Annotated in this window: 53 protein-coding genes (1 of these 53 cut by a window edge); 9 read left to right on the top strand and 44 right to left on the bottom strand. The window is 64.0% G+C overall.

Annotated elements, in window-relative coordinates; translation table 11 throughout:
- The 14 genes from ACFOKJ_RS15675 to ACFOKJ_RS15610 all read right to left on the bottom strand — a co-directional run.
- Positions 1-1,713 (bottom strand): retention module-containing protein (locus ACFOKJ_RS15675; RefSeq protein WP_390281312.1); only part of this gene is annotated, 1,713 nt, incomplete at its 3' end.
- A gap of 433 nt (positions 1,714-2,146) precedes the next feature.
- Positions 2,147-2,782 carry a tetratricopeptide repeat protein gene (locus tag ACFOKJ_RS15670; protein WP_390281311.1) on the bottom strand — a complete coding sequence of 212 codons (636 nt, stop codon included), beginning with the start codon at positions 2,780-2,782 and terminating at the stop codon, positions 2,147-2,149.
- 81 nt (positions 2,783-2,863) lie between these two features.
- Positions 2,864-4,471 (bottom strand): response regulator, encoded by a 1,608-nt coding sequence (locus tag ACFOKJ_RS15665; protein WP_390281309.1) that lies wholly within the window; start codon positions 4,469-4,471, stop codon positions 2,864-2,866.
- A gap of 283 nt (positions 4,472-4,754) precedes the next feature.
- Positions 4,755-4,970 carry a YdcH family protein gene (locus tag ACFOKJ_RS15660; RefSeq protein ID WP_390281307.1) on the bottom strand — a complete coding sequence of 72 codons (216 nt, stop codon included), beginning with the start codon at positions 4,968-4,970 and terminating at the stop codon, positions 4,755-4,757.
- Positions 4,971-5,078: 108 nt separating this feature from the next.
- A complete protein-coding gene (locus ACFOKJ_RS15655) occupies positions 5,079-5,687 on the bottom strand; it encodes a phosphorylase family protein (protein WP_390281305.1) in 609 nt (202 codons plus the stop codon).
- A gap of 76 nt (positions 5,688-5,763) precedes the next feature.
- Entirely contained in the window at positions 5,764-6,045 is a 282-nt protein-coding gene (locus ACFOKJ_RS15650) for a hypothetical protein (protein ID WP_390281303.1), read from the bottom strand.
- A 145-nt stretch (positions 6,046-6,190) separates the two neighbouring features.
- A complete protein-coding gene (locus ACFOKJ_RS15645; protein ID WP_390281301.1) occupies positions 6,191-7,228 on the bottom strand; it encodes a histone deacetylase family protein in 1,038 nt (345 codons plus the stop codon).
- Positions 7,229-7,311: 83 nt separating this feature from the next.
- Positions 7,312-8,355 carry an extracellular solute-binding protein gene (locus ACFOKJ_RS15640; RefSeq protein ID WP_390281299.1) on the bottom strand — a complete coding sequence of 348 codons (1,044 nt, stop codon included), beginning with the start codon at positions 8,353-8,355 and terminating at the stop codon, positions 7,312-7,314.
- A gap of 23 nt (positions 8,356-8,378) precedes the next feature.
- Entirely contained in the window at positions 8,379-9,167 is a 789-nt protein-coding gene (locus ACFOKJ_RS15635; protein WP_390281297.1) for an ABC transporter permease, read from the bottom strand.
- A gap of 1 nt (position 9,168) precedes the next feature.
- On the bottom strand, positions 9,169-10,056 hold the full coding sequence (locus tag ACFOKJ_RS15630; protein WP_390281295.1) for an ABC transporter permease: 888 nt from the start codon (positions 10,054-10,056) through the stop codon (positions 9,169-9,171).
- Positions 10,049-11,140, bottom strand: coding sequence for an ABC transporter ATP-binding protein (locus ACFOKJ_RS15625; protein ID WP_390281292.1), 1,092 nt, complete (start codon positions 11,138-11,140; stop codon positions 10,049-10,051). Before ACFOKJ_RS15625 ends, ACFOKJ_RS15630 begins: the two co-directional genes overlap by 8 nt.
- Positions 11,141-11,223: 83 nt before the next feature.
- On the bottom strand, positions 11,224-11,400 hold the full coding sequence (locus tag ACFOKJ_RS15620) for a hypothetical protein (protein ID WP_390281290.1): 177 nt from the start codon (positions 11,398-11,400) through the stop codon (positions 11,224-11,226).
- Positions 11,401-11,585: 185 nt separating this feature from the next.
- Entirely contained in the window at positions 11,586-12,629 is a 1,044-nt protein-coding gene (locus ACFOKJ_RS15615; protein ID WP_390281288.1) for an AraC family transcriptional regulator, read from the bottom strand.
- Between the two features lie 104 nt (positions 12,630-12,733).
- Positions 12,734-15,748, bottom strand: coding sequence for a sensor domain-containing protein (locus ACFOKJ_RS15610; protein ID WP_390281286.1), 3,015 nt, complete (start codon positions 15,746-15,748; stop codon positions 12,734-12,736).
- 27 nt (positions 15,749-15,775) lie between these two features.
- On the opposite strand from ACFOKJ_RS15610, the gene yedA reads away from it, so the two are divergent.
- From yedA to gap, 7 genes are all read left to right on the top strand, one after another.
- The gene (yedA, locus tag ACFOKJ_RS15605) at positions 15,776-16,648 is read left to right on the top strand and encodes a drug/metabolite exporter YedA (RefSeq protein ID WP_390281284.1); all 873 of its coding nucleotides are present in this window, start codon (positions 15,776-15,778) and stop codon (positions 16,646-16,648) included.
- Positions 16,649-17,186: 538 nt separating this feature from the next.
- A complete protein-coding gene (locus tag ACFOKJ_RS15600; protein WP_189375157.1) occupies positions 17,187-17,921 on the top strand; it encodes a GntR family transcriptional regulator in 735 nt (244 codons plus the stop codon).
- On the top strand, positions 17,918-19,033 hold the full coding sequence (nagA, locus tag ACFOKJ_RS15595; RefSeq protein WP_390281282.1) for an N-acetylglucosamine-6-phosphate deacetylase: 1,116 nt from the start codon (positions 17,918-17,920) through the stop codon (positions 19,031-19,033). The genes ACFOKJ_RS15600 and nagA overlap by 4 nt, the downstream gene beginning before the upstream one ends.
- Positions 19,026-20,036, top strand: coding sequence for an SIS domain-containing protein (locus ACFOKJ_RS15590; RefSeq protein WP_390281320.1), 1,011 nt, complete (start codon positions 19,026-19,028; stop codon positions 20,034-20,036). Before nagA ends, ACFOKJ_RS15590 begins: the two co-directional genes overlap by 8 nt.
- A 168-nt stretch (positions 20,037-20,204) precedes the next feature.
- Positions 20,205-22,721: a phosphoenolpyruvate--protein phosphotransferase gene (gene ptsP, locus ACFOKJ_RS15585; protein ID WP_390281280.1), complete on the top strand. Its 2,517-nt coding sequence runs from the start codon at positions 20,205-20,207 to the stop codon at positions 22,719-22,721.
- 166 nt (positions 22,722-22,887) lie between these two features.
- Positions 22,888-24,531 (top strand): N-acetylglucosamine-specific PTS transporter subunit IIBC, encoded by a 1,644-nt coding sequence (nagE, locus tag ACFOKJ_RS15580; protein WP_390281277.1) that lies wholly within the window; start codon positions 22,888-22,890, stop codon positions 24,529-24,531.
- Positions 24,532-25,354: 823 nt separating this feature from the next.
- Positions 25,355-26,365, top strand: coding sequence for a type I glyceraldehyde-3-phosphate dehydrogenase (gene gap, locus ACFOKJ_RS15575; protein WP_390281275.1), 1,011 nt, complete (start codon positions 25,355-25,357; stop codon positions 26,363-26,365).
- A gap of 751 nt (positions 26,366-27,116) precedes the next feature.
- On the opposite strand, the gene ACFOKJ_RS15570 is transcribed toward gap, so the two are convergent.
- From ACFOKJ_RS15570 to ACFOKJ_RS15450, 25 genes are all read right to left on the bottom strand, one after another.
- On the bottom strand, positions 27,117-27,560 hold the full coding sequence (locus ACFOKJ_RS15570) for an Lrp/AsnC family transcriptional regulator (protein WP_390281273.1): 444 nt from the start codon (positions 27,558-27,560) through the stop codon (positions 27,117-27,119).
- Positions 27,561-27,915: 355 nt separating this feature from the next.
- On the bottom strand, positions 27,916-28,512 hold the full coding sequence (locus ACFOKJ_RS15565) for a response regulator transcription factor (protein ID WP_390281271.1): 597 nt from the start codon (positions 28,510-28,512) through the stop codon (positions 27,916-27,918).
- 2 nt (positions 28,513-28,514) lie between these two features.
- A complete protein-coding gene (locus ACFOKJ_RS15560) occupies positions 28,515-29,891 on the bottom strand; it encodes an HlyD family type I secretion periplasmic adaptor subunit (RefSeq protein ID WP_390281269.1) in 1,377 nt (458 codons plus the stop codon).
- Positions 29,888-32,059: a type I secretion system permease/ATPase gene (locus tag ACFOKJ_RS15555; RefSeq protein WP_390281267.1), complete on the bottom strand. Its 2,172-nt coding sequence runs from the start codon at positions 32,057-32,059 to the stop codon at positions 29,888-29,890. Before ACFOKJ_RS15555 ends, ACFOKJ_RS15560 begins: the two co-directional genes overlap by 4 nt.
- 266 nt (positions 32,060-32,325) lie before the next feature.
- Positions 32,326-32,679: a DUF2069 domain-containing protein gene (locus tag ACFOKJ_RS15550; RefSeq protein ID WP_390281265.1), complete on the bottom strand. Its 354-nt coding sequence runs from the start codon at positions 32,677-32,679 to the stop codon at positions 32,326-32,328.
- The gene (tatC, locus tag ACFOKJ_RS15545; protein WP_390281263.1) at positions 32,672-33,406 is read right to left on the bottom strand and encodes a twin-arginine translocase subunit TatC; all 735 of its coding nucleotides are present in this window, start codon (positions 33,404-33,406) and stop codon (positions 32,672-32,674) included. The genes ACFOKJ_RS15550 and tatC overlap by 8 nt, the downstream gene beginning before the upstream one ends.
- Positions 33,407-33,892: a Sec-independent protein translocase protein TatB gene (tatB, locus tag ACFOKJ_RS15540; RefSeq protein ID WP_390281261.1), complete on the bottom strand. Its 486-nt coding sequence runs from the start codon at positions 33,890-33,892 to the stop codon at positions 33,407-33,409. It lies immediately after the preceding gene.
- An 8-nt stretch (positions 33,893-33,900) separates the two neighbouring features.
- The gene (gene tatA / locus ACFOKJ_RS15535) at positions 33,901-34,098 is read right to left on the bottom strand and encodes a Sec-independent protein translocase subunit TatA (protein ID WP_390281259.1); all 198 of its coding nucleotides are present in this window, start codon (positions 34,096-34,098) and stop codon (positions 33,901-33,903) included.
- 47 nt (positions 34,099-34,145) lie between these two features.
- The gene (locus ACFOKJ_RS15530) at positions 34,146-34,466 is read right to left on the bottom strand and encodes a histidine triad nucleotide-binding protein (RefSeq protein ID WP_390281257.1); all 321 of its coding nucleotides are present in this window, start codon (positions 34,464-34,466) and stop codon (positions 34,146-34,148) included.
- 13 nt (positions 34,467-34,479) lie between these two features.
- Positions 34,480-34,806 carry a phosphoribosyl-ATP diphosphatase gene (locus ACFOKJ_RS15525; RefSeq protein ID WP_390281255.1) on the bottom strand — a complete coding sequence of 109 codons (327 nt, stop codon included), beginning with the start codon at positions 34,804-34,806 and terminating at the stop codon, positions 34,480-34,482.
- Between the two features lie 105 nt (positions 34,807-34,911).
- Positions 34,912-35,304 carry a phosphoribosyl-AMP cyclohydrolase gene (gene hisI / locus ACFOKJ_RS15520; RefSeq protein ID WP_390281252.1) on the bottom strand — a complete coding sequence of 131 codons (393 nt, stop codon included), beginning with the start codon at positions 35,302-35,304 and terminating at the stop codon, positions 34,912-34,914.
- Between the two features lie 11 nt (positions 35,305-35,315).
- Complete coding sequence (gene hisF / locus ACFOKJ_RS15515) at positions 35,316-36,083, bottom strand: imidazole glycerol phosphate synthase subunit HisF (RefSeq protein WP_390281250.1); 768 nt, start codon at positions 36,081-36,083, stop codon at positions 35,316-35,318.
- A 47-nt stretch (positions 36,084-36,130) separates the two neighbouring features.
- The gene (gene hisA, locus ACFOKJ_RS15510) at positions 36,131-36,874 is read right to left on the bottom strand and encodes a 1-(5-phosphoribosyl)-5-[(5-phosphoribosylamino)methylideneamino]imidazole-4-carboxamide isomerase (RefSeq protein WP_390281248.1); all 744 of its coding nucleotides are present in this window, start codon (positions 36,872-36,874) and stop codon (positions 36,131-36,133) included.
- Positions 36,875-36,897: 23 nt separating this feature from the next.
- Entirely contained in the window at positions 36,898-37,539 is a 642-nt protein-coding gene (gene hisH, locus ACFOKJ_RS15505; RefSeq protein WP_390281246.1) for an imidazole glycerol phosphate synthase subunit HisH, read from the bottom strand.
- A 7-nt stretch (positions 37,540-37,546) separates the two neighbouring features.
- Entirely contained in the window at positions 37,547-37,963 is a 417-nt protein-coding gene (locus tag ACFOKJ_RS15500; RefSeq protein ID WP_390281243.1) for a VOC family protein, read from the bottom strand.
- Entirely contained in the window at positions 37,960-38,553 is a 594-nt protein-coding gene (hisB, locus tag ACFOKJ_RS15495) for an imidazoleglycerol-phosphate dehydratase HisB (protein WP_390281241.1), read from the bottom strand. Before hisB ends, ACFOKJ_RS15500 begins: the two co-directional genes overlap by 4 nt.
- 6 nt (positions 38,554-38,559) lie before the next feature.
- A complete protein-coding gene (hisC, locus tag ACFOKJ_RS15490; protein WP_390281239.1) occupies positions 38,560-39,630 on the bottom strand; it encodes a histidinol-phosphate transaminase in 1,071 nt (356 codons plus the stop codon).
- Positions 39,631-39,760: 130 nt separating this feature from the next.
- Positions 39,761-41,053 carry a histidinol dehydrogenase gene (hisD, locus tag ACFOKJ_RS15485; RefSeq protein ID WP_390281237.1) on the bottom strand — a complete coding sequence of 431 codons (1,293 nt, stop codon included), beginning with the start codon at positions 41,051-41,053 and terminating at the stop codon, positions 39,761-39,763.
- Positions 41,054-41,210: 157 nt separating this feature from the next.
- Positions 41,211-41,852 (bottom strand): ATP phosphoribosyltransferase, encoded by a 642-nt coding sequence (gene hisG, locus ACFOKJ_RS15480; protein WP_390281235.1) that lies wholly within the window; start codon positions 41,850-41,852, stop codon positions 41,211-41,213.
- Between the two features lie 28 nt (positions 41,853-41,880).
- Positions 41,881-42,633, bottom strand: a complete 753-nt coding sequence (locus ACFOKJ_RS15475; protein ID WP_390281233.1) for a flagellar brake protein — start codon at positions 42,631-42,633, stop codon at positions 41,881-41,883.
- 36 nt (positions 42,634-42,669) lie between these two features.
- Positions 42,670-43,257 (bottom strand): SCO family protein, encoded by a 588-nt coding sequence (locus ACFOKJ_RS15470; protein ID WP_390281231.1) that lies wholly within the window; start codon positions 43,255-43,257, stop codon positions 42,670-42,672.
- Complete coding sequence (locus tag ACFOKJ_RS15465; protein ID WP_390281229.1) at positions 43,258-44,160, bottom strand: heme o synthase; 903 nt, start codon at positions 44,158-44,160, stop codon at positions 43,258-43,260.
- Positions 44,148-45,164, bottom strand: coding sequence for a COX15/CtaA family protein (locus ACFOKJ_RS15460; RefSeq protein WP_390281227.1), 1,017 nt, complete (start codon positions 45,162-45,164; stop codon positions 44,148-44,150). The genes ACFOKJ_RS15465 and ACFOKJ_RS15460 overlap by 13 nt, the downstream gene beginning before the upstream one ends.
- Positions 45,165-45,207: 43 nt before the next feature.
- Positions 45,208-45,660, bottom strand: a complete 453-nt coding sequence (locus ACFOKJ_RS15455; protein ID WP_390281225.1) for a hypothetical protein — start codon at positions 45,658-45,660, stop codon at positions 45,208-45,210.
- A complete protein-coding gene (locus ACFOKJ_RS15450; RefSeq protein WP_390281223.1) occupies positions 45,635-46,342 on the bottom strand; it encodes an SURF1 family protein in 708 nt (235 codons plus the stop codon). Before ACFOKJ_RS15450 ends, ACFOKJ_RS15455 begins: the two co-directional genes overlap by 26 nt.
- A 1-nt stretch (position 46,343) precedes the next feature.
- Here ACFOKJ_RS15450 and ACFOKJ_RS15445 point away from each other — a divergent pair, with 1 nt between their 5' ends.
- A complete protein-coding gene (locus tag ACFOKJ_RS15445) occupies positions 46,344-46,523 on the top strand; it encodes a twin transmembrane helix small protein (RefSeq protein WP_390281221.1) in 180 nt (59 codons plus the stop codon).
- A gap of 3 nt (positions 46,524-46,526) precedes the next feature.
- Here the strand turns inward: ACFOKJ_RS15445 and ACFOKJ_RS15440 are convergent, their stop codons facing one another.
- The 5 genes from ACFOKJ_RS15440 to coxB are packed head-to-tail and all read right to left on the bottom strand — an operon-like array spanning position 46,527 to position 50,911.
- Complete coding sequence (locus ACFOKJ_RS15440; RefSeq protein ID WP_390281219.1) at positions 46,527-47,384, bottom strand: cytochrome c oxidase subunit 3; 858 nt, start codon at positions 47,382-47,384, stop codon at positions 46,527-46,529.
- A gap of 25 nt (positions 47,385-47,409) precedes the next feature.
- On the bottom strand, positions 47,410-47,589 hold the full coding sequence (locus ACFOKJ_RS15435; protein ID WP_390281217.1) for a DUF2970 domain-containing protein: 180 nt from the start codon (positions 47,587-47,589) through the stop codon (positions 47,410-47,412).
- Positions 47,586-48,140 carry a cytochrome c oxidase assembly protein gene (locus ACFOKJ_RS15430; RefSeq protein ID WP_390281215.1) on the bottom strand — a complete coding sequence of 185 codons (555 nt, stop codon included), beginning with the start codon at positions 48,138-48,140 and terminating at the stop codon, positions 47,586-47,588. Before ACFOKJ_RS15430 ends, ACFOKJ_RS15435 begins: the two co-directional genes overlap by 4 nt.
- 1 nt (position 48,141) lies before the next feature.
- Entirely contained in the window at positions 48,142-49,782 is a 1,641-nt protein-coding gene (gene ctaD / locus ACFOKJ_RS15425) for a cytochrome c oxidase subunit I (RefSeq protein WP_390281213.1), read from the bottom strand.
- 10 nt (positions 49,783-49,792) lie between these two features.
- Positions 49,793-50,911 (bottom strand): cytochrome c oxidase subunit II, encoded by a 1,119-nt coding sequence (gene coxB / locus ACFOKJ_RS15420; protein ID WP_390281211.1) that lies wholly within the window; start codon positions 50,909-50,911, stop codon positions 49,793-49,795.
- Between coxB and ACFOKJ_RS15415 the strand changes: the two genes are divergently transcribed.
- Positions 50,910-50,945 carry the beginning of a hypothetical protein gene (locus ACFOKJ_RS15415; protein WP_390281209.1) on the top strand. The gene runs 282 nt beyond the window's last position, so 36 of the gene's 318 nt are visible here — the first part of the coding sequence; its start codon is at positions 50,910-50,912; the stop codon falls past the right edge of the window. The genes coxB and ACFOKJ_RS15415 overlap by 2 nt on opposite strands.

The following is a 50,945-nucleotide window of genomic DNA, read 5'->3' as shown; positions in this document are numbered from 1 at the left end:
GGCGTTCAGTTGCAGCTTGACGGTTACATCCACGTCGGCAGCCTGGCTCAGGCTGACGGTGAAGTGGGCGTCGCTGCCTTCGTTCACCTGGCCGGCGTCGCTGATACTGACGCTCGGACGGTCGGCTTCATCGGTAATGGTGGCGGTACCTTCTGCATCACTACCATTGACCGCAGCAGTCAGGGTGTAGCTTTCGTTGCCTTCATAGGTTTCGTTGTCATTGGTAGCCACCTGCACCAGGAAGCTGGTGGCACCTGCCGGCACCTGTACCACGTTGCCGGCCACATCGACGTAGGAAGCACCACCATCGAAGCTGACACGGAAGGAGGTGCCAGTATCGTCACCCACCGTTGCGCTACCGGAGTTCAGGGTCAGGGTTACGTTGGTAACGGTAGTGCTGTCGTTGCTCAGGGTAACGGTGAAGGTGTTGCTCTCGCCTTCCACCACGGTATCGCCAACCACGCTCTCTACCTTCGGCAGGTCGGCTTCGTCGGTGATGGTGGCAGTGCCGGTAGCTTCGCCACCGTTGGCCGCAGCTGTCAGGGTGTACTGCTCGTTACCTTCGTAGGTGTCGTCATTCAGCGTGCCTACCTGCACCTGGAATGTGGTCGCGCCTGCCGGTACGGTGACAGTGAATTCGCCATCCGGGCCCAGTTCCAGGAACTGCTCTTCGCCATCGATGATGACGGTAACGCTCAGGCCGGAATAATCCTTGCCGCGGGTTGCGCTGTCGTCGCCCAGTGTCAGGTTAACCGTGGTTGCGGTAGTGCTGTCGTTGCTCAGGGTAACGGTGAAGGTGTTTTGGCCACCTTCTTCTACCGAGTTGCCTTCCACACTGGAGACTTTCGGCAGGTCGGCCGCATCGGTAATGCCGGCTTCGGCAGTAGCGGAGCTGGTGCTGCCACTGGCAGTCAGCGAGTAGTTTTCCGTGCCTTCGTAAGTCTTGTCATCCTGGGTATCCACCTGTACCTGGAAGCTGGTGGTACCGGCCGGCACATTCACGGCGAAGCTGCCATCGGCAGCCACGGTTACGGTTTGCACCACGCCATTGATCACGACGCGCACGGTTTCCGGGTTGGTGTCGGTACCCACAGTGGCGGTGCCGCTGCCCAGCTGCAGCTGGATGGTGGTATCGATATTGTTGGCGCTGAGGTTGACCACGAAGCTGTTGGTCTCGCCTTCTGCCACGCTGTCACCGGAAACGGACAGTACTTCCGCGGCGACCTGCAGGCCATTGGCGGGGTTGGTTTGCTGGGTGGTAGTGGTGCTTTCGCTCAGCGAGGAATCCAGCGATGCGGCGGTAACGCCTTCGCTCACTCGGCCCAGAATGGTGTAGGAGGTACCGCCGTCCTCACCACCTGCGCCGGTCAGGCCCGCGGCAGTGGCTTCCAGGTTCTGCAGCGGATCGGCGCCGTTCTGCAGGGCGGCCAGCACTTGCTGCGCTTCGGTCGGCATGGTGGCCAGGGCGGCATCGCTGTTGTCGGCATGGCCGAAGACGTCATCGGTGATGGTCAGGTCGCGCGGGCCGGCGATCTTCACGGCCTCGCCATCGAATGGCTGCATTTCGATATTGGCGTCTGCGGCAACAACGAGGTATTCCCCCACTGCCACCACATCACCCAGGTGCAATACACGCTGGCTGCCATCGGGCGAGACGGCAATTACCTTGCCAGTGATGGCGACGATTTTTGCTTGTTGGCTTACCGCACTCATACAGACACTCCATGGACACGTTATGTGAGGATGCCAGTGTATGAATAGGAAAATTCATAGGCCATTGTACTGAAGGGCAATGCCACAAAAAAACCAACAGGCATAAGCAGCCACTTCGCCGACCCACTAGCTTGGCAGCCTTGCTGCAGCAGGATTCGACCAGGCAGGCAGTGACAAACAGCCGGCGATGACATTCAGGTTGACCGTCCTGTCTGACAATAAACAAAAAATCGCTGCCGTTTTGGCATTAAAAACAAAATTACCAAAACACTTTAAACAAAACGCGCAATTCCATGGACATAAGCCCCACTCCCGCCGACCGCATAACAGCTGTGGATAAGCTTATCCACAGCCCTACGGCAAACTGCCGGCAAAAAGCAAAAACGTGACACTTTGCTGCGTCACGTTTTTGCAAACTGCTGAATATGAAGGATTATTGTGCCGGACTGATTCGCCGCGCCAGGGCAATGGCTTTCAGGCTGGCGGCGACATCGCCCTGTACACCAGCCCGCGCATACCAGAGGATGGCCCGCTCCAGATCCTGACCGACGCCATCGCCGTGTTCATACATGCTGGCAATCAGGTACTGGGCGCCGGCATCGCCCTGCTCGGCGGCCTGTTCGTACCAGTAGGCGGCCATGCGCAGGTCGCGTGGCGCGCCGCGGCCAAGGTAATACTGGGTAGCGAGATCCAGCTGCGCAGCTCGCAGGCCCTGCAGTGCCGCCCGCATGAACCAGCTGGTGGCGCGCGGCTGCGACCGGGGCACATGGTCACCATGTTCATATAACAGCCCCAATACGTACTCGGCCTGTGGCAGCCGCTTGTCGGCCGCCACCCGCAACCAGCGCAAGGCCTTGTCGTAGTTTACGGGTACCGATTCGCCACGCCAGTGCATGATGGCGAGGTTGAACGCCGCCACGCGGTTGCCTTCTGCCGCCGCTCGCTGGAAGCGGTCCCGTGCCTGCTGCCAGCGTCCGGCCTGGTAGTCCTGCCAGCCTTCGATCTCGGGCAAGGGAGGCGCCGCGTGAGCCAGCCCGCCCAGCAATAGACAAATCCAGAGCAGCCGCATGATCGCTCCTTTCATGGCCAGACAGTCCGGCATGACAAGGAATGGGACCATGCCGCGGCGGATAAACTCCCGCCGGGCAGCTTATTCCTTGATTATCTCGGCCTCGCTGCCGGCGTTGTCCAGCTTCAGCAGCCTGCGCTGGAAACCTTGCACCCGCTCATGCTCCAGCGGCAGCCAGTGCATCAGCTCGCGTACCCGGGCAATGCTTTCCGCATCGCCCTGCTGCAGCAGCAGCGCACAGGCGTTCATGCCCAGGCGCTCGTTGAGGGTGCGCTGCGCCTGTTCGTACAGCAACTGCGCCGCCTGCACCCGCTGCTTGTCCTTGGTCAGTGCCACTGCCTCGTCGTTGGTAAGTTGCAGTTCGGCATACACATCGCGGATCACTTGCGCCAGCTGCTCGCGCTTGCGGGTCATGGCGGTGAGCTGTTCCACGTCCTGATGGGTACGCGCAAAACGCAGCGCCAGCCGCTGTATCCATTCCGGCCCGCAGTAGCCTTCGATATCGGGAGGCAGCCGCACCACGGCCTCCAGGAAGCGTACCCCGCTGCGCCAGGCCAGGCGCCCTTCGCCCAGCAAGGCCGCCGCCTGGCGCAGCGATTCCTGCGCCTCGGCATGCGCCTGCCGCCCCAGCAGGCTGATGGCACGGCAGACATGCGGCAGGAAGGCATCCTGGCCGTGCTTGAACATGGTCGACAGCTGGTTGGCAACCTGGTCCATCTTGTCGGTATTGCCCGCCTCGCTGTGCGCCTGCAGCAAGTCGATCAGCACGTCGGCACCAAACGCACTGTTGTTGCGGCCAACCTGTACCGCCTTTTCCAGAAACTGCGCCGCCTTGGCCGGGTCACCGGCATTCAGCGCGCTCTCGCCGGCCAGGCACAGGCGGCGAAAATTGCGCGGCGACATCGCTACCGCCTTTTCCAGCACCGCCAGCGACTCGGCAAACTGCCCGCAACGGGCCAGGTTGTGCGCCAGCGAATCATAGGCATCGGTGTAGTGCGGCGCTTCCTCGATGATTTCCTGCAGCAGCTCGGCGCTTTCCGCCGCCTTGTCCTGGGCGTGCAGGATGCGCGCCATGCCCATCTTGGCCCAGGGTATCGCCCGCAGCTGCATGATTTCGCGGTAGCGCTTGGCCGCCGCATCGTACTGTTCCAGCGCCAGGTGGGTTTCCGCCAGCAGCCGCAGTACATCCAGCTTTTTCACCATATTGTCGGCCTTGGCGACCAGGCCTTCCAGAATGGGAATGGCGTCCTTCTCGCGGCCCTGCATCAGGGCCTCGTGCGCCGGGCGCAGGAAAAACTTGCGATGGAAGGCCTGCTGCATGCGGTCGAGCAGCATCTGGCTGGAAAACGGCTTGAGGATATAGTCGTCCGGCGCCACCTCGGCGGCGGCCACCACGCGCTCGTAGCTGCGCTCGCCGGTGATCATGATCCACACCGTGGTCAGCGGGATGCCGCCTTCGGTACGCAGCTGCTCCAGCAGCTCCTGCCCGTTCATGCCCTCGCCCAGGTGGTAATCACACAGCACCACGTCGAACTGACGGCTTTTCAGGCGGTTGAGCGCGTCGGGGGCGTTGGCGCACATGTCGGCACGGGTAATGTCGACATTGCCCAGCATTGCCCGCACCGACTGCCGGACAGTCAGCGAATCATCGATGACCAGAACTGTGGTCTTGTCGTTCAGCTCACTCACGGGGATGGGGTCCCAATTGCTTGTGTTGTCATTGCCGGCTAGTCATTCCACGGGGGGGAGCCAGCGTTTTTTTGCACTATAACTTATCGCAAGCTTGTAAATGATTATTTGATCTACAAGTCATAACTTGAAGATGCCTGTTTTGTCGAAAGTGTGTCCAATTCGACATATACAACTTGCCACCCTGGCGCCCATCACGCAGTGCAGGCTGCCTATATCCACAATAGTAAAACCCCGCCAGGCTTGTACTGGCGGGGTTTCGGCTGGCGCGAAAGCGCAATGTTCAGACTTCGGCGGCCTTCAGGATCACGTACAGCTCGTCCTTGAGCTTCAGTTTTTCCTTCTTCAGGTTCTCGATCTCTACCGCGCTGGCCGGCTCGATGCGCGCTTCCATGTTCTTGATCTGCTGATCCAGCTCGTTGTGGCGGTCGAACAGACGGGTAAAGTGGGCATCTTCGGTTTTCAGTTTGCTGATCAGATCGCGAAATTCCGGAAACATATCGACTCCTTAGGGTGGGTTGCTAACGCTTGTTCGAATCCATGCTACGGCTGCAATAGCCAGCCTACTTTGATCCAGAACACAAAACCACTCGGCATCGTCCTATTCCTAATTGCCTGGATGTGCCACCTGCAGATGATCAAGCAAGCGGTGTAGCCCTGCGGTAAGCGCCTGCACCGAACCGGTCATGTCCCAGTCATCATGGCCGGGCTTTACCACGTTGGAAATGGCGCGCAGCTGCAGGAATGGCACCTGTTCCTCGCGGCAAACGTGGAAGAACGCCGCACCTTCCATGTTCTCAATATCCACGCCGCGACTGTCGATGAACGGCGCCAGCGCGGCGTTCAGCGAGGCGCTGCGCGCCAGCGGAAACGGCGTGTCAGCCGGCAGGTGGTGGCATGGCAGGGTATGGCGGCGCACGAAATCCATGTCCAGCGGCAGATGCGCCAGATGGGTAAAGCCTTCGGGAGTGAAAAAACCCAGGTCGGCCTCCACCTCGGAAGCCACCAGCACCACATCGCCAATCGCCAGGTCGGCATGCGGGTACATGCCGGCAATGCCGGCCAGTATCAGTAGTGAGGGCTGGTGCTGCTGGATGGTCTTCATGGTGCTGTAGGCGGTAGCGGTGAGGCCCACGCCGCTGATGATGCTGCGCACGCCATCGCGCTGGAACAACGCCGCCTCGCTGGCAGTGGGAAACAGGATGCAGATCGACATGACACACCTTGCAGACAGGAATATAGCCGCATTGTAGCCAGCCACCATGCTTTTGCCTGCAAGGTTTGCCGCAGGCTCAGGCCACGGTATCGATCAGGCTGCCTACCGCCTTCAGCCCGGCCACCCCCGCCAGCCCGGCAGCGCCCAGGGTGGCGATGTCCGCCGTCTGCGCCGCTGCCTGCACCACGCCCACCGCCACGGTAGTGGCGCCGGCCAGCGCCTCGCTGCCGCCACTGGCCACCTTGCCGATGCCGCTGCCCACCTGGCGCAAGCCGCTGCCGATGGTATTGCCCGCCGCCATCAATCCGCTGATGCTCATCTGCCGCCCTTTCACGCCATATTGTTCATGTGTCGGCATGTGTCTGCCGTGTTGCTGCGTGTAGCCTAGTGTGTCGGGCAGCGGAAAAACACTGTCAGATTGTTTCTATCCAGACACAAGGCGGAAACAAAGTAGCGGGCCGCAGCTTGTCGCTACGCCCGCCGTGGCATGAGGTGCGGGAGCCTCAGCCGGCTACGCTTTCAAAGCCGCTCAGCACGTTCACCGCGTTGATACCGATATCCTCCACCGCGTAGCCGCCCTCCATCACGAACAGGGTGGGCTTGCCCAGCCGGCCGATCAGCTCGCCCATGCGCAGGTAGTCGTCGTTCTTCAGCTTGAAGCGCGAAATCGGATCGTGCTCGAAGGTATCCACCCCCAGCGACACCACGATGGCGTCCGGCGCGTAGTCGGCAATGCGCTGGCAGGCGTCCTGCAGCGCTTGCTGATAGCGCGCCCAGTCGGTGCCGTGCGGCAGCGGGTAGTTGTGGTTGTAGCCCAGTCCTTCGCCAGCCCCCGGCTCGTCGGCATGGCCGAGGAAGTACGGATACTCCACCAGCGGGTCGCCATGCAGCGACAGGAACATCACGTCGGCGCGCTGGTAGAAGATGCTCTGCGTGCCGTTGCCGTGGTGGTAGTCCACGTCCAGTATCGCCACCCGCGCCGCCCCCTGATCGCGCAGCGCCTGCGCGGCGATGGCCGCGTTGTTGAAGTAGCAGTAGCCGCCCATGTAGTCGGCGGCGGCATGGTGGCCAGGCGGGCGGCACAGCGCAAAGCTGCTGCGCTGGCTGCGCAGCAGCTCGTCCAGCGCGGTCAGCGCCACATTGGCCGAGGAGCGTATCGCCTGCCAGGTGCCGGCAGTGATCGGCACACCGGCATCGAAAGAGTAATAGCCCAGCAGGCCATCGATATCCTGTGGTTTGCGGTCAGTACGCAGGCCGCGCACCGGCCACACCAGCGGTAGCGCGTCGTGGCTGCGGCCGTCGGCGCTCCAGCGGCTCCAGGCGGTTTCCAGGAAAGCGACGTAGCCGGCATCGTGCACGCGCAGTACCGGATCCAGGCCGAATTCGCGCGGGGCGGCGATATCGCCCAGCCCCACCTTGCGCACGCGCTCCAGCACCATGTCGGCGCGGCGTGGCATTTCGAAGCAAGGCTTGAGCGTGCCGTCGATCAGCTCGGCAGTACCGTGGTGCAGGTGGTGGTCATCACTGTAAATCGTCAGCATGAGCGTCTCCCCGGAGCTGCGCGCCGGGGCGCAGCTCCGTTGTTATCCACACAGGGAAAGGTTGGCCGCAGTGGCCTGGCGGTCTATTTCTTCAGCTTGGTCCACACCCGGTCGCGCAGCTGGTTGGCCTTGGGCGAGCAGTTCTTGTTCGGCACGAACAGCGCGCGCATTGCCGGGGTGGGGTTGATGGCCGGGTCGGCCTTCAGATCGGCCAGGAAGTAATTGGATGAGCCCTTGATGGCGTTGTTGTAACCGGTGAAGTTGGATGCCTCGGCGATATTCTTCGGGTCCATCATCCAGTTGATGAAACGCAGCGCGTTGTCGCGGTTCTTGGCGCCCTTGGGCACCACCAGGTTGTCGTTCCAGAACGGAATGCCTTCCTTCGGGTACACGAACACCGCCGACTTCAGCTTCTGGCGGGTGCGGTAGGCGGCGCCGTTCCACTGCTGGTGCATGATCACCTCCTGCGCCTGCATGCGCTCGATGGTGCCGTCGGAGTTGTACATCGCCAGCAGCGGCTTTTGCTGCTCCAGCAGCTCCTGGATGCGCTTGGCCTGCTTCGGGTCCTCGGTACATTGATCCAGCTTCAGGTAGATGGCAGCGGCCTTGTACAACTCGGAGACATCGTTGAGCGCCACCATCTTGCCTTTCAGCTGCGCCGGCGGCTGGAAGAAACTCTTCCAGCTGGCATCCAGCTTGCCGCCGGGTACGCGGCTGGCGTCGTAGGTAAAGCCGGTGACACCCCACATATACGGTGCGGAATACGCCCGCTGCGGGTCGAAATCCGGCTTGTCCAGCGGCGCCTGCACCAGCTTGAAGTTGGGCATCTTGCTGACATCGATCTTCTCCAGCAGGCCTTCGTCCACCATGATCTTCACCATGTAGTCGGATGGCACCACCACGTCGTAACCCTTGGCGCCGGCCTTGAGCTTGGCCAGCAGCGACTCGTTGGAATCGAACACATCCAGGTTCACCTTGATGCCGCTTTCTTTCTCAAACCGTTTGAGCAGCCCCTGCGGAATGTAGTCGGACCAGTTGTACAGGTTGAGTTCGCCGGCGGCCATGGCCGGGCTTGCGGCCAACAGGCCGAGGGACAACGTCACAACATGCAGCTTGCTAGGTTTCATTGGGTTTCTCCCGGAAGGATCGGTCAGGCCTGGCGTTTGCCCAGCCAGTAGGACAGCACCACAAAAACGATGGACACCAACAGCAACAAGGCGGATACCGCATTCACTTCCGGCGTGATCCCCATGCGGATCAGCCCGAAGATGTACACCGGCAGGGTGGTGGCGCCGGCCCCTGCCACAAAGAAGGTGATCACGAAGTCGTCCAGCGACACGATGAAGGCCAGCATGGCGCCGGACAGGATGCCGGGCAGGATCAGCGGCAGCGTCACGCGGCGGAAGGTCGCGAACGGCCCGGCGTACAGGTCGGCCGCCGCCTCGGCCAGCCGTGGGTCCAACCCGGCCAGACGCGCGCGGATCGGCAGATAGGCGAAGGGGATGCAGAACACGGTGTGGGCGATCAGCACCGTGGTCAGCCCCAGCTCCAGCCCCAGCGCCAGGAAGAACAGCAGCGTGGCCACCGCAGTGACGATCTCCGGCACCAGCAGCGGCAGGCCCAGCATGGCGTTGATCGCCGCCTGGCCGCGAAAGCGCCGCCCGCTCATGGCCAGCGCCGCCATGGTGGCGAACAGCGTGGACAGCACGGTAGCGCCGCTGGCGATGATCAGCGAGTTACGCGTGGCCCGCAGGATGTTGTCGTTGTCCATCACCTGCAGGTACCAGTCCAGCGAGAAGCCGGTCCACAGCGTGGCGATGCGGTTAGCGTTGAACGACAGCACCACCAGCACCACGATGGGCAGATACAGGTAGACGAAGGCCAGCAGCGCGGTGGTGCTGACGCCGCGGAACTGCCACAGCTTGTGCGAGTTCTGCATGTCACTCTCCTGGCGGGCGCTGGAAGCGCCGGGTGTAGATCAGCATGCTCACCAGCACCAGCGCCAGCAGCATGAAGGACAGCGCGGCGCCGAACGGCCAGTTGCGGGCGGTGCCGAACTGGTTCTGCACCAGGTTGCCGATCATCAGGCTCTTGCCGCCGCCCAGCAGCTCGGGGATGTAATACGAGCCGATGGCGGGGATGAACACCATCAGGCAGCCGGCGACGATGCCCGGCATGGCCAGCGGCAGGATCACCCGCCGCAGCGCCTGCCAGCGGTTGGCGCCCAGGTCGAAGGCCGCCTCCACCAGGCGCCAGTCCAGCTTTTCCAGACTGGTGTAGATCGGCAGGATCATGAACGGCAGGAAGGAATACACGAAGCCGATGGCCACGGCGCTGGGGGTGTAGAGGATGTCCAGCGCGCCGCTGCCCAGGCCCAGCGAAGACAGCGCGCTGTCGATCAGGCCGCTGTTGCGCAACAACAGGATCCAGGCGTAGGTGCGCACCAGCAGGTTGGTCCAGAACGGAATCGACACCAGCAGGATCAGCCGCTGGCGGGTTTTTTCGTCTTTCAGCGCGATGTACAGCGCCACCGGAAAGCCGATCAGCAGCGTCACCACGGTAGCGAAACCGGCCAGCAGGAAGGAGCGCAGGAAAATCTGCAGGTAATCGGTATTCAGCAGCAGGCTGTCGTCCAGATCGCGCTCGTACAGAAACTGCACATAGGCATCCAGGCTCCAGTCGTGCCAGCGCACGCCGCCGTAAGTGTCCGGCTGCAGCACCGACATCCATGCCATCAGCAGCATGGGCAGCAGCATGAACACCAGCAGCGTGAGCGTGGTGGGGGCCAGCAGCAAGGTTTGCCGCAGCCGGGCGCGGGCATCAGCCATGGCTTGCCTCCTGCAGCAGATGGAAGGCGCCGGGTTGCGCGGTCAAGCACACCCGGTCGCCCACGTCGGCCAGCCGGCTGGCGCCCAGGCTGTTGGTGTTGCGCACGCGGCAGGGTTGGCCGTCGGCCAGCTGCACCGTGTACACCGTGTCCACGCCGCGGTACACCACCTCGGACACCACGCCCTGCAAGCCTGTGCCGTCAGCACCATTGGCGGCCAACTGCAGCCGCTCCGGGCGCACCGCCACTGCCGCCACGCCATCGCCCTGGCGATCCAGCACGCTGGCCGGCAGGCTGCCGGCGGCGCCGAAGTGCAGCTGCTCGGCGGCAATATGGCCGCTGAGGAACGAGGTCTCGCCGATGAAATCGGCCACGAAGCGGTTGGCCGGGCGGTCGTAGATCGCCTCCGGGCTGCCGATCTGCTGCACCTTGCCCGCCGACAGCACCGCGATGCGGTCGGACATGGTCAGCGCTTCTTCCTGGTCGTGGGTGACGAACACGAAGGTGATGCCGGTCTCGCGCTGCAGGCGCTTGAGCTCCACCTGCATCTCCTTGCGCAGCTTCAGGTCCAGCGCCGACAGCGACTCGTCCAGCAGCAGCACCCTGGGCTGCGGCGCCAGTGCGCGCGCCAGCGCCACCCGCTGCTGCTGGCCGCCGGACAGCTGGTGCGGGCGACGCTTGGCGAAGCCCTCCAGCTTCACCAGCCGCAGCATGCTGTCCACGCGCGGGGCGATGTCGGCTTTGGCCACGCCGCGCATTTCCAGGCCGAAGGCGATGTTCTCGGCCACCGTCAGGTGCGGGAACAGCGCATAGCTCTGAAACACGGTGTTCACCGGCCGCTGGAACGGCAGCTTGCCGGTGAGCGACTCGCCATACAGGCGGATGTCGCCGCCGCTGGGGTCCTCGAAGCCGGCGATCATGCGCAGCAGCGTGGTCTTGCCACAGCCGGACGGCCCCAGCAGGGTAAAGAATTCGTTCTCGCTAATGCTGATGGACACGGCGTCCAGCGCCAGTACGGCGTGGTCGCTGTCGCCAAAGCGCTTGATCACCTGGTCGATTTCAATGGCTGCACGGTCTGCGGGCATGCGTAATCCTCCTGTGCCGGGCATAGGAAAGCGGAATCGGAATAGCTGGGGTTGGCCGCAAACAGCGACCGGGGAAATGAACGTCAGCCCGCGTTCAGCACTGGCGGCGAACGCAGAACAACAGGGCTGGAGGGCTGGAGAGCCGCAGCCACGGCTGTCGGCTGCGAATGCATGCTGATGATGGATGCGACGGATTGCGTGCGCTGCCGCAAGGCAGGGGTGAGCAGTAGCGTGCCGGTTGCCACACAGGTCTGGATCATGGCAGTTCCTCCTCTTGGTCGTGGCGGATCATGCACTGCCGTACAGTCGCATGCGACTGCATGGAGGCAGGCAAGCCTTGCGCTGTCCGTCTTGCTTTTTTCTTACATTCTGCCTGCAGGATCACCCTTGCATGACAGGGGGTAAGCGGCCAACAAAGGGATAATTCCGGCCAAGTTCTATCGCCCTAGCGGCGCAGTTCCGAAGGTCGCCGGCCGGTCCAGCGGGTAAAGGCATGGCGGAAACTGGCGGGCTCGGCAAAGCCCAGTTGCTCGGCGATCTGCCCGATGCTCAGCTGGCTGTGCTGCAACAGCTGCAGCGCCTGCTGCTGCCTTGCCTCGTCCAGCAGCGCCTGGAATGTCGTGCCGGAAGCCGCCAGCTTGCGCCGCAGCGTGCGTTCGGACATATGCAGCACGGCGGTAAGCTCGCTCATGCAGGCAAAGCGCGCCGGGTCGGTTTGCAGCAGCCGCTGCACCCGCGCCACCAGCGCCGTGCCCTGGCTGGCCAGCCACTGGCTCTGCAGCCGTTCGCATTGTTCCTGCGCCATGTGAAAGCTCACCGCGTCCGCCAGCGGCTGCGGCCGGTCCAGCCACTTGGCCGGAAACAGCAGCGCGTCCTCGCTGCAGGAAAACAGGCCCTGCTGGCCGAAAATCTGCGGATACAGCGCGGCATGGGCCGGCTCGGCAAAGCGCATGTGCACGGCGGTGGGCGGCCAGCACACGCCCATGCAGTCACAGACGATGCTCCACATCGACGACAGGCACATTTCGACATTGAAGCGATACAGATCCGGCTGGCAGGCGTAATCCCGCGCCAGCAGCCGCGCCTGGCGGCCATCCTCCTCCACCGCCAGGCGGAAATAGCTGCCCAGCAGCAGGGGAAAGCGGATGGCGGTTTCCAGCGCCACGCGCACCGTGGGGCTGACCAGCATGGTGTAGCCGAGGATGCCGTAGCTGGAAATATGCATCGCCTTGCCCAGGCGCAAGCCAAGCGACTCGTCACCGGACAGGCGGCGGGCATTGTCGAAGATGCGCAGCTCCTGGTGCAGGCTGATCAGCCGTGCCGGCTCCTGCAGCCGCTGCGGCGGAATGCCGCTGCCGGCCAGCAGTGCCTCCACCGCCACGCCGCGTTCAGCCAGCAGCCTGGCGGTGGCTACCACGCCATGCAGCGATACCGGGCGATGGGCAAGCGGAAACGCCGGGCGGGAGGAGGACTCTGGCTGCGCGTGCATGACTGGGCGATGGCATGGAAGACGACGGCAGACTGTAGCGCGCGCCGCAGCTGATTGCACGCCGCTGGCCGGATATATCCCTGCCGCGTGGCGCGGCCGCCACGCTAGCCGTGGCGCGGCATGGTGTCTTCCGCCAGCAGCAGCTGCTCGAACTGTGCCGCGGGAATGGCAGCAGCAAACAGGTAGCCCTGGCCAAAGTCACAGCCGGCAGCCTGCAGCCACTGCAGGTGCGCCGGCTGCTCGATGCCCTCGGCCACCACGCACATGCCCAGCCGGTGTGCCATCACGATAATCGCCTCGCACAGCGCGCGGTCGCTGTCGTCGGCCTCCAGATGGCGCACGAAGGACTGGTCGATCTTCAGGTAGTCGATGGCGAATTTTTTCAGGTAGGACAACGACGAGTAACCGGTGCCGAAGTCATCCAGCGACACGCGAATGCCGAAGGCGCGCAGTGCGGCCAACTGGGTGCTGACCTGTTCACGGTTGTCCAGCAGCAGGCGCTCGGTGATTTCCAGCACCAGGCTGTCGCCGGGCAAGCCGTGCCGCGCCAGCAGCGCCGGCCAGTGCTGCAGCCGGCCATCATCGGCAAAGAACTGGATCGGCGACACATTGACGCTGATGCGCAGCTGCGGCCGCAGCTGCCGCCAGTGCTGCAGCTGCTGGCACACCTGCTGGCACACCCAGTCGCCCAGCGCCACGATCAGGCCGCTGTCTTCCGCCAGCGGGATGAATTCCGCCGGGCTGATCCAGCCGCGCTCCGGGTGCTGCCAGCGCAGCAGCGCCTCGGCCCCGCTGATATGGCCGCCGTCCAGCGCCAGCACCGGCTGGTAGTACACCTCGAACTGCTGCTCCGCCAGCGCCTGGCGCAAGTCCTTGCCCAGCCGCACCCTGGCCTGCGCCGCCAGCTGCATCGACGGGGTAAAGAAGCAGCTGCGGTTGCGGCCCTGTGCCTTGGCCGCATACATCGCCTGATCGGCATTCTTGAGCAGAGCATCCAGCTCCTGGCAGTCATCCGGAAAAATGGTGATGCCGATGCTGGTGGACACATACACCACGTCGTCGCCCAGCTGGTATGGCGCCCCCAGCTCCTGCAGGATGCGCTCCGCCAGCTCGCCGGCCTGCTGCGCATGGTCCAGCCGGCTGATGATCACCGTGAACTCGTCGCCCCCCAGCCGCGCCACGCTATCCACATGCCGCACACAGGCCTGCAGCCGGTGGGCAGCCAGCTGCAGCAGCTGGTCACCGGCGCGGTGGCCCAGGGTGTCATTGACTTCCTTGAAGTGATCCAGGTCCAGCAGCAGCAGCGCCAGCTGGTCGCCATCGCGCTGGCAGTGCGCCACTTCCTGCGCCAGCCGGTTCTGCAGCATGTAGCGGTTGGGCAGGCCGGTGAGCTGGTCGAAGTTGGCCTGCTGCCAGATCAGCGCGGCGTCCTTCTTTTTCTGGGTGATGTCGCGGCAGGTGGCCAGGATGTGGCGCTCGGCCCCCAGTTCCACCACGGTCAGCTGCAGCTCGGCATCGAACTGGCTGCCATCCGGCCGCATGAAGCGCCATTCGCACTGCCACAGCCCCTGCTCCAGGGTTTTCTGCAGGTAATGGCTGGCCAGCGCCTGCGAGTCATGCCCGTCCGGCTGCAGCGGCGGCGACAGCTCGCATGGCGTGCGCTGCAACAGCTGCGACACCTCGCAGCCGAACAGCCGCGCCGCCACCGGGTTGATGTCGACCACCACATCCCCGTGCAATACCAGGATGGCGTCGGCCGAGGCGGCAAACAGCGCGCGGTAGCGCTGCTCGCTTTCCTGCAGTGCGCTTTCGGCCCGCAGCTGGGCGCTCATGTCGATATCCAGGCAGAACAGCATCAGCTGATCGCCGGTATTCACCACCGTGTGGCTGGAATGCACGTCCACCAGGTGGCCGTCCTTGTGCAGCAGCCGCAGATGGGCGGCCGGCACCCCCTGCTGATGCTCGAACATCCAGCGCACATCCTGCCGCACCAGCTCGCGCGCCGGCGGCGGGATGATCAGCTCGTACAGCGAGCGCCCCAGCGCCTCCTGCGGGCTGTAGCCATACAGCAGGCTGGCCGCATGGTTCCAGTACAGCACGGTGCCATCCGGCGCATAGCCCTGGATAGCCAGCGCATCGACATTCTCGAAAATGGCGCGAAAGCGCGCCTCGCTGGCACGCAGCGCCTGCTCGGCCTGCTTGCGGATGGTGATATCGCTGAGACTGCCCACCATGCGCTTGGGCAGGCCATGCGGATTGCGCTCCACCACATCGCCACGGTCCATCACCCACACCGTGCGGCCATCGTCGCGGCAGATGCGGTACTCGCTGTAATACGGCGCCTCGCCGCGCTGGCAGCTATCCAGCAGCGACTGCACCGCCGGCAGGTCCTGCGCATGCACCCGCCCCACGAACTCGTCCAGCGGGTGCGCCTCGCGGCCAATGGCAATGCCGGTGATTTCGCTCCAGCGGCAGTTGTGCTGCAGGATGCCGCTGGCGATATCCCAGTCCCACACCCCTTCGCCGGTGGCCTGCATCACATAGCGCAGCGTGCGCTCGCGCTCCGCCAGCTGCTGCTGTACCGAGTGCAGATCGGTAATGTCACGGCCAATGCCCAGTACCCCCACCAGCTGCCGGCCACTGTACAGCGGCGTCTTGATCACCTGCAGCAGGCGGCGGTGGCCATCGTGGGCAAAGGTGATCCATTCATCGTTCACCAGCGCGCGACCGTGGTGCATTGCCAGCAGGTCGCGGGCGCGGAAGAAATCGGCCAGGTCGTGATCCACCAGGTCGGCATCGCGCTTGCCGATGATGTCCGCGGCCCCCCAGCCGAACATATTGGCGAAGGCCTGATTGCAATACTGGTATACCCCGTGCTGGTCCTTCAGCCACACCGGGTCGGGAAGATGCTGCAGCAGGCGGTGCAGCCAGCTGGCATCGGCAATCGGGAACAAGATATCGGCGTCGGGCATGGTGGCGGCGGCGGCTCGGGTATTGGCGGACAACATTTCCAGCATAGGAATCCGTACCGGCAATTGCCATTTATCGATTCCGATAGCCGACTTCCAGAACAGCGTTTTCAAGCCCAGGCCCTTGCCCTGGCTGGCGGCAGCGGGCATTGTGCCAGCATTGCCAAGGTATCCGTCATGACTCTCAGCCGTCACCAGCTCAAGCTGCTCGCTTCCTTTCTCGCCCTGTACCTGATCTGGGGCTCCACCTATTTCGCCATCAGCGTGGGCGTGGCCGACTGGCCGCCGTTCCTGATGGCCGGCGTGCGCTTCGTGCTGGCCGGTGCGCTGATGTACGGCTACCTGCGCTGGCGCGGTGCGGCCAACCCCACGCTGGCCGAGCTCAAGGGCGCCACCATCCTCGGGGTGCTGATGCCGGCCATCGGCAACGGTTTCGTTACTCTGGCGCAAAAGGAAGTGTCGTCCGGCGTGGCCGCGCTGGTGGTGGCCACCGTGCCGCTGTTTGCCATCCTGTTCGCACGGCTGTTCGGCCACAAACCGCGGCGCATGGACCTGGCCGGCGTGCTGCTGGGCATTGCCGGCATCGTGGTGCTGAACATGGGCGCCAACCTGCAGGCCTCACCGGCCGGCGCCGCCGCGCTGCTGTTCGCCAGTGCAGGCTGGGCGCTGGGCTCGGCCTGGAGCCGGCATCTCACCCAGCCCAAGGGGCTGATGTCCAGCGCCATGATGATGCTCAGCGGCGGCATCGTACTGCTGCTGGGCAGCGTCATCAGCGGCGAACAGCTGGCCGCCATGCCTGGCTGGCACGGCTGGCTGGCCATGCTGTACCTGGCCATCTTCGGCTCGCTGATCGCCTACACCGCCTATATGTTCCTGCTGCAGCACGTCAGCGCCGCTGCCGCCACCAGCTATGCCTACGTCAATCCGGTGATCGCGGTGCTGCTGGGAGTGGGCCTGCTTGGTGAGCACATCGGCCCGGCCGAGCTGCTGTCGATGACCATCATCCTGGCCGGCGTGGTGCTGATCGGCTGGAAGAAGACGCCGCGCTAGCGCCTGTTGCCACTGCTTGTCTTGCCGAACCGCCCTGCTGGGCGGTTTTTTGTTGCGTACGAGCTGGCGCGGTAGCCCGGATAAGCCGCAGGCGCATCCGGGACCGGCATACCCACTTTTTCCCCGGATGCGCTGCGCTTATCCGGGCTACGTACTACCTACTTGTGTTGTTGGCGGAACGCCCCTGCGGGGCTTCCGCCCTACCCCTCATTACCCGTCAGGCTGTTTTCCCCAGCCCATGCGGCCAACTTTTCCCCCTGCGTTTACTCCCTGTGTTGCTTTTTTGATACCTGCTTAATACCAGTTGCCATGCGTCCACAATGCCCCGCAGCGCCAGCACTGGCGCGGCCCGGCATTTTTCTGTGCTTTTCCACGTCCTGAATGCTGCGTTGCAACCTTGCCAATCATTGCAACTGGTCTACAACTGGTATTGACGTGGTTGGGTAGTGGTATTAATTTTGCGGCAACACAGCGGTTGGGACGGCAGGCAGCCAGCACGTAAACTGATGCCTTTCCAAGACCACTTGAGGATTTCGCCATGGATGAACGCTGGCAGGCACTGAAACCGGACGAGGCGCAGAGCACGCCGTTGTACCTGCAGTTCGCCCGCAAGCTGGCCGACGCCATCAACGCCGGCTGGTGGCTGGCCGACGAGGCGCTGCCGTCGGAGCGCACCTTCTCCGACGAGCTGGGTATCTCACGCGTTACCGCCCGCAAGGCGCTGGATGTGCTGCTGGAGCAGGGGTTGATTCGCCGCCGCCATGGTTCCGGCACCTTCATCACCCCGCGGCTGGAGCAACCGCTGTCGCGGCTGACCAGCTTCACCGAGATGCTGAAGCAGAAGGGTTTTGAACCGTCGTCGGTATGGCTGGAGCGCAGCATCGCCACGCCCACGCACGACGAGGTGATCAAGCTGGGGCTGTCGCCCACCGCGCAAGTGGTACGGCTCAAGCGCCAGCGGCTGGCGGACGGCGTGGTGATGGCCATCGAGCAGAGCACGCTGCCACTGGCCTACCTGCCGGACCCGCAGGCGGTGGGCAGCTCGCTGTATGCCTTCCTGGATGCTGCCGGCCACCCGGTGGTGCGCGCGCTGCAGCACATCCGCGCGGTGAACGCCGGGCCGGACATTGCCGCCAGCGCCGGCATCAAGCAGGGCGAGGCGATGCTGTTGATGACGCGTATCGGCTACACCGCCGACAACGTGGCGATAGAACTGACCGACACCTGGTGTCGCAATGATTACTACGACTTTGTGGCAGAGCTGAGACGATGAACACACGGGTACTGCAGGGACGCATGCTGACCACCGCCGGCTGGCTGGATGGCGAGCTGCATCTGGACGACAACGGCCGCATCGCCGCCATCGACGGCCGCCTGGCCGCAGGCGGCACGCCGGCACGCTACCTGCTGCCCGGTTTCATCGACCTGCACGTACACGGCGGCGGCGGGGTGGACATCATGGAAGCGGGCCTTGCGGCCAACCATGTAGCCTGCACCCACGCCCGCTTTGGCACCACTTCGCTGCTGGCCACCACCATGACCGCGCCGCGCGCCGAACTCTCCCGCGTGCTGATGGCGCTGGGCCAGCTGGCCGGCGAGCGCGCCGCCGGCAGTGCCCGCATTCTGGGTGTGCACCTGGAAGGCCCCTACATCAACCCCGGTAAGCTCGGCGCCCAGCCGGACGACGCCGTGGCCGCGGTGATGGCCGAAATCGACTACTACCGCAGCCTGGCGCCGCTGAAGGTGCTGACACTGGCGCCGGAGATCGCCGGCCACCACGAAGTGATCCGCCGCCTGAGCGACGACGGCATCCGCGTGCAGCTGGGCCACACCCTGGGCAGTTACGAAGACGGCGTGGCCGCGCTGCAGCAAGGCGCCAGCGGCTTTACCCACCTGTTCAACGCCATGACCGCGCTGCACCACCGCGAGCCGGGCATGGTGGGCGCCGCGCTGGCGCACGCCGAATACGCCGAGCTGATCCCCGACTTGCTGCACGTGCACCCGGGGGCGATGCACGCCGCACTGCGCGCCATTCCGCGCCTCTACTGCGTAACCGATTCCACCGCCGCCGCCGGCATGCCGGACGGCGAATACAAGCTGGGCTCCCACACCGTGACCAAGTGCATGGGCGGGGTGCGCCTGGCCGACGGCACCCTGGCCGGCAGCACCCTGACCATGGATCAGGCGCTGCGCAACCTGGTGCAGATCGGCCTGCCGCTGGCGCAGGCCAGCAACCGCTTGTCGCTGTACCCGGCCGATTACCTGGGCGTGGCCGACCGCGGCCGCCTGGAAACCGGCGCCTGGGCCGACATCGTGGTGATGGATTCCGACCTGTTTGTGCAACACGTGTACGTAGAAGGAGAGTGCCTTGAGCCTGATGCTTGATGAAGCCCTGTTTGCCGCCGAAGCGGTAGCCGCCCAACACATGTACGCCGACGAAGGGCTGGCGCTGCTGGGGCGCGAACTGGCCAAGGCACAGCCGCAGCTGGCGCTGACCGTGGCCCGTGGCAGCTCGGACCATGCGGCCAACTATTTCGCCTACCTGGCGATGCAGCGCACCGGCACCCCGGTGGTATCGCTGCCGATGTCGCTTATCACCCTGCACCACGCGCCGCTGGCGGTGCGCGGGCAGCTGGCGGTGGCGCTGTCGCAGTCCGGCCGCAGCCCGGACCTGGTGGACACCATGGCGGCGCTGTCCAAAGCCGGCGCCCGTACCGTGGCGCTGGTGAACCAGCCAGATTCGCCGCTGGCCGCCGCCTGCGAATGGTCGCTGCCCCTGTGCGCCGGCGCGGAAAAGAGCGTGGCCGCCACCAAGAGCTACATCGCCTCGCTGTCCGCCGTCGCCCGCCTGGTGGCGCACTGGCAGCGCGACGCCGCCCTGCTTGCGGCGCTGGAGGCTCTGCCGCAGGCGCTGCAGGAAGCCACCCGCCAGGACTGGTCACCGGCCATCGACGTGCTGCACGGCGCTGAACGCATCATGGTGGTGGGCCGTGGCCTGGGCTTCGCCGTGGCGCTGGAGGCGGCGCTGAAATTCAAGGAGACCTGCGCCATCCAGGCGGAGGCGTTCTCCGGCGCCGAGATCAAGCACGGCCCGATGGCACTGATCGACGACGGCTACCCGCTGCTGATCTTCGCGCCGCGCGGCCCGGAACAGGCCGGCCTGATTGCGCTGGCGGAGGAGATGCGCGGCCGTGGCGCCCGCGTGCTGCTGGCGGCGCCGGCGGACGTGGCCAGCCGCGACCTGAGCCTGGCCGTGGCCGGTGACGAAGCGCTGGACCCGCTGCTGGCGATCCAGAGCTTCTACCTGATGGCGGCGCGCCTGTCCGAGGCGCGCGGGCTGAACCCGGATGAACCGCGACACCTGAACAAGGTGACCTGCACGCTGTAAACAGGGTGGTCTGCCCGGGTGATTCCCTCTCCTGCCCGGGCCGCCAGCTCGACCGAACAAGCCTTACCAAGCACTTAAACGACCGCGGTCCACCGTGGCGATACAACACATGCTGCGCGCCCGGCGGGGAAAGCTGCGCGCGCAACACGGTACAGAGAAAGGCGTCACATGACTGCAACCATTACCCTGCGCGCGCCCTTGTCCGGCGTGGTGCTGCCGCTGAGCCAGGTGCCGGACCCGGTATTCGCCGGCGGCATGATGGGCCAGGGCCTGGCCATCGAGCCGCTGTCCTCTACCCTGCTGGCGCCGTGCGACGGCGAGATCAGCCAAGTATCTTCTACCGGCCATGCGGTGGCGCTGCGTGCGGCCAACGGTGCCGAGCTGCTGCTGCACATCGGCATCGACACCGTGAAACTGGGCGGCCAGGGCTTTGCCCCGCGCGTTGCCGTGGGCGACCGCGTGGCTTGCGGCCAGCTGCTGGTGGATATCGACATCGACAGCGTGGCGCAGCGCGCGCCGTCGCTGATTACCGTGCTGGTGGTAACCAATAGCGACGACATGCAGCTGGGTACGCCAGCGCACGGGGTGGTGCAGGCCGGCAGCAGCGTGTTGCTGGATATCCGCGCCTTGGGCGTAGCCGCTGAAGCTACTACCGCCAGCGGCAACAGCCATCATGCTCAGGCGGTGGTGGCGCACGAAGGCGGCCTGCATGCCCGTCCGGCGGCGCTGTTGCAGCACACCGCGCGGCGCTTTGCAGCGCAAATCGAAATCGGCTTTGGCGGCAAGCATGCCAGCGCCCGCAGCGTGGTTGGCATCATGGGGCTGGGTGTGGGCGAAGGCGATAGCGTTACGGTGCACGCCAGCGGCGCCGATGCCGAAACGGCACTGGCTGCCATGTTGGCCGCACTGCAAACCCGCAGCGAAGCCGGCCATGCCGTTGCCACGGTTCCTGAAACCACCATCGCCACCCGCAACGACGGCAAGCTGGGTGGTATCTGCGCCGCACCTGGGCTGGCTGTCGGCCAGCTGGTGCTGCTGGCAGAGCAGGACCGCGCGGTGCCGGAGCGCGGCGCCGGCGTGGAAGCCGAACTTACCGCGCTGCACGGCGCACTGGCGCAGGTGCGCGGTGATATCGAGGCCGACATTGCGCTGGCCGGCCAGCGCGGCGCCCGCGCCGAGAGCGAGATCTTCGGCGCACACCTGGCGTTGCTGGACGACCCGGAACTGAACCTGGCCGCCGAGCGTTTCATCGTCGATGGCCGTAGTGCCGCCCACGCCTACCGCAGCGCCATCCGTACCCAGAGCGAAGTACTGCTGGGCCTCGGCAATGCCTTGCTGGCCGAGCGCGTGGCCGACCTGAAAGACCTGGAGCGCCGCGTGCTGGACGTGCTGCTGGGCAGCGATCCAGCCAGCGAAGGCGCGCCGCAGTTGCCGGCACAGGCCATCGTGGTGGCCGACGACCTGACCCCGTCGCAACTCACCCGCCTGCCGCGCGCGCAGGTGGCCGGCGTGGTGCTGGCCCGTGGCGGCGCCAGCAACCACGTGGCGATCCTGGCGCGCGCGCTGGGCATTCCGGCGCTGGTGGCCTGTGGCCCGGCGGCACTGCAGCTGCCGGCCGGTGCCGAGGCGGTGCTGGATGCCGGCGAAGGCTGGCTGGAGGCGCAGCCGGATGCTGACGCCGTGGCGCTGGCGCGGCAGCAGATCGCCGCCCACGCAGCGCGTCGCCTGGCGCTGCGCGAGCAATCCGCCGGCCGCGCCTTGACCCGCGACGGCGTGCATATCGAAGTGGCAGCCAATGTGGTGAACGCCGCCGAAACCCGCGACGCAGTGCTGCACGGCGCCGACGGCGTGGGCCTGCTGCGCACCGAATTCCTGTTTACCGAACGCACTGACGCGCCAGGCAGCGAGGAGCAGCGTGCCGCCTGCCAGGCGGTGCTGGATGCGCTGGAAGACCGCCCGGCCATCATCCGCACCCTGGATGCCGGCGGCGACAAGGACGTGCCCTACCTGCCGCTGCCGGCCGAGGAAAACCCGGCGCTGGGGCTGCGCGGCATCCGCACCAGCCTGGCGATGCCGGAAGTGCTGGACGCGCAGCTCACCGCGCTGCTGCAGCTCAAGCCGCTGTCGCGCCTGCGCATTCTGCTGCCGATGGTGACCGACGTGGCCGACCTGCTGCGGGTACGCGAGCGCATCGAGGCACTGGCCAGCCAGCTGGGCCTGAGCGAGCGGCCGCAGCTGGGGGTGATGATCGAGGTGCCGTCGGCGGCACTGTTGGCCGCACAGCTGGCCGAGCATGCCGACTTCCTCTCCATCGGCACCAATGACCTTACCCAGTACACGCTGGCGATGGACCGCTGCCACCCGGCGCTGGCCGCGCGGCAGGACGCGCTGCACCCGGCAGTGCTGCGGCTGATCGCGCTGACCGTGCACGGCGCCCGCCAGCACGGCCGCTGGGTGGGGGTGTGCGGCGCGGTGGCCTCCGACCCGCAGGCCACCGCCGCACTGGTGGGCCTGGGCGTGACCGAGCTGTCGGTAAGCCCGGCGCTGGTGCCGGAGATCAAGCACCGCGTGCGGCAGCTGGATGCCGCCGCCTGCCAGGAACTGGCGCTGACACTGCAGCAGCAGCGCTCCGCCACCGAGGTCCGCGCGCTGCTGGCCGCTGCGGCCAACGTTGTAGCGCAGTGAGAACCTTCACGATCTGCAGCGCTTTGGCGCAACAAGACGGTGCCACCGCGATATCGCCGCCGTGCCGCAGATCGTAAGCAGAACCCTGTCGTAGCGCACGGCGGGGGAATAGCGGCAGCTGCCAGCGGCAGCGGCCCACACACAGAGAGTGATGAGGGAGAAACAAGTGACTACATCTAGCAAGTTTGCCGGCATCCAGCAGCTGGGCCGCGCCCTGATGCTGCCGATTGCCGTGCTGCCGGTGGCTGGCCTGCTGCTGCGCCTGGGGCAGCCCGATCTGTTGGGCATCGCGGTGATGGCGCAGGCGGGGGATGCCATCTTCGGCAACCTGGCGCTGCTGTTCGCCATCGGCGTGGCGGTGGGGTTCGCCAAGGACAACAACGGGGCGTCTGGTCTCGCCGGTGCCATCGGCTACCTGGTGCTGACCTCGGTGCTGAAGGTGATCGACGCCAAGATCAATATGGGCGTGCTGGCCGGCATCACCGCCGGCATCAGTGCCGGCCTCTTGTACAACCGCTACAAGGACATCGCGCTGCCGTCCTACCTGGCGTTCTTCGGTGGCCGCCGCTTCGTGCCCATCGCCACCGGCTTTGCCATGCTGCTGGCCGGCGTGGTGCTGGGCTATGTGTGGCCGCCGGTGCAGCAGGGCATCGATGCGGTGGGGCACTGGATCATCGGCGCCGGCGAGTTCGGCCTGTTCATCTACGGCGTGCTCAACCGCGTGCTGATCGTCACCGGTCTGCACCACATCATCAACACCTTTGCCTGGTTCCAGCTGGGTGACTTCACCGACGCCGCCGGCAAGCTGGTGCACGGCGACCTCACCCGCTTCTTTGCCGGCGACAAGAGCGCGGGCATGTTCATGTCCGGTTTCTTCCCGGTGATGATGTTCGGCCTGCCGGCTGCCTGCCTGGCGATGTACCGTGCCGCACGCCCGGAAAACAAGGCCGCGGTGGGCGGTGTGCTGCTGTCGATGGCGCTTACCGCCGCACTGACCGGCGTCACCGAGCCGGTGGAGTTCGCCTTCATGTTCCTGGCGCCGGCGCTGTACGCCATCCACGCCGTGCTCACCGGCATCTCCATGGCGCTGATGCACTCGCTGGGCGTGCACCTGGGCTTCGGCTTCTCCGCCGGCCTGTTCGACTACGTGCTGAACTTCGGCATTGCACAGAAACCGCTGCTGCTGGTGCCGGTGGGCATTGCCTACTTCGCGGTGTACTACGGCCTGTTCAGCTTCTTCATCAAGAAATTCAACCTGATGACTCTGGGCCGTGAGGAAGCCGTAGCCGGCGCCGCGCCGGCAGTGGCCACCGGCAGCATCGGTGGCCGTGCCGGTGGCTTCATCAGCGCGCTGGGCGGTGCGGCCAACCTCAAAAACGTGGATGCCTGCACCACCCGCCTGCGCCTGCAGGTGGTGGACAACAGCAAGGTGGACGAGGCGGAGCTGAAGGCGCTGGGCTCGCGCGGCCTGATCAAGCCGGCCGCCGGCAGCGTGCAGGTGGTACTGGGGCCGGAAGCCGAACTGGTGGCCGACCAGATCCGCGACGCGCTGCAGCACGGTGTGGCTGCAGCCAGTGCCACTGGCGACCGCCAGCAATGGTTGGCCGCACTGGGTGGCGAAGCCAACCTGCGCGGGGTCTCGGTGGTAGCTGGCAGCCGCCTGCGGCTGGAGCTGGCCGACAGCGGCCGCATCGACGAAGCACAGCTGAAGGCGCTGGGTGCCAGCGGCGTGATGACGCTGCCGGGCAACCTGCTGCACGTGGTGGTGGCCGGCGACGTGGCACTGACCGCCCAGCTGCTGCAGGCCTGATCGACAAGCATTTCCTCCCAAGCCCGCCCCCCGGCGGGGCTGGCGGCGGCAAGGCAGCAATGCCTGCCGCCGCTTTTTTTGTGCTGCGTGCGGCCAGCCTTACTCTGCGGATCGCGCATTCGTAGCCCGGATAAGCCGCAGGCGCATCCGGGACCGGCATACCCACTGTTTCCCCGGATGCGCTGCGCTTATCCGGGCTACGGCCTGGCAGCCAAGCCAGGCTGCAGCCAACGTTGTGTAGCGCCCGATTGCCCTACGGGGAGCGCCGGTCAAAATGGTATTCGCCAGGTTTTAAGACGGCAGCTGAGCCGTTTGACGTTAGCAAACGGCGAATTGCCGGCGCCTGGCGAATGCCGTTTTGGCCGGGGTTTCGCGGACCATTAGGGCGAGCGGGGTTGCCAGGGGGCGGCGGTACGCCCCCTGGCCCGTCCGCCGGGCGGAACCGGCGACTTCAATCATCATCCGCGAAGCGGATACTGCCGCCGCTTTTTATGTGCGGCGTACGGCTAGCCTTACTCTGTGGATCACGCATTCGTAACCCGGATAAGCCGTAGGCGCATCCGGGACCGGCATACCCACTGTTTCCCCGGATGCGCTTCGCTTATCCGGGCTACGGGTGACATTGCAAACGCGCTGGTATCGATACCAGGCAAGCAACAAATTATTCCTGCACCAGCATGACGCTTTGCTACGGTGAAAGTGTTGGTAGTGCACACACTACAGCCATGAAAACCGTTGAGTACAAGCGCGAATGGGTCAACGATGGTCGCACAGCTGGCGTGCAGCAGGCACGCAGAGATCACCCGCAAACAAGGAGACAGACATGGCACTGAAACTGGCCATCAACGGGTACGGCCGCATCGGTCGCATGGTATTGCGCGCCTGGCAGGAACGTTTTGCCGACAAGGATATTGAAATCGTTGCCATCAACGACCTGGGCAACCCGGAGCTGCACGAGCATCTGACCAAATACGATTCCATCCACGGCCCCTTCCCCGGCACCGTGGCGCTGCAAGGCGACAAGCTGGTGGTGAACGGCAAGGCCATCCAGCTGCTGTCGGTACGCAACCCGGCCGAGCTGCCGTGGGGCGAGATGGGCGTGGACATCGTGCTGGAATGTACCGGCATCTTCACCAAGCGCGACAAGGCTGGCCTGCATCTGCAAGCCGGCGCCAAGAAGGTGCTGATCTCCGCCCCGGCGGATGATGCCGACGCCACCATCGTGTTCGGCGTGAACGACAACACCCTGCGCAGCGACATGACCATCGTGTCCAACGCCTCTTGCACCACCAACTGCCTGTCGCCGCTGGTGAAGCCGCTGAACGATACCCTGGGCGTGGTGCACGGCCTGATGACTACCGTGCATTCCTACACCAATGACCAGGTGCTGCTGGATACCGAGCACAGCGACCTGCGCCGTGCCCGCTCCGCCGCACTGTCGATGATTCCGACCAAGACCGGCGCCGCCGCTGCGGTAGGCCTGGTACTGCCGGAGCTGAAAGGCAAGCTGGATGGCTTCGCCGTGCGCGTGCCCACTGCCAACGTATCGCTGGTGGATCTCACCTTTACCGCCGCGCGCGATACCAGCGTGGCCGAGGTGAACGAGATTGTGACCGCTGCGGCCAACGGCGCGCTGAAAGGTGTGCTGGCGGTGAACACCCTGCCGCTGGTATCTATCGACTTCATGCACAACCCGGCCTCCAGCGTGTTCGATTCCACGCTGACCCGCGTGATCGACGGCCGCCAGGTGAAGGTGCTGTCCTGGTACGACAACGAATGGGGCTTCTCCAACCGCATGCTGGATACCGCCCAGGCCTGGGCTGCGGCCAAGTAATTACCCTGCCGGCGTGGCCAAGGCTGGCGCCGGTAGTAATGGTTTCATACCGGTAGCCGTGTGGAGACGGCTGCCTTGCTCTTTAGTTCTTCCGGGCACCTCGAAAAACGCCCGCTTTCGTCGCGATACTGCGTTGCTCACGAAAAATTTCGCCTTACATATCACGCATATGCTGCGTCGAAATTTTTCGCTCGCGCCTTGTCTCGCTTAGAAACCAGGGTTTTTCGCGGCACCCTTTCTGTTGCTTCTTTTGTGCATAGACCCGCTCGCCTGCCCCGCAAGGGCAGGCATTTTTTTGTAGATACCGTCTTGGTGGTCAAGCCACCATGGCGTTCAGCCGTTCGGGTGGAGCGTTGGCCGCAAGCTGGCGGATCACCCTCCGGGCATTCACTTTACGCTTGCGCCTCCGTCAATGCGCCCCCGGTAGCCCGGATAAGCCGCAGGCGCATCCGGGGCCAGGTTTGGCAATGTGATCCCCGGATGCGCTGCGCTTATCCGGGCTACGAAAGCGCCACGGCAGTCGTAGGGAGGGCAAAGCGTAGCGTGCCAACCACCGCAACCTTGTCGGCGGGCTCGGCCCAGGCCTGTGCCCAAGCTACGCGCGTGAAGCACCAAAAAAATGGCGCTCACTCGCTGGAGTGAACGCCATTCGTGCAGCAGCGGGGCGGCGGCATGCCGTGTAATTCGACTACAACGTGGCGAAAGCCCCTGGCAACAGCAGGGGCAGCCGATGTAGTGTGGCGATTACCTGCTAGTCGTCCTCGCGCAGTGCCGGAATGCGCGGCGGCACCGGCTGGTCTATCACCATCGAGGTCTTGGTATCGCCGTACTGCATCAGGCGGGCAATCACTTCCTGCAGCGTGCTCATGCTGTCCACCGCCACGCGTATCATCAGCCCGCTGCTGCCGGTAATCGAATCGCAGGCGATGATCTCCGGCATGGCTTTGAGCTTGTCCACCACGCCGTAGTATTCCAGGTTCTTCACCGTCAGCTCGATCACGCACTGAATCGGATAACCCAGCTTTTCGGGGTTGATGATTGCGCGGTAGCCACTTATCACGCCGCTTCGTTCCAGTTTTTCCACCCGATCTGCCACCGCCGGGGCAGAAAGGTTCACTCTACGAGCAAGTTCCGCAAAGCTCAAACGGCCATTTTCATGCAGTGCAACAAGGATTTTGCGGTCGAACTTGTCCATTCTTTCGATTCCAAAGTTTTACGGCCAAAAATAGATTGTATACAAACTACGAGGGATGAAAATCCTTCGATTGACTATTACCAGCCGCCATTATCGGCCGTAAAATTCGCCCCGTGTTGAAGCACTAGGGTCCGCGCCCGAAGCTTTGACTTCTGGATCTGTTGTGAGGGTGCTCATGTCCCTGGGCATCTTTGAACTGTTCTGGTGATCTCTTTGTCCCTGGTCTTTAAAAGTTGTTGGCGCCTGGCGCCGGCAGCTGACCTCTTCAGGCCTGTCCCTTACCGGACAGGCCGTTTTTTTTGTCCGGCAACGACAAAGGCCGGACATCTGCCCGGCCTTTGTTTCTGCGGCCAACTCAGGCCGAGAGCTTGAGCAGCAACTGCACGCGGTCCGGCACGCCCAGCTTGCCGAAGATGGCGGTGAGGTGCGCCTTTACCGTGCGCTCGGCAATGTCCATGTCGCGCGCGATCTGCTTGTTGCTCTTGCCGGCGCGCAGATGGTCCACCACTTCGCGCTCGCGCTCGGTCAGCTGTGCCAGGTGCGGGCTGTCCGCCTTGGCCACCTGGCCAAAACGGGTACACAGCTGCTGCATCAGGTGCACCCCGATCCAGATACCGCCGGAAGACACTACCGATGCCACCTGCCGCAGTGTCTCGGCCACGGCAAAGGCGTGCAGGTAACCGGCGGCCCCCATGCCCAGCCATTTCACCGCAGCGGCATCGGTGGGGGTACTGCTGAGCACCACCACCCGCACGCGCCCGAAATCACCGCGACACAGCCGCTGCACCAGGTCTTCGTCCTGGTTGTCCACATCCACCCATACCAGGCCGCCATCGCTGCGCGGCAGGACATCAGCCACGTCCCACAGCGTGGGGTGGCTATGGCAGGCGCCAACCGCGGACTGCAGGTGGTCGTGCAACGACGGACTGCTGCTGATCAGCAAGGTCTCCATGCTCAGCGCTCGCTCAGTGCTTGTGCCTTCGCCCGCAGTACCGGCTTAAGCAGGTAGTTCAATACACTCTTGTGGCCGGTAATGATGTCCACTTCCGCCACCATGCCGGGCTTGATCACCAGCTTCTTGTCGCTCAGGTGCGCGGAATCGGTCTTTACCTTCACCACGTAGAAAGTGTTGCCCTTGTCATCGGTAATCGAGTCGGCACCGATCTGGTCCAGCTTGCCCTTGAGGCCGCCATAGATGGTGGAATCATAGGCGGTGAAACGCACGAATACGTCCTGGCCGGGGCGCAGGAAGGCAATGTCGCGTGGCGAGATCTTGGCTTCGATCAGCAGGGTATCGTCCAGCGGCACGATTTCCATGATGTCGCGACCCGGCTGCACCACGCCACCCACGGTATTCACCAGCAGGCGCTTCACTTCCCCGCGCACCGGCGAGCGCACCTCGGTCAGGCGCACCTTGTCCTGCAGCGCGGCACTGCCGGCGCCCAGGGTACCCAGCTTGCCCATGGTTTCCGACAGCTCGGTACTGGCCTGGTTACGGAAGTTCAGTTCCACTTCCTGGATCTTGCGCGAGGCTTCGGCAATGGCGGACTGGATCTTGGGAATCTGCGCATTGGCCATGTCGCGTTCGCCACGATAGCGCGATACGTCGCGCTCCAGGCGCAGGATGTCCACTTCCGATACCGCGCCGGACTTCAGCAGCGGGCGGGTAACATTCAGCTCCTTCTGCGTCAGGTCCAGCCCCTGCTGCGCCTGGTCGCGGCGCGCACGCGCCTCGTTCAGCTCCTGGTTGCGCTGCGTCAGCTGCTGGCGGGCAATCGACAGGTTGGCATCCAGTTCCATCTGCTTGGAACGGTACAGGTCCATTTCCTGGCCGGCGATATCCGGTGCCTGCTCGGCAACACCCGGCGGCAGGGTGAAGGCCTTGCCCTCGGACAGTGCCCGCAGACGCGAGGCCTTGGCCTGCAAGGACAGCGACTGGGACTGGTTCTCGTTGAGCGAGGACACGAAACGGGTATTGTCCACCTGCAGCAGCAGCTGGTTGCGGTCAACCACGTCGCCTTCCTTCACCAGGATGCGCGATACCACACCGCCATCCAGGCTCTGCAGATGCTGGATCTGGCTGGTGGGCACCACCTTGCCCTCGCCCCTGGCCACTTCGTCCAGCGTGGCCAGTGCGGCCCAGATCAGCGCCACCACGATGAACAGGCCGATGGTCCACAGGAACAGGCGCGGCCGCTGCGGGTTTTGCTCCAGGATTGCCCATTCGGCATCGGCGGCGAAATCCTGGCGGTCGTGCAGATCCTCGGCCGATGACCAGTCGAGGATGCGCTGGAAGAATGTCTGCTTGTCTTTGTCTTGTGGCGTGGTCATGCGCGTGCCTTCCCGATACGGCCTTGTTGCAGTGCCTGAATCACTTCCGCTTTAGGGCCATCGGCCAGAATCTGCCCCTGGTCGATGACGATGATGCGATCCACCAGGTCCATCAGCGTGGTGTGGTGGGTAACCAGCACCAGGGTCTTGCCGGCGGTGATTTTCTCGAAGGTGCGTTTCATCGCCGCTTCGGTGGTGTGGTCCATATTGCTGGTGGGCTCATCCAGCAGCAGGATCGGCGGGGCGTTCAGCAGCGCGCGGGCAATGGTCACCGCCTTGCGCTGACCGCCGGACAGCGATTCGCCACGCTCGCCGATAATCATGTCGAAGCCTTCCGGATGGCTGTTGACGAACTCGGTCAACCCGGCCAGCTCGGCGGCGGCGTAGATACTGGCATCGTGCACGTGCGGCTGGCCCATGCTGATGTTCTGGCGCAGCGTGCCGTAGAACAGCACCGGGTCCTGTGCCACGTAACCGACGTTACGGCGCAATTCGGCCGGGTCGATCTGCTTCAGGTCGATGCCGTCGATGCGTACCGCGCCTTCCTGGGCCTGGTACAGGCCCATGATCAGCTTCTGGATGGTGCTCTTGCCGGAGCCTACCCGCCCCAGGATGCCCACCCGCTCGCCAGCCTTGATGCGGAACGAGACATTGCGCAGCGCGCCCATCGGGCTGTTGGGGTAGTTGAAGTTGACGCCGGAGAACTCGATATCGCCACGGAAGCTGGTGCGATGGAAGAACGCGGCCTCGCTCTCGCGCTCCACCGGCATCTTCATCAGCCCTTCCAGCGAAGTCAGCGACGACTTGGCATTGTTGAACTGGGTCATCAGCCCGGCTACCGCGCCCATCGGTGCAATGGCACGCGAGGCCAGCATGGTGCAGGCGATCAAGCCGCCCACCGAAGTCATGCCTTCCTTGATCAGGTACACGCCCACGATGATGATGCAGATCGACAGCATCTGCTGGATGAAGCCGGCAAAGTTCATGGTAATGGCCGACAGCAGCTTGAGGCGGCTGCCCACCTGGGCCAGGAACAGAGTGGCTTTTTCCCAGCGGCTCTGCAGTTCGCCTTCCGCCCCCAGGGTCTTGATGGTTTCCAGACCTACCAGGCTTTCCACCAGGTGCGCATTCCGCTGCGAAGAGGCGCGGAAGGTGGTTTCGGTCAGCTCCTGCATGCGCTCCTGTACCGCATAGGCCAGCAACAGCATCAGGCCGACGGCAATTACCGGCGGAATCACCATCCACGGCGAAATCCAGCCGATCACGAACAGGAACAGCAGCGCAAACGGCACATCCACCAGCGTGGTGATGGTGGCCGAGGCGATGAAGTCACGCACGGTTTCGAAGGCGCGCAGGTTGGCCGCAAAGGCGCCCACCGAAGTCGGACGTGCCTCCATGCGGATACCCAGCACCCGCTCCATGATCAGTGCCGACAGCATCACGTCCACGCGCTTGCTGGCCAGGTCGATCAGGTAGCCGCGGGTCAGCTTCATCAGGAAATCAAAGGCGAACAGCAACAGCACGCCCACCGCCAGTACCCACAGCGTTTCAAACGCCATGTTCGGCACCACCCGGTCGTACACGTTCATGGTGAACAGCGGCAGCGCCAGCGCGAATACGTTGATGAAAAAGGCGGCAATCAGCGCATCGCGGTACAACGGACGCCCCTGCAGGATGGCATGCCAGAACCAGTGCTGACTGCGTGCCTGCTGCAGCTCCGGCACCCGCTTGTCGAAGCGGAAGCGCGGCTTCACCGCGATGGCGAGGCCGCTGTAGCGCGACTCCAGCTCGGCCAGGGTCAGCACCTGCTCCGCCTCCGGCAACTCGGCCGGACTGATGTGGAAATTGCCTTTCTCATCGATGGCGCGCAGCAGGCAGGCATCATCGCCCTTCAGCAGCAACACCACCGGCAGCAGCGCCGGCGGCAGCATGTTCAGCGGGCGACGCAGCACGCGGGATGCCAGACCGGCGCGGCGGGCGGCACGCGCGAACATCGAGGGTGTCAGACGCTGGTTTTCCAGCGGAATGCCGGCCACCAGCGAATCCCGGGTGGTGGATATGCCATGCTCGCGGGTGAGCTGGAACAGGCAATCAAGCAAAGGGTCGAGGTGAGTGGCGTGTTGCGATATTACTGGCGGGCTTTCTTGTTGCACCTGATTGTTCATCATCACTATCTGCTTCCAGGTATTGGCGTGCGTGTTTTCATTATGGAAAGAAATATCGCGACGGCCATGCTAATGGCCGTTATCCATTATCAGGATGACATGCCAAACCTGCAATAGATGATTGATTGATATTAAACAAACACCTGTAGAATCAGCGCCAATTGTGAATAAACGTATATAGACGATACCAATCGCTACATCCGCATGCTGCCGCGCCCGCCAGGGCAGCCAACAAAAAACCCGGCGCTAGGCCGGGTTTGCTAGGTGACTCAGGGCTGCAACTGCCGCCGCCGCTCGCGTACGAACAGCACCACGCAACAGAAGTAGATAACCGTCAGCACCGCCTCGGCCTGCGCCAGGCTTTGCGCCAGCCCGCTATCGGCCCAGCCGCGCATCACGCCTTCGGCAAAATAGGCCAGGATGAACATGCTGGACCACTGGTAGGTATAGATGCGCTCGCGCAGGATGCCCATCAGCGGCAACAGCAGCAGCACCGACTTGATCACCAGCCAGGAACCGCCGGGGCGCAACGGCGCCAGCCACAGCTCCCAGGCCAGGCACAGCAGGATCAACACCACCAGGCTGAGCACCGCTCCCCAGTGAAACAGGCGAGACTTACTCATCGACTACCTCGGTTTTCTGCTGTTTGTTCACCAGCTGCGCCATCACGATGCCGGCTTCGTACAGCAGCCACAGCGGCACCGCCATCATCACCTGCGACAGCACATCCGGCGGGGTGACCACTGCCGCGATCACGAATGCCGCCACGATCATGTACGGGCGGCCCTCGCGCAGCTTGGCCAGGCTGACAATGCCCATACGGTTGAGCAACAGCACCACCACCGGCACTTCGAAAGTCACGCCGAAAGCCACGAACATGCCCAGCACAAAGGACAGGTATTTATCGATGTCGGTCATCATCGACACGCCATCCGGCGTTACCGCGCTCATGAAACCGAACACCACCGGGAACACGGCGAAATAGGCGAACAGCATGCCCACCATGAACAGCAGCACGCTGCTGATCACCAGCGGCAGCACCAGCTTTTTCTCGTGGTTGTACAGGCCGGGCGCGATGAATGCCCAGATCTGATACAGGGTATTGGGCAGCGACAGCACAAACGCCACCAGCATGGTGACCTTCACCGGCACGAAGAACGGTGCGGTGACATCGGTAGCGATCATGCTGGCGCCCTTGGGCAGCACATCCAGCAAGGGCTTGGCCATCAGGTGGTAGATATCGCCCGACCAGTGGAACAGCGCCAGAAAGGTGAGCAACAGGCCGGCAGCGATACGCACAAAGCGGGTGCGCAGCTCGATCAGGTGCGCAAGCAGGGGTTGTTGATCCATTTATGAGCGGTTGTCGGTAACGGGAGGGGCAGCTGCGGCTGGCGGGGCATCGAACAGGTCGAGCTGGCTATCATCCTTGCGGACAGGCTCGTCGCTATGGGGCGCAGCATCCTGGCCGGGTGGCGCAATGCTGTGCCCCTCGTCCGCCGCAGCCAGCAGGGCAGCAGGGTCGACGGCAGCAGCCTGCTGCTCGACTTGCTGCGCCTGTTGCTCGATCTGCTGCGCGACCTGGCGCACCTGCTCCACTTCGCCTTCCACCTGGCTGCGGAAGGAGTGGGCGGCATCACGCATCTCCTGCTGCAGCTCCTGCAGGCCAGCCAGCTGGCTTTGCTGCTGGATGTCGGATTTCACGCTGGCGACAAAGCGCTGCGCGCGGCCAACCAGGGCGCCAATGGTACGGGCGACGGCAGGCAGACGCTCGGGGCCGAGCACCACCAGTGCCACCGCGCCGATGATCAGCAGCTCGCCAAAGCTGATTTCAAACACGATGCGGCTTACTTCTTGTCGTTGTCGTCGGCGTCGATCACGCGGCCCTGGCCGGCTTCCTTGTCGGCCTCGCCCTTCATGCCATCCTTGAAGCCGCGCACCGCGCCACCCAGATCCTCACCGATATTGCGCAACTTCTTGGTACCGAATACCAGTACCACCACCAGCAATACGATCAACCAGTGCCAAATGCTGAAAGAACCCATGGAGATTTACCTCTAGCAATAAGCCGGCGGCTGGCGCCGGCAGTTGTTTACTTGTTGCCCAGCACGTGCAGGTGCAGGTGGAACACTTCCTGGCCACCGCCAACACCGGTATTGATGGCAGTCTTGAAGCCATCGCTCAGGCCCTGCTCGGCCGCCAGTTGCGGCGCCTTCAGCAGCAGCTTGCCCAGCATCTGCTGGTGGCTGGCATCGCAATGCGCCAGCGAATCCACGTGCTGCTTGGGAATCAGCAGGAAATGCACCGGCGCCTTGGGGTGGATGTCGTGGAAGGCGACCATATCGTCGTCTTCATACAGCTTGTTCGCCGGAATCTCGCCGGCCGCGATCTTGCAGAAAATGCAGTTGCTCATGCTGTTCTCTCGGTTATTGCTGCGGGCGCGAGGCCTTTTCGTCCAGACCGGAAATGCCTTCGCGGCGCTTGAGCTCCGCCAGCACGTCCTCGGCACGCAGGCCGTGGTGCGCCAGCAGTACCATGCTGTGGAACCACAGGTCGGCCACCTCGCGCACCAGGTGCAGACGATCCTTGTCCTTGGAAGCCATCAGCACTTCGGCGGCCTCTTCGGCCACCTTTTTCAGGATGGCATCCTCGCCCTTGTGGAACAGCCCGGCCACATAAGAGGAGCTGGGACTGGATTCCTTGCGGGCTTCCAGGGTATCGCCAATGGTTTTCAAAACTTCGGCGGCAATCATCGTGGCGTCCTTTCTGCCTGTGGCAGCGCGGCAAGTATATGTCGATTGTGTGACATTCAGGTAACAGGGCGTATCGGGGTGAACCCTCAGCTGCGACGCAGCAATTCAGTGCTGGTGATAGATGGCGTGCGGGTCTTTCAGCACCGCATCGGTCACCACCCATTCGCCGTCGCGGAACACGCGGTAGAAGCAGCTTTCGCGGCCGGTATGGCAGGCAATGCCGCCTGCCTGTTCGATCTGCATGGTGATCACGTCGCCGTCGCAATCGAGGCGCAGTTCCTTCACCGTCTGCAGGTGGCCGGACTCTTCGCCCTTCTTCCACAAGCGATTGCGCGAGCGGCTCCAGTAGTGGGCGATGCCGGTATTGGCAGTGAGCTGCAGCGACTCGCGGTTCATCCACGCCACCATCAGCACCCGGCCGCTGGCGGCATCCTGGGCGATGGCGGTTACCAGGCCCTTGTCATCCCATTTCACGGCATCCAGCCAGTTTGCAGTCATGCGGCCAACCCTTACAAACGTACTTCGATACCGGCGGCGCGCATGGCTTCTTTCGCCTCGCGCACGGTGTATTCGCCGAAGTGGAAGATGCTGGCAGCCAGCACGGCGTCGGCCTTGCCCAGCGTCACGCCTTCCACCAGGTGCTGCAGATTGCCCACGCCACCGGAAGCGATTACCGGAATCGGCACCGCCTCGGACACCGCGCGGGTCAGCGGCAGGTTGAAGCCGATCTTGGTACCGTCGCGATCCATACTGGTAAGCAAGATCTCGCCGGCGCCGTATTCTGCCATCTTCGCTGCCCATTCGACCGCATCCAGCCCGGTAGGGTTGCGCCCGCCATGGGTAAAGATTTCCCAGCGGTCGTTATCCGGCGTCACCGCCTTGGCATCCACCGCCACCACGATGCACTGGCTGCCGAACTTGTCGGCGGCCTGCTTCACCAGATCGGGGTTGGTCACTGCCGCGGTATTGATGCTTACCTTGTCGGCACCGGCATTCAGCAGCCGGCGGATGTCCTCCACCTTGCGCACACCGCCACCTACGGTAAGCGGAATGAACACCTGCTCGGCTACCGACTCGATCACGTGCAGGATGATGTCGCGCTGGTCGGAGCTGGCGGTGATATCGAGGAAGGTCAGCTCGTCGGCGCCCTGCTCGTTGTAGCGCTTGGCGATTTCCACCGGGTCGCCGGCATCGCGCAGGCCGACGAAGTTGACACCCTTCACCACGCGACCAGCAGTCACGTCGAGACAGGGGATGATGCGTTTGGCTAGAGACATGATGTACTACAAATGAGGGTTGGCCGCACAAGGCGGCCAACCGGAGGTTAGGCTTCGGACAGTTCGTCCGCCAGCGTCTGCGCGGCAGCGAAGTCGATGCTGCCTTCGTAGATGGCGCGGCCGGTAATGGCGCCCTCGATGCCCTCGCCCTCCACCGCGCACAGATTGCGCACGTCGTCGAGGTTGGTCAGGCCGCCGGAGGCGATCACCGGCACACTCAGCGCCTGCGCCAGCTTGACGGTGGCTTCGATGTTGACACCGTTCATCATGCCGTCGCGGCCGATGTCGGTGTAGATCACCGAGTTCACGCCGTAGTCTTCGAAGCGCTTGGCCAGGTCGATCACGTTGTGGGTGGTCACCTTGGCCCAGCCATCGATGGCTACCATGCCGTCCTTGGCGTCCAGGCCGACAATCACCTGGCCGGGGAAGGCATCGCAGGCATCGTGCAGGAAGCCGGGATTCTTCACCGCGGCGGTGCCGATGATCACGTATTTCAGACCCAGATCGAAATACTTTTCGATGGTGTCGAGGTCGCGAATGCCTCCACCCAGTTGCACCGGGATGTCGTCGCCAACAGCGCCAAGAATGTCGCGGATCACCGCCAGATTCTTGGGCTTGCCGGCAAAGGCACCGTTGAGGTCCACCAGATGCAGGCGCCGCGCGCCCTGGTCACGCCAGTGTACGGCGACCTTCACGGGGTCATCGGAGAACACGGTGGCATCAGTCATAACGCCCTGTTTCAGGCGTACGCATTGACCGTCCTTCAGGTCGATAGCGGGAATCAGCAGCATGGTGCGTAAAAATCTACGGAAAGTTAAACAGTGCCATCCCAGGCCAGGAAGTTCTTCATCATCTGCAGCCCGGCACGGTGGCTCTTCTCGGTGTGGAACTGCGTGGCAAAGATATTGCCACGCCCGACGATACAGCAAAAGCGGTCTGGATACTCGCTTTCCGCCAGGTTGATATCTGCCTCGGCGGGTGCGAAGTGGTAACTGTGCACAAAATAAAACCGCTCGCCGTCCTCGATGCCGGCGAACAGCGGATGCGCCTGGCGCTGGTACACGCGGTTCCAGCCCATGTGCGGCACTTTCAGGCGCTCGCCGTTGGCATCCAGCAGGTTGGCCGCAAAGCGTTTCACCTCGCCCTTGAAAATGCCAAGGCCAGGAGTATTGCCTTCCTCGCTGTGCTCCAGCAGCAGCTGTGCCCCCACGCAGATACCGAAGAACGGCTTGTTGCGGGTACTCTCGCGCACCGCCTCTGCCAGGCCGTGGCTGTTGAGTTCGCGCATGCAATCCGGCATCGCGCCCTGGCCGGGGAAGATCACCTTGTCAGCCTTGATCACCTGCTCCGGGTCGGAAGTCAGGAAGATGTCGGCGCCGATGTCGTTCACGAACTGCACGGATTTCAGCACCGAGTGCAGATTGCCCATGCCGTAGTCGATGACTGCAACTTTCATATCAGCCTTACAGGATCATGTTTGGGGTGTAGCAGAATTCCAGCACGATGCCAGACGGATCGCGAAAGAACACCGCGTAGTAGCCGGCACTGTACTGCGGGTACTCGGCCGGCGCATCGGTGATGTCGGCGCCCATTTCCAGCAGCAGCGCATGCAGGGCATCCACCGCCGCACGCGACGGCGCATTGCTGGCCAGGTGCTGCAAACCGATACCGTAACGCTGAAAACCCGCCTGCGGCTGGCGGCTCTGCTGCAGGTACAGCTCGTAATTACCCGCCACATAAGCACGCGATTCGGCCGCCCGACGCGGCTGCCAGCCCATCGCCGGCATCACGCGGTCGTAAAAGGCCAGTGCCTCGTCCAGATCGCGCACGCACAGGCAAAGATGGTTCAAGCCGGCAATGCCGGGCTGCACGGCGCTCATGCGGTCAGCGTGCCCTTGGTGGACGGCGTGATGCCGGCCATGCGTTCGTCGAACTCCACCGCCATGCGCAGCGCGCGGCCAAAAGCCTTGAACACCGTTTCGGCCTGGTGGTGGCTGTTTACACCGCGCAGGTTGTCGATGTGCAGCGTCACCATGCTGTGGTTGACGAAGCCGTGGAAGAATTCACTGAACAGATCAACATCGAAACCGCCGATGGCGGCACGGGTGAACGGAATGTGGTACTGCAGGCCGGGGCGGCCGGACAGGTCGATCACCACCCGCGACAGTGCCTCGTCCAGCGGCACGTAGGCATGGCCGTAGCGGCGGATGCCCTTTTTATCGCCGATCGCCTTGGCAAAGGCCTGGCCCAGGGTGATGCCGATGTCTTCCACGGTGTGGTGGGCATCGATATGCAGATCGCCACGCGCCTGCACGTCCAGGTCGATCAGGCCGTGGCGGGCGATCTGGTCCATCATGTGGTCCAGGAACGGCACGCCGGTATCGAAGCGGCCAACCCCGGTGCCATCCAGGTTGATGCTGACGGTGATCTGGGTTTCCAGGGTATTACGGGTAACGGTAGCAGTACGCATGATGGCTCAGGCAAAGTAGGCGTGAATGGCGGCAAGCAGCGCGCTGTTTTCGTCCGGGCTGCCCACGGTCAGGCGCAGGCAGTTGTCCAGCAGCGGGTGGTAGCCGTGCAGATTCTTGATCAGGATACCCTCGGCCTTCAGCTGTGCAAACAGCGCCAGCGCATCCGGCACGCGAATGGTAAGGAAGTTGGCTTCGGACGGATACACCGTCACTTGCGGCAGCGTAGCCAGGCTGGCGGCGATACGACTACGCTCGCTGCGCAGCTCGGCGGCCTGGGCGGCAAATACGTCCAGGTGGCGCAGCGCAAACTTGGCCGCGGCCTGGCTCAGCACGTTGATGTTGTATGGCGGGCGCACCTTGTCGAGCTGGGCGATCACCTCCGGGTGGCCGGCAGCGTAGCCCAGGCGCAGGCCGGCGAGGCCGAGCTTGGACAGCGTGCGCATCACGATCAGGTGCGGCTGGCTACCTGCCAGACCCATGAAGCTGTCGTCGGCAAACGCCTGGTAGGCTTCGTCCACCACCAGCAGCCCCGGTGCGGCATCCAGCACCGCCTGCACCTCCTCGCGGGCAAAGCGCGGCCCGGTGGGGTTGTTGGGGTAGGACAGGAACACTACCGCCGGGCGATGCTCGCGGATCGCGGCCAACGTAGCCGGAAGATCGAGGCTGAAGTCGGCCTGCAGCGGCACGCCCACGTAGCGCACACGCGAGAATTGGGCGTTGAGCCGGTACATCACGAAGGACGGTTCCAGCGCCAGCACCACGGTATCGTCGCTGGCCACGGCCTGGGTGATCAGGGTGATGATTTCGTCGGAGCCGTTGCCCAGCACCACGTCGGCGGCATCCGGGATGGCAAAGGCGGCCTTGAGCAGGTCCTTCAGCCCGTCGCCATGCGGGTCCGGATAGCGGTTAAGCGCCACCTCGGCCAGTTGCTGACCCAGTTCCTGGCGCAGTGCCGCCGGCAGATGGTAGGGGTTTTCCATCGCGTCGAGCTTGATATAGCCCGAGGCATCGGCAACGTGGTAGGCCTGCATGGCCAGCACGTCGGGGCGGAACAATTGCTGTATAGACATTTTCATCGACAGTTCTTGCCGGCCGGGCCGGTTCGAAGTGTCGGTGGTGGCCCGACGCGGAGTGTGCAACAAGGGCTGCATCGTAACCCGAAACCCGTTGCCGGGCTACCGCCGGGAAGCGGCAGCCCGCTTGGATTTACTTATCCAGACGCAGTTCGGCGGCGCGCGCGTGCGCGGTCAGACCCTCGCCATGTGCCAGGATGCTGGCCACTTTGCCCAGTTGCTGCGCGCCAGCGTGCGACACACGGATCAGGCTGCTGCGCTTCTGGAAGTCGTACACCCCCAGCGGGCTGGCAAAACGCGCGGTGCGGCTGGTGGGCAGCACGTGGTTGGGGCCGGCGCAGTAGTCGCCCAGGCTTTCCGAGGTGAAGCGGCCCATGAAGATGGCACCGGCGTGGCGGATCTTGGCCACGTAGTCTTCCGGCTTGGCCAGCGACAACTCCAGGTGTTCAGGGGCGATGTAGTTGGCGATGTCGCAGGCTTCGTCCAGGTCGCGCACTTCGATCAGCGCACCACGGTTGCCCAGGCTAGCCTCGATGATGGCGCGGCGCGGCATGGTGGGCAGCAGCTTTTCGATGCTGGCCTCGACTTTGGCAATGTAGTCGGCAGACGGGCACAGCAGGATGGCCTGCGCGATCTCGTCGTGCTCGGCCTGGCTGAACAGGTCCATGGCGATCCAGTCCGGATCGGTTTCGCCGTCGCAGATCACCAGGATTTCGGACGGGCCAGCCACCATGTCGATGCCCACCACGCCGAACACGCGGCGCTTGGCAGCCGCCACGTAGGCATTGCCCGGGCCGGTGATCTTGTCCACCTGCGGCACACTCTCGGTGCCGTAGGCCAGCGCAGCCACCGCCTGCGCACCGCCACAGGTGAACACCTTGTCCACGCCGGCGATGAAGGCTGCGGCCAACACCAGGTCGTTCCTCTCACCATTCGGCGTCGGCACCACCATGATGATCTCACCCACGCCAGCCACCTTGGCCGGCATGGCGTTCATCAGTACCGAGCTGGGATAGGCCGCCTTGCCGCCCGGCACGTAGATGCCGACGCGGTCCAGCGGCGTCACCTGCTGGCCCAGCAGGGTGCCGTCTTCGTCTTCGTAGCTCCAGGAATGCGCCAGCTGCTTTTCGTGATAACGGCGTACCCGCTCGGCGGCGGTACTGAGCGCCCCCTGCACGTGCTCCGGCAGACGCTCCCAGGCAGCCTGCAGTTCGTCGCGGCTCAGGGTCAGCTCGGCCATGCTGGCCACGTGCATGCGGTCGAAGCGGTTGGTGTATTCCACCACGGCGGCATCGCCACGGGCTTTCACGTCGTCGCAGATGGCGGCGACGGCGGTGTCCACCGCCGGGTCCTGCGCGGTTTCAAACGCCAGCAGCGCCTTGAGGCGGGCGTCGAAATCGGGCTGGGAGGAAGACAGTTTCTGCATGAGAACCTCATCATTTTGGCCACGAACCCCACGAAAAGACACGAAATGCCAGCTTGCCGAGCAGTGCGCTTGCCGTTAACAACGGCTTCGTCCGCACTGCGGCCAACCTTGACGGTTTTTTTTCGTGGTCTTCCGTGGTTTTCGTGGCCAACAAAAATCAGGCCGGAACAGCACCGGCAAAGGCATCCAGCACCGGCTGGATGGTGTCGTACTTGAGCTTGAGCGCAGCCTGGTTCACCACCAGTCGCGAGCTGATATCGATGATGTGTTCCACCGCCACCAGGTTGTTGGCCTTCAGCGTGCCGCCGGTGGATACCAGATCGACGATGGCATCGGCCAGACCAACCAGCGGTGCCAGCTCCATCGAGCCGTACAGCTTGATGATGTCCACGTGCACGCCCTTGGCGGCAAAGTGCTCGCGGGCGATCTGCGGGTACTTGGTGGCCACTTTCAGGCGTGCACCATGCTTTACCGCCGCCTCGTAGTCGAAACCGTTTTCCACCGCCACCATCATCTTGCACTTGGCAATGTTGAGGTCCAGTGGCTGGTACAGGCCGGCGCCGCCATGCTCGATCAGCACGTCGCGACCGGCGATACCCAGGTCGGCGGCGCCGTACTGCACGTAAGTTGGCACGTCGGAAGCTCGCACGATCACCAGGCGCACGTCCGGACGGTTGGTGCCGATGATCAGCTTGCGCGAGGATTCCGGCGCTTCGGCGGGAACGATGCCGGCGGCAGCCAGCAGCGGCAGGGTTTCTTCAAAAATGCGGCCCTTGGACAGGGCAATAGTCAAAGTCATGATTTTGCTGCGTTGCAATAGTTAGGGTTTAGCGTACCAGAGCACGGCGCTCGCGCTCAAGGTGCGTGATGTAGCGCTGTACCATTGTTTCCTGCGCCAGGGTCATGCCGACGAAGACACAACCGGCGCGGTAATGCTCATGCCCTATGGCTCCCAGCACTGGCATGACATGCAGTATCTCCAGCCCGATCTGCAGCAGCCCGGTTTCCGGCAGCTCGATCTGCACCTTGTCCAGTTGCTCGCCGTCGTGCAGCCAGTCGTGCTGATCTGCGGCCAGCGTCAGCGACAAACCGCCCAGGCTGATATCGAACAAGGGCAACAGGCGGCCGGGGGGATCTGGCAGCCGGCACCATACCGGCTTGATCGGCGGGGTATTGATGCGGAAGAACTCGCGGCGTTGCAGGCGGATCAGCCGCTCTGGCACCGCCATGGCCAGGGCACGGCGCCCCTGGTAATCCACTTCTTCTGCCGGGCCGCAGATGAACTGCATCTTGATGCCGGCCGGAGCACTGATCAGTACATTGCGCTCGCTGGCCAGCAGCTGACGGTTGGCGTGCTCGTCGGCACTGCAGGCAAACAGCAGCTGCTGCGTGTCGGCGTCCACCGCCAGCAGCCGGGTAACGATAAAGGAATTGCCCTTGTTGGAAAAAATGGTCACCGCCTGCTTCAAGTCCGCCAGGCTTTGCAGGTGGCGCTGAATCTCAAGCAGGTTGCCAATGGTGAATCGCGCCAGTTCCGCCTGCTGCGGATTACTGGCACCTGGGGGGGTGTGCTCGATCACGGTAGTGTCCGGAACAGGGTTCGATCTTATTGAAGTCTAACGCAACAACTGGCGCAGATCATGCACGATGTCGGCCACCGGGGTGTTATACGGCACATACACCCGCAACTGCCCTTCGCGATCGAACAGATAGCTGCCGGCGCTGTGATCCACGCTGTAGCCGCCACCCTCGGTGGGCTGGCGCTGCGCCACCACCTTGTATTGCCCGGCTACGGACTTGATCAGTTCCGGCGCGCCGGTCAGCCCCATGAAACGCTTATCGAAGAATGGCACGTAGCCAGCCAGCACCTGCGGCGTGTCGCGCTCCGGGTCCACGGTGATGAACAACACCTGTACCCGGTCGGCGTCGGCGCCCAGCTGTTTCATCACCTGCTGGTATTCCAGCATGGTGGTGGGGCAGACATCCGGGCAATGGGTGTAGCCAAAGAACAGCGCTACCGCCTTGCCCTGGTAGTCGGCCAGGCCATGCGGCTTGCCATCGTGGCCGGTGAGGGTGAACGGCTTGCCGAATTCGGCACCGGTGATGTCGGTGCCCTTGAAGGTGAGTGGCTCGCCGGCAGGCGAGCAGGCAATCAGCAGGGTGGCCAGCAGCAAGGCTGCCAGCCCGGATAGCAGTCGGGTCATTCAGAGTCGCAGTGCCAGGAAAAGGTAGTGATCGAGCAGCAGCGCCGCGAACAGCCAACTCAGATAGAAGATGGACCAGCGGAAGCAGCGGCGCGCCAGCTCGTCAGAATAGTTTCGATGCAAAGCGACGGCAAGCCACAAGAAACGGCCACCCAGCAGCAATGCGGCCAGCAGGTACAGCACGCCACTGCCGCGCAGCGCCACCGGCAGCAGCGACACCGCCAGCAGCAGCACGGTATACAGCACGATGGACAGGGTGGTGAAGCGCGCGCCATGCGTTACCGGCAGCATCGGCAGGCCGGCGCGCTGGTAGTCGTCGCGGCGGTACAGCGCCAGCGCCCAGAAGTGCGGCGGCGTCCAGGTGTAGATGATCAAGAACAGCAGCATGGCCATGGCGCTGACTTCGCCGGTCATCGCCACCCAGCCCAGCAGCGGCGGCATGGCGCCGCTGGCGCCGCCAATCACGATGTTCTGCGGGGTGTTCGGCTTGAGCAGCAGGGTGTAGACGATGGCGTAACCAGCAAAGGTGCCCAGTGTCAGCCAGGCAGTCAGCGCATTCACCAGCGCGATCAGCAGCGCCATGCCCAGCCCCAGAGCACTCAGCGCCACCAGCAGGGTGAGCAGCGGGCTCACCTCGCCGCGCGCGGTAGCACGCCAGGCGGTGCGGCGCATGCGGGCATCGATGGTGCGCTCCACCAGGCAGTTGATCATCGCCGCCGCGCCGGCCACCAGCGCTATCCCCGCGGTTGCGGCCAACATGCGCGGGATGTCCGGTACACCAGGCACCGCCAACAGCATGCCGATTACCGCGCAGAATACGATCAGCAGCACCACCTTGGGCTTGGTAAGTTGCCACATGGCCCGCCATTGCTGGCGGGCAGGTTGCAGGGTCAGGCTAGCCATGTCGTTCCCCTTTCGGTGCGTTTAGCGGCAACTGACTGCACGGCGCTACGCGCTGCCGGCTGGCGGACACTGCAGGCCAGCAACAGGGCTACTGCCAGCAGCAGCATGGCGCCGATGTTATGTGCCACTGCCAGCGGCAAGGGCAGCAGCAACAGCACGTTGGCCGCACCCAGCAACAGCTGCAGCAGCAGTGCGGCCAACAGCAGCAGCAACCGCGGCCGCAGCGCGGCGTGCCGCCAGTTAAGCCGGAGCGCCAGCAGCAGCGCCCCGCTCAGCAGCAGCGCGCCCAGCCGGTGCAGCCAGTGGATGGCCTGCAATTGCGAGAACTGCAGCGGGCTGCCATCGGCACTTTCGCCCAGCTCCCGCTGCCAGTGAAAGGCGCCGGCAAACTGCAGATCATCCGGGAAGTAACTGCCGTTGCAGGCCGGAAACCCCTGGCAGGCCAGCGCGGCATAGTTGCTGGACACCCAGCCGCCCAGCGCGATCTGCAGCCACACCAGCAGCGGCAGCAACCACAGCAGCCAGGCATGTGCGCGTGGAATGGTCTGCGGCGTGGTGGCGGCACTGTTGGCGGCCGCCAGCAGCGCGACGATGCTCATGCCGCCCAGCAGGTGCGCGGTGACCACCGCAGGCTTCAGTAACAGCGTCACCGTCCACATGCCCAGCAGACCCTGCAGCAGCAGCAAGGCCAGCAGGCCGCCAGCGGCCAGCCGCTGCTGGCGGCGGCGCCAGGCCAGCAATGCGGCCAACAGGATCAGCATGCCCAGCGTGGCGGCCAGGTAGCGGTGGATCATTTCCTTCCAGGCCTTGGCAGGGGATACCGGGCCATCCGGCTGCTGCGCCATGGCCTGGCGGATGTCATCCGCGGCGTGATGGGGGCTCAGCTGGCCGTAACAACCCGGCCAGTCCGGACAGCCCAAGCCGGCATCGGACAGCCGCACATAGGCGCCCAGCGGCACCACGATGCAGGCCAGCAGCAAGGCAAGCAGCAGCAGACGTTTCATGGCATCTCCCCCCTGTTGCTACGGCATATGGCCGGGTATGTGCTCAGCCCAGGCCGTTGTTGGTTTTCAGTACCTTGCCGATTTCACGGATCACCGCCGTGGGTGGGGTGCCGTCCGGATAGAACAGCACCAGGTTGCGCAGCGGGTCCACCAGATAGAAGCCATCCTCGCGCAGCCCGGCGCGGTTGGGCTGACGTAGCAGCTGCACGCGCTCGGCCGCCTCGCCCTGCGCGGTGCGTATCTGCTGCATGCTGAACTGGCGTTGCCGGCAGGCCGCATCGCAGCCGCCCCCCAGCGACAGCAACACCCAACGCCCCTGCGGCCAACCCTGCTGCTGCGCCACCGGCAGCGGCTGCGCCAGCAGCTGCCCCACCGCGGCAGGGCGCTGTGGCTGCCAGTTGAAGTACAGCAGCGTGGAGCCCACCACTGGCAGCAGGCTCAGCAGCAGCATCCACCACAGCGGACGCAGGTCAGTCTTGGCGAGTGCGATTGCCATCTTGCTTTCTCCTCATCAGCCAGGCCGCCAGCACGATGCACAGCGCTAGCAGCAACCATTGCAGCGCATAGGCATAGTGCCGCTGCGGATCGAAGGCCGGCTTTACCGGCCAGGTGGTATAGGGCCGCAGCGTCGGCTCCAGCACCACCAGGCCGCCGCGCAGCGTGCCGGGCAGGCTGCTGGCCAGCCGCGGCCAATCCAGCGCATCCACTTCTCCTTCCACCCCCACCCGTGCCTTGCTCAGCAGATAGGGCGCGGGCCGTACCACCCAGCGCCCGCTGAGCCGACCGGCCGGCAACGGCAGGCTGACGATGCCCACCGGACGCGGCAGCCAACCGCGATCAATGACTACCCAGCTGCCATCCAGCAGCTGCACCGGCTGCCATTCACGCACCCCATCGCGGCCATCCAGTACCGCACCGGCCACCCGCAGCGAAGGCTGGCTGTCGCGTACCGTCAGCCACACCCGCTGGCCATTTGGCTCGGCATCCAGCGCGATTTCCGCCAGGTGACGCGGCGGCAGGTTGGCCGCACGCTCGAACGCCGCCAGCTGCGCGCTGCGCTGCTCGCCCCGCTGGTACTGCCACACGGCCAGAGCAAACGGCAGCAATGCCAGCAACATCAACCACAAGGCATTGCGTGGCGGTCTAGACTGGGTGGAGACACCAGGGGGAGACATCATCGTGAATGCAATCGTACCGTTGCTGTTGTTATTGATTGTCGGCTCGCTGGGCTATGCACTGCGCTCGCTTACCCGAGGTGGCGACTCGCGGCGCACTGCCCGTGCCCTGACGCTGCGCATCAGCCTGTCGCTTACGCTGTTTGCGGTACTGATGCTGGGCAAGTGGCTGGGCAGCTGGTAAACGCTACAGCCAATACACGAACACGAACAGGATCAGCCACACCACATCCACGAAGTGCCAGTACCAGGCCGCCGCCTCGAAAGCGAAATGGTGCTCGGCACTGAAATGCCCGCGCTGCACCCGCAGCCACATCACCGACAGCATGATGGCCCCCAGCAGCACGTGCATGCCGTGAAAGCCGGTGAGCATGAAGAAGGTCATGCCGTAGGCACCCGCGGCCAGGCTCAACCCCAGCTCGTGCATGGCATGCGAGTACTCGTACAGCTGCAGCCCCAGGAACAGGAAGCCCAGCAGCACGGTGGCCCCCAGGCCGACCGTCAGCTGGCGGCGGCTGCCGGACAGCAGCCCCCAGTGTGCCCAGGTCAGGGTGGCGCCAGAGCTCAGCAGGATCAGCGTGTTGATCGCCGGCAGCCCCCAGGCACCCATGGCCTGGTAGGGGGTGTTGATGCCGGGACCGGTCTGCAGCGGCCAGCTGGCGGAAAAATCCGGGTACAGCAGCTTGTGCATGTCATTGCCCAGCTCCGGCACCGAGATCACCCGCACGTAGTACAGCGCGCCAAAAAAGGCAGCGAAGAACATCACCTCGGAAAAGATGAACCAGCCCATACCCCAGCGAAAGGAATGATCCTCACGCCCGTGGTAGCGTCCGGCCAGGCTCTCGCGGATCACGTCGCCGAACCAGCCGAACAGCATCCACAGCAGGATGCCGAAGCCCAGCAGCAATCCCAGCTTGCCGAACGCCACGCTGTTCACCGTCAGCGCCGCCCCCAGACCCAGGCAGAACAGCGCCAGCGAGCCGACAATCGGCCAGCGCGACGGGTCGGGCACAAAGTAATGCGTCTGTTCACTGTGTTCCATCATCACGCTCCTCCTGGCCAGCTGGCGGCTAGCCGGTAATCAGCTGCACCAGCAACAGCAGCAGGCCGATCAGTATCGCCACCAGCACAATGGCAGCCGTTACCACATCGGCAAATGTCAGCTTGCGGTCCTGCCGTGCGGCCCGCCCCTGGCGAATCCCCACGAAGGCCGACAGCACCGCGCGCAGCGCCTGCCAGGGCCGGCTCATGATCGCCCCGGCACATCGAAAACCGTGTAGGCCAGCGTGATGCTGTCGATGCCGGCCGGCACGCTCTTATCCACCACGAATACCACCGGAAAACGCCGGGTTTCACCGGGAGCAAACGCCTGCTGCGCAAAACAGAAGCAGTCCAGCTTTTTCACGTACTCCGCCGCCGCCGCCGGCAGGTAGCGCGGTATCGCCTGCCCGATCACCCGCCGGTTGCTGGCATTGGTGATCTCGTAATCCACGCGCACGAACTCGCCCGGCCGTGCCTGCAGGCTGGACACCAGCGGCCGCACCTGCCACGGCAGCCCCGGCTGCACGGTGGCATCGAAACTCAACGTCAGCGGTGCGGCCAACGCCTTGCCACCCTGCGGCTGGTTCTGCACCGCTACGCTGTCCGGCTGCAGCAACTTGTTCAGCCCGGTAATCCGGCACAGCGCGTCGTACACCGGGATCAGCCCCCAGGCAAAGGCAAACATCACGCAGGCCACGGCACTGAGCTTGAGTAGCAGGATGCGGTTGTCGCGCAATGGCGCTGGCTGATGCGGTTCCATATCAATGATGCTTTCCGCCTTCCATGGCCTTGATCACCCCGTTCTCGCCCACTTCCAGCCGTGGCGCCTCGACAAAGCTGTGATACGGCGCCGGGGTGGGAATCTGCCACTCCAGGGTGTCGGCATCCTCCCACGGCTTGTGCGGTGCCGGCTGGCCGTGGCGGATGCTGTGCACCATGTTGTACAGAAAGATCAGCTGCCCCAGCCCGAAGCAGAACGCCCCGACACTGGCCATGGCGTTGAAGTCGGTGAATTGCATGTTGTAGTCGGGGATACGGCGCGGCATGCCGGCCAGGCCGAGGAAGTGCATCGGGAAGAAGGTGACGTTGAACCAGATCATCGACCACCAGAAATGGAACTTGCCCAGCGGCTCGCTGTACATGCGGCCGGTCATCTTGGGAAACCAGTAATAGATGGCGGCAAACAGGCTGAACAGCGCACCGGCCACCAGCACGTAATGGAAGTGTGCCACCACGTAGTAGGTATCCTGCAGCTGGATATCCACGGCGGCGATGCTCAGCGTTACCCCGGACAAGCCCCCCACGGTGAACAGGCAGATAAACCCCACCGCAAACAGCATCGGTGTTTCGAAGCTCATGCTGCCCTGCCACATGGTGCCGATCCAGTTGAACACCTTCACCCCGGTAGGCACCGCGATCAGCATGGTGGCGTACATGAAGAACAGCTGCGCGGTGGCCGGCATGCCGGTGGTGAACATGTGGTGCGCCCACACCATGAAGCTGAGAATGGCGATGGAGCTGGTGGCGTACACCATGGAGACATAGCCGAACAGCGGCTTGCGGCTGAAGGTGGGAATGATGTGGCTGACGATGCCGAATGCCGGCAGCGCCATGATGTACACCTCTGGGTGGCCAAAGAACCAGAAAATATGCTGATACAGCACCGGGTCGCCGCCACCGGCGGCATTGAAGAAGTGGGTGCCGAAATGGCGGTCGGTCAGCACCATGGTCACCACCCCGGCCAGCACCGGCATCACCGCGATGATCAGGTAGGCGGTGATCAGGCTGGCCCAGGCGAACATCGGCATCTGCATCATGCCCATGCCCGGCGCGCGCAGGTTGAGGATGGTAACGATGATGTTGATCGAGCCCATGATCGAGCTGACCCCCATGATGTGAATGGCAAAGATGGTGAGATCCATGCCCATGCCCATCTGCGTGGACAGCGGCGCATACAGCGTCCAGCCGGCGGCAGCGGCACCGCCCGGTACCACGAAGGACACCAGCAGCAGCAGCGCGGCCGGCGGCAGCAGCCAGAAGCTCCAGTTGTTCATGCGCGCAAACGCCATGTCCGGCGCGCCTATCATCAGCGGCAGCAGCCAGTTGGCCAGGCCGGTAAACGCCGGCATGATGGCGCCGAACACCATGATCAGCCCGTGCAGGGTGGTGAACTGGTTAAACAGCTCCGGCTGCCAGAACTGCAGGCCGGGGCGGAACAGCTCGGCGCGGATACACAGCGCCAGCACGCCGCCAAACAGGAACATGCTGAACGCGAACCACAGGTACATGCTGCCGATGTCCTTGTGGTTGGTGGCGTACAACCAGCGCGCTAGTCCATGCGGCTTGCCGTGATGATCGCCATGGTCGCCGTGATCGGCGCGGGTGGTGTCTGCAATTGCCATGATCCCCTCCTTACGCCTTGCCGCCACGGGCAGCCTTGATGTCACTAGGTTGTACTGTTTCACCGGTGTGGTTGCCCCAGGCATTGCGCTCGTAGGTAATCACGGCGGCAATATCGGTATCGGACAGCTGCTTGCCCCAGGCCGCCATCGCCGGGTTTTTCTTGCTGCCATTGAGCACGATATCGATATGCGCAGCCTTGTCGCCGGTGGCAATCGCGGAGCCATCCAGCGCCGGGAACGCCCCCGGAATGCCCTTGCCGTTTGCCTGGTGGCAGGCCACGCAGTTCTGGGTGTACACCTTCTCGCCGCGTGCTTTCAGTTCGTCCAGCTTCCAGACCTTGCCCGGGTCATCCTGGCTGGCCGCCATGGCTTTCTGCTTGGCCGCCAGCCATTGCTGGTAATCGGCCGGGCTCTTGGCCACCACCACGATGGGCATGAAGCCGTGATCCTTGCCGCATAGCTCGGCGCACTGACCGCGATAGGTGCCCGGCTGCTCGATCTTGAACCAGGCATCGCGCACGAAGCCCGGTATTGCATCCTGTTTCACCCCCAGCTGCGGCACCCACCAGGAGTGGATCACGTCGTTCGCCGTCAGCAACAGCCGCACCTTGGTATCCGTAGGCACTACCAGCGGCTCGTCCACCTCCAGCAGGTAGTTGTCGCCACGCGCGGACGCCTTGACGATGGCGTCCTGCGGTGTGGCCAGGTGGCTCATGTAGCGCAGGTTCTGGTCCAGGTAGTCGTACTGCCATTTCCACTGGTAGCCGGTAACCTTGATGGTGATTTCCGCGCCGGCGCTGCTTTTCTGCTGCAGGATCAGCCGGGTGGCGGGCAAGGCCATGGCCACCAGGATCAGGAACGGGATCACCGTCCAGATGATCTCCACGGTGGTGTTCTCGTGGAAATGCCTGGCCTGGTGGCCGGCGGACTTGCGATGGCGCAGGATGGCCCAGAACATCACCCCGAACACCAGTACAAAAATGCCGCCGGTGATATACAGCAGCAGCAGGTGCAGGTCGTAGATGTCGTGAGCCACCTGGGTGACAGGTGTCTGGAAATTCAGGTTGGCCGCAACCGCGCCTAGCGGTGCACCCCCCAATATCCCAAGGTGGGCATAACGGGAAAGCATGGCGTCTCCCTATGGATTGCCCCGCTATTACCGC

Origin of the sequence: Vogesella amnigena (assembly GCF_042648905.1) — a bacterium.
In the GTDB taxonomy this organism is placed as follows: Bacteria; Pseudomonadota; Gammaproteobacteria; order Burkholderiales; family Chromobacteriaceae; genus Vogesella; species Vogesella amnigena.
This window is presented reverse-complemented; position numbering and strand designations above follow the sequence as displayed.

Bases quoted from the DNA above. Each gene is read 5' to 3' on its own strand.
- ACFOKJ_RS15430 (WP_390281215.1), bottom strand. From the start codon at position 48,140: ATGGAACCGCATCAGCCAGCGCCATTGCGCGACAACCGCATCCTGCTA.
- ACFOKJ_RS15470 (WP_390281231.1), bottom strand. From the start codon at position 43,257: ATGACCCGACTGCTATCCGGGCTGGCAGCCTTGCTGCTGGCCACCCTG.
- ACFOKJ_RS15440 (WP_390281219.1), bottom strand. From the start codon at position 47,384: ATGATGGAACACAGTGAACAGACGCATTACTTTGTGCCCGACCCGTCG.
- ACFOKJ_RS15640 (WP_390281299.1), bottom strand. From the start codon at position 8,355: ATGAAACCTAGCAAGCTGCATGTTGTGACGTTGTCCCTCGGCCTGTTG.
- hisC (WP_390281239.1), bottom strand. From the start codon at position 39,630: ATGAAAATGTCTATACAGCAATTGTTCCGCCCCGACGTGCTGGCCATG.
- hisB (WP_390281241.1), bottom strand. From the start codon at position 38,553: ATGCGTACTGCTACCGTTACCCGTAATACCCTGGAAACCCAGATCACC.
- yedA (WP_390281284.1), top strand. From the start codon at position 15,776: ATGACTCTCAGCCGTCACCAGCTCAAGCTGCTCGCTTCCTTTCTCGCC.
- ACFOKJ_RS15525 (WP_390281255.1), bottom strand. From the start codon at position 34,806: ATGATTGCCGCCGAAGTTTTGAAAACCATTGGCGATACCCTGGAAGCC.
- ACFOKJ_RS15455 (WP_390281225.1), bottom strand. From the start codon at position 45,660: ATGGCAATCGCACTCGCCAAGACTGACCTGCGTCCGCTGTGGTGGATG.
- ACFOKJ_RS15460 (WP_390281227.1), bottom strand. From the start codon at position 45,164: ATGAAACGTCTGCTGCTGCTTGCCTTGCTGCTGGCCTGCATCGTGGTG.
- ACFOKJ_RS15670 (WP_390281311.1), bottom strand. From the start codon at position 2,782: ATGCGGCTGCTCTGGATTTGTCTATTGCTGGGCGGGCTGGCTCACGCG.
- ACFOKJ_RS15570 (WP_390281273.1), bottom strand. From the start codon at position 27,560: ATGGACAAGTTCGACCGCAAAATCCTTGTTGCACTGCATGAAAATGGC.
- hisA (WP_390281248.1), bottom strand. From the start codon at position 36,874: ATGCTGCTGATTCCCGCTATCGACCTGAAGGACGGTCAATGCGTACGC.
- hisF (WP_390281250.1), bottom strand. From the start codon at position 36,083: ATGTCTCTAGCCAAACGCATCATCCCCTGTCTCGACGTGACTGCTGGT.
- ptsP (WP_390281280.1), top strand. From the start codon at position 20,205: ATGACTGCAACCATTACCCTGCGCGCGCCCTTGTCCGGCGTGGTGCTG.
- ACFOKJ_RS15610 (WP_390281286.1), bottom strand. From the start codon at position 15,748: ATGCCCGCTGCCGCCAGCCAGGGCAAGGGCCTGGGCTTGAAAACGCTG.
- ACFOKJ_RS15550 (WP_390281265.1), bottom strand. From the start codon at position 32,679: ATGAGTAAGTCTCGCCTGTTTCACTGGGGAGCGGTGCTCAGCCTGGTG.
- ctaD (WP_390281213.1), bottom strand. From the start codon at position 49,782: ATGGCAATTGCAGACACCACCCGCGCCGATCACGGCGACCATGGCGAT.
- ACFOKJ_RS15615 (WP_390281288.1), bottom strand. From the start codon at position 12,629: ATGCACGCGCAGCCAGAGTCCTCCTCCCGCCCGGCGTTTCCGCTTGCC.
- ACFOKJ_RS15555 (WP_390281267.1), bottom strand. From the start codon at position 32,059: ATGATGAACAATCAGGTGCAACAAGAAAGCCCGCCAGTAATATCGCAA.
- ACFOKJ_RS15625 (WP_390281292.1), bottom strand. From the start codon at position 11,140: ATGCCCGCAGACCGTGCAGCCATTGAAATCGACCAGGTGATCAAGCGC.
- ACFOKJ_RS15465 (WP_390281229.1), bottom strand. From the start codon at position 44,160: ATGGCTAGCCTGACCCTGCAACCTGCCCGCCAGCAATGGCGGGCCATG.
- ACFOKJ_RS15660 (WP_390281307.1), bottom strand. From the start codon at position 4,970: ATGTTTCCGGAATTTCGCGATCTGATCAGCAAACTGAAAACCGAAGAT.
- ACFOKJ_RS15450 (WP_390281223.1), bottom strand. From the start codon at position 46,342: ATGATGTCTCCCCCTGGTGTCTCCACCCAGTCTAGACCGCCACGCAAT.
- hisG (WP_390281235.1), bottom strand. From the start codon at position 41,852: ATGACTTTGACTATTGCCCTGTCCAAGGGCCGCATTTTTGAAGAAACC.
- tatA (WP_390281259.1), bottom strand. From the start codon at position 34,098: ATGGGTTCTTTCAGCATTTGGCACTGGTTGATCGTATTGCTGGTGGTG.
- gap (WP_390281275.1), top strand. From the start codon at position 25,355: ATGGCACTGAAACTGGCCATCAACGGGTACGGCCGCATCGGTCGCATG.
- nagA (WP_390281282.1), top strand. From the start codon at position 17,918: ATGAACACACGGGTACTGCAGGGACGCATGCTGACCACCGCCGGCTGG.
- ACFOKJ_RS15560 (WP_390281269.1), bottom strand. From the start codon at position 29,891: ATGACCACGCCACAAGACAAAGACAAGCAGACATTCTTCCAGCGCATC.
- ACFOKJ_RS15565 (WP_390281271.1), bottom strand. From the start codon at position 28,512: ATGGAGACCTTGCTGATCAGCAGCAGTCCGTCGTTGCACGACCACCTG.
- hisH (WP_390281246.1), bottom strand. From the start codon at position 37,539: ATGAAAGTTGCAGTCATCGACTACGGCATGGGCAATCTGCACTCGGTG.
- ACFOKJ_RS15635 (WP_390281297.1), bottom strand. From the start codon at position 9,167: ATGCAGAACTCGCACAAGCTGTGGCAGTTCCGCGGCGTCAGCACCACC.
- ACFOKJ_RS15630 (WP_390281295.1), bottom strand. From the start codon at position 10,056: ATGGCTGATGCCCGCGCCCGGCTGCGGCAAACCTTGCTGCTGGCCCCC.
- hisD (WP_390281237.1), bottom strand. From the start codon at position 41,053: ATGCAGAAACTGTCTTCCTCCCAGCCCGATTTCGACGCCCGCCTCAAG.
- coxB (WP_390281211.1), bottom strand. From the start codon at position 50,911: ATGCTTTCCCGTTATGCCCACCTTGGGATATTGGGGGGTGCACCGCTA.
- ACFOKJ_RS15600 (WP_189375157.1), top strand. From the start codon at position 17,187: ATGGATGAACGCTGGCAGGCACTGAAACCGGACGAGGCGCAGAGCACG.
- ACFOKJ_RS15500 (WP_390281243.1), bottom strand. From the start codon at position 37,963: ATGAGCGCCGTGCAGCCCGGCATTGCCGGCTTGAACCATCTTTGCCTG.
- ACFOKJ_RS15530 (WP_390281257.1), bottom strand. From the start codon at position 34,466: ATGAGCAACTGCATTTTCTGCAAGATCGCGGCCGGCGAGATTCCGGCG.
- hisI (WP_390281252.1), bottom strand. From the start codon at position 35,304: ATGACTGCAAACTGGCTGGATGCCGTGAAATGGGATGACAAGGGCCTG.
- ACFOKJ_RS15620 (WP_390281290.1), bottom strand. From the start codon at position 11,400: ATGATCCAGACCTGTGTGGCAACCGGCACGCTACTGCTCACCCCTGCC.
- ACFOKJ_RS15650 (WP_390281303.1), bottom strand. From the start codon at position 6,045: ATGCCGACACATGAACAATATGGCGTGAAAGGGCGGCAGATGAGCATC.
- tatC (WP_390281263.1), bottom strand. From the start codon at position 33,406: ATGGATCAACAACCCCTGCTTGCGCACCTGATCGAGCTGCGCACCCGC.
- ACFOKJ_RS15590 (WP_390281320.1), top strand. From the start codon at position 19,026: ATGCTTGATGAAGCCCTGTTTGCCGCCGAAGCGGTAGCCGCCCAACAC.
- ACFOKJ_RS15645 (WP_390281301.1), bottom strand. From the start codon at position 7,228: ATGCTGACGATTTACAGTGATGACCACCACCTGCACCACGGTACTGCC.
- ACFOKJ_RS15435 (WP_390281217.1), bottom strand. From the start codon at position 47,589: ATGAGCCGGCCCTGGCAGGCGCTGCGCGCGGTGCTGTCGGCCTTCGTG.
- ACFOKJ_RS15655 (WP_390281305.1), bottom strand. From the start codon at position 5,687: ATGTCGATCTGCATCCTGTTTCCCACTGCCAGCGAGGCGGCGTTGTTC.